Here is a 57,671-nt window from a genome sequence, read left to right as displayed (position 1 = left end):
AAAAAACAACAACGGTTTTACTATTCTTTTTAGGTCTTTTTAATGCAGAAGCACAATTGGGCTTTTGTAATGGAAATACAGGCAATCCTATTTTTACAGAAGATTTTGGTAGCGGTATTGGTAACGTGAAACTGCCTTTTGGAACAACCACATATAAGTTCACAAAGAATAGACCTAAAGATGGGTGTTATGTGGTTTCAAACACGCACAAACACTTTAATTGGTATAAGCTTAATGATCATACTCCCGGAGATAATAATGGAAGAATGCTTATTATAAATGCTGGTTTTGAACCTGGTGAGTTTTTTAGAGTACCAGTTTCTGGGCTTTGTGAAAATACATCTTATGAATTTTCATCATGGATGGTCAATTTAACGCAAGAATATACAAAAGCATGTGGTAGAGGTATTCCAATTGATGTAACTTTTGAAATATGGAATAAATCAAACAAAACACTGCTCGCTAGTGGTAGCACGGGTTCAATATACGGAGGCTCTAAACCAACATGGAGGCAATTCGCACTAGTATTTCAAACCAGACCAAATGAAACATCGGTTATTTTAAAAATTAGAAATAACGGAAAAGGTGGTTGTGGTAACGATTTAGCCTTAGATGATATAGCTTTTAAGCCTTGCGGCGATAACGTAGTTGTTCTGGATAAAAATAATAAAAAAAGGGTTTCTGTTAACAAAGGGTATTTACCATTTTCAACAACTTTAAAGTTAAAGCCAGACTATAGCGTTTTTTCTAATCACTTCTACCAATGGCAAAAGAGTAAAGATGGTATAAACTGGGATGACATTCCTAAAGCAAAAAAAGACACTTATAAAATAGCCCCTACAAATTCTAAAATCTTTTACAGAGCAAAAGTTGCCGAGAATCCACAAAATTTAGATAATAGTTTGTGCTATTCGTATTCAGATATTTATGAGATAGGCATTTCAAAAGAAAAACCCATTACAATAAGAAGACCAACTGCTAGAAAAATAAACAGTTTAGAAAAAAAGGGATTGAATGGCCTGAGTTTATCTATAGAAACTCCAAAAATAAATACAGTTCCTCTATTTATTGATAGAAAAAAACTAGCCAAAACATATAAACGTGTTATTATTGTAAAGCAGGGTACTAAAGTTTGTCTTGATAAAGTTTGGATTGATGGTGTAATTGGTAAATACGTTCAAACCAACGAAAAAATTATAAAAAAAGGGCATCCTAAAGGCTATGTTGTGATAATAGAAACAATTTATTACAAATCTAAATATGGTTATAACTCTGTAACAAGACAATATACAACGAAATAGGTTATAACATTTGTGCGATCTTTTCCTTCAAAGCTCTGGTTGCATTTGTTATAAATTTATTACCTCTACAAACCATTGTTGTTAACTCTGCAATACCTGTTTGGGCAAACAAAAGTAATAGGTCACACCCATAATAGCTAGACCTACACATCTAACCTTTTCATTGCGCTAAAACCTATTACTTTGTTCATCTACCTCATTATCCTGGCTTTAAATTGGCATATCAAAAGCTATAATTTTCTCAACTTTTTTATTCTCAAGCGTGGTAAAAATCACTTTAAAATACATTTTACTCATCACGATTTTAGCTGCACCTTCATTAATAGTATTGTTATCCTTTATATGAGAAACCCAATCTTCGCCACAATGTCCTTTTACCTTGTCTTTAAAGGCGTTGATATCTACCTCAACAAATTGATTTACCGATTTATTATCGTATGAAACGGTTTTAAACACACTATTTTTATGCTTAGTTTTTAAGGGCTCCCAAGCGGAATAAAAATGTTTCCAATCTTCTAAATGACAGTACGACGCATCGCCATGTATAGCAATACTACTTTCATACTTTTGAAACACTTTTACATCCTTGTACTTGGAATGGTGTCGTATTCTAATGGTTTTATTTTTTAAGGTCTCTCCAAAATCTATAAACGCATCAACAGTACTTGCATCGTGTACGGCAACTTGTGGGTCTCCAATAATTTCCGCCCTCAAATTGTTAAACTCTATTTTAAAATCCTCAAAATCTATACTAAAACGTTTTTCAAGTTTTCTATCTGTTAAAAACCCATTAAACACATAGCCTGTTCTGTTATTATATAAATCATCCGTACAGGTAACCTTTACCCATTCCCCTGAAATAACAGTATTATCGTCTTTAACATCAAGCTTTAAATTGGTGCGTTCAGTAACTTCCAGAGCGGTACCGTAAACTAATTTATCCACACGCTTTGATCCTTGATTAGGTGTTTCCCTTAAAAATAGGCCATTATCAGCGTTTACGTATCTAATCTCTTGTGCGTTAACTGCATTAAACCCTATTAATACAGCTATTATATAAATATATGTTTTCATTGTTTTTTTGTTTTATGTTACCTGTTGCGTATGTATTTTGAGCGTTACCACAAGGGTCAGGTCTGCCTACCGGCAAGTAGGCTTTCACTGCTCAATCGTATTCAGAGCCACGAAATACACACGCCTTAGTAACGTTATTTAATAATTGTTATCCACTTCCCTTTAGTTCGTACTAAAAAGTCGTTATCATACATTGCTTCCGCTTGAATTCCAGGCAAGTAATAAGAGCCTAAATAACTAGCATTTAGCATTACCGAGAATGTTTTGGAGCTATTGGAATTTCCGCTTTTGCTTAAGTCAAAATAGAAATTCACGCGGTCGTCTCTAATATCTATATGGCGCGCTTTATTAGAGGTTGTGTCTCCAAACGCTGTAAACCGGGTATTTACAATTTCCCATCCCGAAGGGAAAATTTGCGTTAGGGCCACATCATTAATATTGTAGTTTTTTAGATTACTTACACTAACGGTAGCCACAAAATCCTGACCTTGCATTAGTTTAGTAATATCAATTGTACTGCCTTGTAAATCTTTGTATTGTACTGAAACGCTTAAACCTCTTTTTTCCACCAACTCCTGCCCAAGAGGTAGCTTTCCAGAATTCAATACACGAACGTATACTACATTATTTTCTTTGTTATTTATGGCTATTGCGTTGCTTCCATCAACAATTTTTAGCTGTCTTTGGGCAACGGCGTTTTTAGTTTGTATGGTTTCAGAAGAACCGTTAATGTTATAGCTTACATGTAGGGCTTTCCCTCCATTTGCGCCTACCATTTTTGCCATTGCCAATAAACTATATGCTGTGGTTTGTGTGCTCATCCACTTATCACTAGAGAGGCTTTTGGCAATGGTTTCAGCCAAATCACGAGTTTTTGGGTTTTTAGTTAACACCATAGTCTCCAGAGCCATGGCACGATTTCTATCCACAGAGCCATACGTATAAGAATTATAGCGAAGCGATTTAAATTCAATATTAGCCATTTCCGAAAGTTTATCACTGGCTTCTTTCTGTCCAGCCAAGGCATAAGCCGCTGCCAATCGCCATTTGGCTTCATTTGAAATTTCACTGAATTCCCGCAAGCGATTCATACTGGCTAAATCTGGGCTTCCAGCCAAAGCAAGAGTGTATAAACGATATGCTTGGGCCAAATCAGAATTATAACGTCTGTAGCTTGGACGCCAATTTCTAGCGGTTTGTTTTTGGTATTTCAACCAACTACTTTTAAAGGTAAGCGGTAACACATAGCCTTTTTTCTCGGCCTCAATCATAAAATGCCCTGCATAACTCGTTCCCCAATCGTTAGCGCTATTTTCTCCCATCCAATAACTTAATCCGCCATTTGGTCTTTGAAAGCGTCCTAATCGTTGAATACCTTTTTCAACATTATCTCTAATTTGTTGTTTCTTTTCAAAAGTGAGATCAAAAATATCTTCTAAAAATAATTGCGGAAATACGCTAGATGTGGTTTGCTCTACACAACCATGAGGATAGCGAATTAAATATTGCAAACGCCTTGTAAAATCCATAGCTGGTAATGTTGAAAACTCCACAGTTGCAGTATTTGTACCCGCTACACCAAAGGTTGAAAACCCTATAGTTTCAGAAGCGTTGGCAACTACCGTTTTATCAATAGATTTTGACGTTACAGGATTTGTATTCTCCACATCCAGCTCTACTTTATATTTTGACGTTTCTCCATTTCCTGTAGCGATTACTTCAACCGTATTAATACCTTTGGCTTTACTTACATCTAGTTTAAAATATGCCATTTGCTCATCGGGTTTAGCAAAGCTCAAAGTCTTTTTAGCATTGCCAACAACCGAAATGCCATCACTCAATTTTAAACTAATATTGACATTTTTCACTTTAGGTTCCATCGCAAAAACCGTAACAGGTAAGGTTACTTTTTCGCCAGGGCTCAATTTTCGAGGAAGCGTAGCTAAAACCATCAAAGGTTTTTTTACAGGAACGGTTTTGTCTACACTTCCATAAGCTTCATTGCTGTTATTCCCTGCAACCACCATAGTACGTACAGAACCAATATAATTAGGCAGTTTTATTTGGTGGGTTTTGGTTTTTCCAGCATCCAGTTTAAAAGGTCCTAAATAGGTTACTACGGGTTTAAACCGGTTGGCTTTTTTGTTTTTACCGCCTGCTGCACTGCCATCTCCACCAATAGCAAATACTTGGTCTATACTTCCGGAATACGCACCAATTACATCATCAAATACATCCCAAGTTTTTACCCCCAAGGCTTCACGTTTGTAAAACTCGTTCCACGCATTTGGTGTTTTAAATCGGGTTAAATCCAACAAGCCTTCTTCAACCATAGCAATGGTGTAGGTCATGGGTTTATTATCTTTTTCAGAGATTTTCACTTTAAAGGTTTGCTCAGGTCTTAACTGCTCTGGCATCTGTATTTCTGGGTACAATTTAGTATCGGGATTTTCAACCATCATGGGAATTACACCATATAGTCTAATAGGTAAATCATTAGCGGTTATGGCATGCGGTTGTAATAGAGAAATATTAACAAATACATTGGGTGCCATTTCCTTGGTTACAGGAATATCTACCGTGGTTTCGCCTTTTACTGTTTTTACCCATTTATAGTCTAAAACTTCAGTACCATTTTCAATGCTTACCAAAGCGCGACCTTCGCTTCCTGAGGCAAATGTAACTTTGGCGTTTTCGCCAACATTATACTTTTCTTTATCAGAGGAAAACACTAACATTTTAGCCGCTTCTTTATCGCTAGATGGTGCTTTTTGCCACCAGTTTTTATAGAAATATGCGGTACGTCCTGTGGCATGACCGCTTTTAGGATCAACCACCCTTACTAAATAGCGTCCACGTTTAGTATCTGGAATATTTATGTTGAAGTTAGCTTTACCATTGACATCTGTATTCACTTTTATGGATTTAAAAGGCCTATGATATCTGCTTGACACATAGCTTGCTAAATCATCGTAAGAAGAATTCCACCACCAACGCCACTCTACTTTATAAATTTTAACTTCAAGATTGTTGCGTTGTATGGGTTTCCCATTTGTATCTACGGTAACTACATCAAAGGTTTGATTTTCATCTGTAAAAAACGAACCATAAGCGTTCCCTTTTGGCAAACGCAAGCCAACAAAGGCATTGTATGGCGCATATGTTTTAGTAAAGGCATCTAGGGAAAAATCGCCACCGTTTTCAAAAGCACGAACCAAAAATTGCACATTTAACATCCCCGGAGCATTTTTGCCTACATTAAGTTTTTTATTAATTGAGGCTAATCCTTCTTCATTCACTTTCCCCTCAAATACATTAATGTCTTCCATCTGAAATTTACGTGTAGGATCATTAAAGGTATAATCCTTATAATTTTTAAAAGCGGTGTAAGCCGTACTAAATTTTGCTTTTACTTCTGCTCTCAGGTTTTTCCCAGGTGCGCCGTGTAACCATTTTACATCCAAGGTACCCTTTAGCGGTGTGTTATTTGTTAAAATTTCATCTTCAAAATCGACTTTTAATTTAAGCCGATTAGGTTTTACGGTTTCAATTTTTAAACCTTTGTTAAAAGTTGCCCCACCAATGGAAATTTTAGCATTATAATTTCCAGTTTTATCCTCTGTAGATGTAGGCACCGTAAACTTGTAAAAATTATTGAGATTGTCTGTAGTTACATGTTTGTGCACAAGTTTTCCATTAGGGTCGGTAATTTCTAATTTTACAGGATGTTGTTTTGGTAGCGGATTAGCATTATCATTCAACATAAAGGTTAAATGTAAGGTGTCTCCTGGGCGCCATACACCTCGTTCGCCATACAAATAGCCTTTCAATCCACGTTGTAAACGATGACCAGAGACATCAAACTTACTTAAGGATAAAGAGTTACCATCGTGCAGCTTTACATAGGTGGTGTTATTTCCTTTTGAAACAATGGCGAAATTAGCGTGGTGGTCTGCATCAATGATTGTTAAGCCCTCCTCATCAGTTGTGCGACTTGCTATTTCTTGCTGTTGAAAGTTATATAATGATACTTTTGCGTTACCCACAGGGGAAATGCTTAAAATATCTGTTACTGCGAAATAATACGAATTATTACCACCTCGTTTTGCAATAACACCCAAATTGGATGCCAATAAGTTTTGAGAAACGATTTTACGCTCATTGTAATATGCATCATGACAAGGGTTTTGTTCTTCTCGCCAGTTATAGCTGTAATTTTTATAGCGATATAACAAATTGTCCCAATACATTTCCTCTCGGAGCTCTTCATCTCCTGAGGCTAAATCATCATCATTTTCTTCATAGTAATCTTCCTCGTAATAGTCGTCATAATAATCGTCTTCATCATTTGTAGTACTCGGATTGTTAGCTTCACAATCATATAGTGAATATCGTCTATCAAAACTTAATTCCACACGATAAATAGCGCCTGCATCTGCTTTAAAAAATTTGGACAAATCGATGCTGTAAGCTTTCCATTTCCCTGTGTTTTCAGCCGAGGTTTGCAACTGAATAGTTTGTTTTGCAATACGTCTTCCTACTTTTTTAATATCGTATCGGTTATTGCTGTTTAGGTTATTGTCCTGTAAAAATTGTAATATATTGTCTTCAAAAATCTTAATCACTCTCACATCCACCGCACTTAAATTTACCGCTTCAAAATTGAATTTCAATTCTTGCGAATTAGGTAAAATTGTACCGTTGCTAATCAATCTTACCTGTGGTTTTAAATCTTCAAAAGCAATCGTTTCAGAAAAAGGAGTTTTCAATTTATAACCTTCTTCATTTTTGATACCTTGAAATACATCCACTTGAATATTGCCCACTAGTTTACTATCTGGATACACTTTAAGTAGGTTTCCTTCGACTATAAACCTTGGGTTTTTTACTTTTTGAATGGATACTAAGCCATCAAAATTTTGCTGTTTTTTAAGAGGGTCAGAAAAGTTAATGGATAAAAATTGCTCGGGCGACTGTGTTACTTCGACATCAACGATGGTAAAGTTATTTTTACCTGGAATTAATACTGTGTTTTCGCCCTTATTAACTGCTTTAATAGGGCTTCCATTCCATTTTACCAAAATTTTACTGTCTTCAACTAAACGATTAATACTATCAATTTTAAATTCAAAATGTTTAGAACTGGCATTCAATTCATTAAAAACAATATTTAGTTTTTTACCATTTTGCGACGCTTCCACCAACCGCTTTGCATCCTTAATAGAAATAATATCAGCAGATTTTATAACACCTTCCAAATATTGCCATTCCTTACTGTAGGATTGTAAACTATTGGTAACCAGATTAAAACTAGGGGTTATGGTTTTAAACTGAAAGGTGTAGTTTTCAAAACCATCAGGCATGTTTTTGTAGATATCTTTCAGTTTAACAGTAACGGTATATTCGGTATCAGGCTCTAAATGCTCATCTGGTGTAAATGCTAAAGTATGTTTGTTGGTAACGGTTAATTTACCTTCCACATGTGGTGTGATGGAAACAATGTTATCGGTTATTTCCTGTCCCATTTCCCAACCTTCTACATCATTCGCTAAATTAATTTGAATAGGATTTGCTACCGATGTCATTCCAGAAGTGGTATAGCTGACGTAATCTCGGAATTTAAAGATATTATCTGTTTCTACTGCTTTCTTTTTACAGGATATAGCTAACGCAATTACCATTACGACAGCAAAGAGCTTTTTTAATGACATAAAGTTTGAAGATTTAGAATGAACAAATTACTGAAAAAACGAAAGCGTAGGTAGAATCTCGTTAATTTAATTACGTTGAAGTTTTAAGGTTTAGCCTTGTGAGAAATGTTAAATAACTCTTAAGGTTTTAGGTGTTAAAAATTAACGTATAGTAGCTTTCTCAATTAAGAATCATCGATAAACGGACATTTTAAATGCATTTTCATCGAATTTTTAATCTTTTCAAGTCTGAGAATAGTCTATCAGCGTATATTCCACATACCCAAATTTACCTATTATTATGAAAGTCTTTTTTTCTAAAACCTACATTTTACTTGTTTGCATTTCATTTTTAATGATTTCTGTTTCATGTTCAAAAGAAGAAGAACTAACTGAAGAGGAAGCTGTTGAAATGGCAGAAGTCCTTTCTGTTGCAGACGAAATATTACAATTAGTTAATGAACATAGATTAAGTATTGGCGAAAACCCATTACAAGTAAATGATTTAGCAACTAATTTAGCAATCGAGCATACTAATTATATGATTGCCCAGAACGATATTAGTCATGATGATTTCGACCAACGTTCTGATCGTTTAATTGCTGAAGAAAATGCGTCACGAACAGGCGAAAATGTAGCTTATGGTCAACGCTCTGCCCAACAAGTAATGACCGCTTGGTTAAATAGTTCTGGACATAGAAAAAATATTGAAGGCGACTTTACGCACATTGGTATTGGCGTTATCAAAAACGACGCTGGTGTGTATTATTTTACTCAGATATTTTTAAAGAAGCGCAATATTAATACTTAGCATTAAGTATTTTAAGAAAATAAGGATACTGCTAAAAAAGTTATTTAGTTTGCAAACATCTCAACATACAATTCGCCTTTATTATTCATTGTAGCGCGAAACATACCGGGGGTGTTAAACTCCATAACCATATTGCCATTATGATCAATAGCTATAATACCACCATTACCTTTGCCGTCGCCTACGTTTGGTAATTTATTCTGAATAACTTCCTTTGCTGCATCCTCTAAACTAAGCGCTTTATACTCCATAAGTGCAGAGATATCGTAAGCTACCGTGCCACGAATAAAATATTCGCCCCAGCCAGTACTAGACACAGCACAAGTAGCGTTATTAGCATAAGTTCCAGCACCAATAATTGGGGAATCTCCAATACGCCCCCAACGTTTATTCGTCATACCGCCTGTTGAGGTGCCTGCTGCTAAATTTCCGTGTTTGTCTAAAGCCGCACAACCTACAGTTCCAAATTTTGAGTTTTGAATATCTGCATCGTAAAACGAGGCGACCTTTTTTTGTTCTGAGGCTTTCACACGCTCTAAAGACTTCATGCTCTTTTCTGTATAGAAGTACTCTGGATCTACGATATCCAAACCCTGTTCTTTGGCAAAGGTTTCAGCACCTTCTCTTGCAAGCATTACATGAGGCGAATCTTCCATAATAGCTCTTGCCAAATCTATAGGATTTTTAACCATTTTAGTACCTGCCGAAGCTCCTGCATTTAAAGTTTTACCATCCATAATAGAAGCATCGTGTTCGCAAGTACCCTCATTAGTAAAAACACCTCCTTTGCCAGCATTAAAAAGTGGAGAATCTTCTAGAATATTAATAGTTTTTTGAACAGCGTCTAAACTGGACCCACCATCTTTCAAAATGGTATAGCCTACACGAATAGCTTCTTCTAGTTTTTGGCGATACTCTGCTTCTTTTTCCTTAGAGATATTATCTTTTCTCATATAACCAGCACCACCATGTATTACAATAGCAAATTCTACTTTTTCTGTTTGATCCAAATCCTTTTTAATTTCTGGTTTTATATCATTCTTACAAGAGATTATCAGTAGAGTGATGCATAAAACGGAAAGTGCTTTTTTCATGTATCCAATAAATTTATAAGATGTAAAAGTACAAATTTCAATATTGCTAAATTTTAACAAAAATCATATTTACTTACTATATTCGTAAAAATTATTTGAATAACTGAATAATCAATAAAACATGGAATCAATAGCTACCAAATTTGGCATTCAAAATGCATTAAAAATATTAGGAGTACAGACTGTAAATGAGGGTACATCCACAGGGTCATTTCATTTTTCAAATGGAGAAATAATCGAAAGTTATTCTCCCGTTGATGGTCAACTAATAGGATCGGTAAAAGCAACTACAAAAGAAGATTATGAAACCGTGATGAAGGTAGCTACTTCTGCTTTTAAGGCATGGCGTATGGTGCCAGCACCTCAACGTGGAGAAATTGTGCGACAGTTTGGGGATAAATTACGTGAGAAAAAAGAAGCTTTGGGAAAATTGGTTTCCTATGAAATGGGAAAAAGTTATCAGGAAGGCTTGGGAGAAGTTCAAGAAATGATTGATATATGCGATTTTGCTGTTGGATTATCAAGACAACTACACGGCTTAACCATGCATTCCGAACGCCCTGGGCATCGTATGTACGAGCAGTATCATCCACTTGGCGTAGTAGGTATTATTTCTGCCTTTAATTTCCCTGTTGCTGTTTGGTCCTGGAACACGGCTTTGGCTTGGATTTGCGGTGATGTTTGTGTTTGGAAACCTTCCGAAAAAACACCCCTTTGCGGTATTGCTTGTCAAAATATCATTGCTGAAGTTTTAAAAACCAATAATTTACCAGAAGGTATTTCCTGTTTAATAAATGGTAATTACATAGTGGGTGAGTTTATGACAAAGGATTCTCGCATCCCTTTAATATCTGCAACTGGATCTACCAGAATGGGAAAAATAGTAGCTAAGGAAGTTGCAGGACGTTTAGGTAAATCGCTTTTAGAATTAGGTGGTAATAATGCCATTATCGTAACACCAGATGCCGATATAAAAATGACGGTAATTGGCGCTGTTTTTGGAGCTGTTGGTACTGCAGGACAGCGCTGTACATCAACCCGTCGTTTAATTATTCATGAAACTATTTACGATAAAGTTAAACATGCTATTGTTGATGCCTACAAACAATTACGAATAGGTAATCCATTAGATGAAAATAATCACGTTGGGCCTTTAATTGATACTCATGCTGTTAAGATGTATAAAGAAGCCTTAGACAAGGTGGTTGAAGAAGGTGGTACTATTTTGGTTGAAGGTGGTGTGTTTTCAGGAAAAGGTTATGAAAGCGGCTGCTACGTAAAACCTGCTATTGCAGAGGCAAAATCAGAATATGAAATTGTGCAACATGAAACTTTTGCACCTGTTTTATATTTATTGAAATACTCTGAAAGCATAGAAAATGCTATTGATATTCAGAATAATGTAGCGCAAGGGTTATCATCAGCGATTATGACCAATAATTTACGCGAGGCTGAACAATTTCTATCACAAGAAGGCTCTGATTGCGGTATTGCCAATGTAAATATAGGGACATCTGGTGCTGAAATTGGGGGTGCTTTTGGCGGTGAAAAAGAAACTGGTGGCGGACGTGAATCTGGTTCTGATGCTTGGAAAATTTATATGCGTCGCCAAACCAATACTATTAATTACACTACGGAATTGCCTTTAGCTCAAGGGATAAAGTTTGATTTGTAAAAACGTCACGTTTGATAGAATTAAGATACACTGAAACTGCAATATGTGGTATGCAAACAAGTGTCTTAAATAAAGTGAAGGGTTAACATTAAAATATTGATAGCTTAAAGCTTATTAAACCTTTATCCAAAACTTCAGTCTAAAAGTAATATTGGCATTACTTTAAATCATACAAATATGAAGCCTAAACACATACAGCATTTATACAGGCGTATTGGTTTTGGAATACTACCTTCAACACTACAAACTATATCTCCAAAAAGTAAGGCGCAAATAGTAGACGATCTCATTAAAGCTTCTAAAAACACTACTAAATTGGAAGTTGATATCTCTGAAATCAAAGATATTTTTGGAGGTATGATGAGTGGCTCAAGATTAGATGCAGATACGCGACGAAAAATTCAAAAAATAAGTAGAAAGAAACAAGTAGAACTTAATATATCCTGGATAAATCGTTTAGCAAATTCATCAGAATTACTTCGCGAAAAAATGACACTATTCTGGGCCAATCACTTTGTATGTGAAGACAATAATATCGTTTACATTCAACAATTCAATAATACTTTAAGACAACATGCTTTAGGTAATTTTGGTGATTTTGTTAAAGCCGTTTCAAAAGAAGCAGCTATGACAAAATACTTAAACACTAAGCAGAATAAAAAGCAAAAACCTAATGAAAATTTTGCTAGAGAATTGATGGAGTTATTTACTCTAGGAGAAGGTCATTATACCGAACAGGACATTAAGGAAAGTGCTAGAGCATTTACAGGTTATAGCCACAATCTACGTGGAGAGTTTTTGTTTAGAAAACGGCAACACGACTACACAGACAAAACATTCTTTGGAAAAACAGGAAATTTTAATGGAGAAGATATCATCGATATCATTTTAGAAGAGCGCCAGTGCGCCAAATACATTTGCACCAAAGTGTACCGCTATTTCGTAAACGATCTAGTAGATGAGAGACATGTAAATGCTATGACAGATGTGTTCTATAAAGACTACAACATAGAGCATCTAATGCAGTTTGTTTTAATGTCTAACTGGTTTTATGACGAAAAAAACATAGGTTCAAAAATCAAATCACCCATAGAGTTTTTAGTTGGACTAAAATATACAGTTCCTGTAGTATTTAAAAACCCCAAACAACTATTACAAATTCAACGGCTATTGGGTCAAACCCTATTAGATCCCCCCAATGTTGCAGGTTGGAAAGGTGGCCGAAACTGGATAGACAGCAATACTATTATGCTACGTTTAAAATTACCATCGTTGTTGCTGAATAACGCATACATTTCAAATGTTAAAAATGGTACTGAAGATGTGATGATAGATGCCAAAAAACAACACTTCAAGAAAAGATATGGTAAACGTTTTAATACAGAAACCAATTGGGATTATTTTGAAAAGCATTTTAAAAAAGTAGCCTTACAAGACATAGAACCCTACATTTTGGCTTGCCCATTACATAAAGATGCAAAAATATATTTACAGTCTTTACAAAAAGTTTCAAAACAAGAATACTGTATACAGCTTATGTCTTTACCAGAATATCAAATGTGTTAGTTATGGATAGAAGAAAATTTTTAAAACAATCATCATTAGCAAGCAGCTTGTTTTTTGTGCCTAGTTTTGTTAAGGCTTTTGAAGAGGTAGCCAGTAGTAAATTAGGCTATAAGCGTTTAGTAATTATACAATTATCTGGCGGAAATGACGGTTTAAACACCGTAGTTCCTTTTAGAAACGATTCCTACTACAAAGAGCGTCCAACTCTAGGACTAGGGCAAAACGATATTATAAAACTCAATGACGAAGTTGGTTTAAATACCAGCTTAGCTCCTTTAAAACGGCTTTATGATAAAGGCTATGTTTCCATTATAAATAATGTAGGCTACCCTAACCCAATCCGATCGCATTTCAGGTCTATGGATATTTGGCAAACCGCCTCAGACTCCAATCATTATTCCCAAAGCGGATGGATAGGCCGATATTTAGATGCTTACGGTAAAAACTCGCATAGTGCTATAGAGATAGACGACAGCCTATCTCTTGCTATGAAAGGCGAAAGCATAAACGCTATAGCCACAAAAGACCCTAAAATCATGTATAACCTATCTAAAGGGCCTTACCTCAAAAATATTAACAGACATCTAGTAGATAAGCATTTAAGTGAGCATAATTTGGGATATCTATATAAATCTATGATTGCAGCCGAGTCTTCAGCAAAATACATTTACGAAACTTCAAAAACGGTTACAAGCAAAAAGGAATATCCAAAGAATAAGTTTGGTAAACAAATGAAAACCACAGCACAATTTATTAACTCACATTTGTCTACTAAAGTATATTATACTTCTTTGGGTGGTTTTGATACGCATGTAAACCAAAAAGCTACTCAAAAACGCTTACTAAATATGTATGCGCAAAGTGTAGAGGCGTTCGTGGAAGATTTAAAAGCGAATAACACCTTTAAAGACACTTTAATATTAACATTTTCAGAGTTTGGGCGTCGCGTGAAACAGAATGCTAGTATTGGTACAGACCACGGTACAGCTAACAACGTTTTTATTATTGGGGAAAACCTAAAAAAACAAGGACTTTACAATAATATGGCTAACCTAGATGATTTGGATGAAAATGGCGATTTAAAATTCGAAATAGATTTTAGAACAATTTACGCCACCGTTTTAGATAAATGGCTTGAGGTTGATGATAAAAAAGTACTAAACAAATCGTTTAAGCAATTACACTTTATTTAATATAGCTGTTGCTGGCGTTTTACTCATCCATCTTTAAAAACCTGATAAAAAACTAATTGTTGTACTTAAAAGTTAATTTAAATTACGTTTCATTACAAAAAAGCGTTTTAATAAACTACTTGCTTCTTCTTCTAAAACTCCACCTTGCATGGTTGTTTTAGGGTGCAATTTGGTTTTTAAATTAATACAACCACGCTCCAAATCTCTGGCTCCATAAACAACCTTAGAAATCTGACTCCAATACAAAGCACCAGCACACATTTGGCAAGGTTCCAGCGTAACATAAAGCGTACACCCTTTTAAATACTTACCTCCTAAAAAGTTAGCAGCAGCGGTAATGGCTTGCATTTCAGCATGAGCTGTTACATCATTTAATTGTTCAGTTAAATTATGTCCTCTTGCTATAACCTTATTATCAATAACAATAACAGCACCTACAGGAACCTCTCCCTTTTCAAAAGCTATTTCAGCCTCATTTAAGGCTTTCCTCATAAAGTAAGTATCATCAAAAGGTTCTATCATAATTGCTAAAATACAAATTCATTCTTGTACTTTTGCCATGTGCAAAATTCTGTTTTAAATAACATAAATTCTCCAAAAGAGCTACGCCTTTTACACCAAAAAGACTTACCAGTACTTGCCCAAGAACTACGTGAGTTTATCATCAATATCGTCGCTACAAAAGAGGGGCATTTAGGAGCAAGTTTAGGTGTTGTAGAGCTTACCATTGCATTACACTATGTTTTTAACACTCCAAAAGATGTATTGTTATGGGATGTAGGGCATCAAGCCTATGGACATAAAATCTTAACTGGTAGAAAAAAAAAATTTCATACCAACAGACAATTAGGAGGCATTAGTGGTTTCCCAAAACGAAGTGAAAGCAAATATGACACTTTTGGAGTTGGACATTCCTCCACTTCTATTTCAGCAGCTTTGGGAATGGCAATTGCCTCAAAATTAAAAGGAGAAGACAAACATCATATCGCTGTAATAGGAGACGCTTCTATTGCCAGCGGCATGGCATTTGAAGGCTTAAATCATGCTGGAGTTACTGATGCCAATTTATTAGTTATTTTAAATGACAATGCTATTGGAATAGACCCAAGTGTGGGTGCTTTAAAGGAATATTTAACCAACGTAAAAAAAGGCACGCAAAAAAGAAATAATATTATTGAAGCCTTAAATTTTGATTATTCAGGACCAATTGACGGCCATGATTTAGATAAAATCATCTCTGAACTAAAACGTTTAAAAACCGTTAAAGGTCCTAAGTTATTACACATTATCACTACCAAAGGTAAAGGCTTAAAACAAGCGGAAGCAGATCAAGTAAAATACCACGCTCCTGGTAAGTTTGATGCTAAAACTGGTAATTTAGAAATCCAGCCTAACAAAAAACAGCCTCCTAAATATCAAGATGTTTTTGGACATACCATTGTTGAACTTGCCGAACAAAATAAAAAAATTATAGGGATAACCCCTGCAATGCCAACGGGAAGTTCTCTAAAATATATGATGGATAAAATTCCTGAAAGAGCATTTGATGTTGGCATAGCGGAACAACATGCTGTCACATTAGCTGCCGGTATGGCAACACAAGGATTAGTCCCTTTTTGCAATATATATTCCACCTTTTTACAGCGAGGCTATGATCAGATTATTCATGATGTGGCATTACAAAAACTACCCGTTATTTTTTGTTTAGATCGTGCCGGTTTGGTAGGGCAAGATGGGGCTACGCATCATGGTGTATTTGATTTAAGTTATTTAAGATGCATCCCTAACCTAATTATTTTTGCTCCCCGTGACGAAGTAGAACTACGAAACATTATGTATACTGCACAATTAGGTCTAGAACAACCAATAGCCATTCGCTATCCTCGTGGACGTGGAGTAACTTTAGATTGGAAACAGCCTTTTAGAAAACTAGAAATTGGTAAAGGAGAGCAATTAAAACAAGGCAAACACCTTGCTATTTTAAGTATTGGGGCTATTGCTAAAAACGTAACCAAAGCTATAATAGATTTAGACGTTTCTCATTATGACATGCGCTTTGTAAAACCTCTAGACGAAAATGTATTGCATACCATTTTTAAAAAATACAATACAATAGTTACTGTTGAAAACAATACTATTAAAGGAGGTTTTGGCTCTACTATTTTAGAATTTGCTACCGAACACAACTATAAAAACACCATTAAAGTCTTAGGTATTCCTGATACATTTATAGAACATGGTAGTATTGAACAATTAAAAGCTATAGTTGGTTTAGATATTGATACACTTAAAAATACCTTTAGCAATCTTCTGGAGCAATAAACCTGTTTTTAGATTTTAAATAAATCGTAACATTTTAATCTATGTACTCAGTTTCTAAAAAGTAGTTTACAATAGCTTCTTTCATTAAAACAGATTGTTCGCCTGCTTTTAAAAAAGGAAGTGCTTCAAGGGCTTTATAATGTGGCCAACCATCATCATCAACAAAATCAAGTTCGTAGTAACCATAAGGTGCTAAAAGCTTACAAATAGCAATATGCATTAAATCTAGCTTTTGATCCTTTTTAAAACTACGATTTAACTGTCCAAGTTCCTGTACACCTATAAGATAAATAATAGCATCCAAATCTAGAGTGTCTCCATCGGCAAATTGAGTGGATAACTTTTTAACCACTACCTCCCAGCGCTCTTTTAATTTCTCGTCTCTAGACATAATTTTAATTAGGTTACAAAGTTAGTAAACCTAAATATTAGTAGTATTCTAATTTTTGTTTAAATTTAGCCTATGGCAATTATAGATATCATTCTTGGAGCTCTTCTTTTATTTGGTATTATTCGTGGTTTAATGAAAGGGCTTTTTGTTGAAGTAGCATCTCTTGCTGCATTAGTTTTGGGTGTTTATGGGGCTATTCATTTTAGCAATTTTGCTGCAGACTTTTTAATAGAAAAAGTCTCATGGGATGAGAAATACATTAATATTGTTGCCTTTGCCATTACCTTCGTTATTATAGTATTAGCCATAGCTCTCGCTGGGAAAGCACTAACCAAGTTGGCAAATTTTGCTGCTTTGGGTATTATAAACAAAGTATTAGGTGCTGTGTTTGGAGGATTAAAAATAGGACTAATATTAAGCGTTGTACTTATTGTTTTTGATGGCCTAAACAAAACTATTCCTTTTGCGAGTAGTGAAGATTTAGAGAATTCCATTTTATACAATCCAGTAAAATCTTTGGCACCAACAATTTTTCCCAATATCCTAAATAAGGAAGATGATACCAGCAATGATGGTATAAATACATCTGTTTAACACCATTTACGTTATTCAACAGTTTTTTACTACTACAAAAATTCGGTTTGAATAACTACCCTAGTTAATTCATTTTCAATACTTAAACAACTAAATTACCGCCTGTATCCTTAGAAACCCATTAAATATTTGAGGTATTTTAATATTATATGTATAAAAAAAATTTATGTTTCTGATAAAAAGTTTAAATAAAAATATATGGATTAGTTAAAATACTTTTGCCTCAAATTAAAATAACTAACCGTATGAACATTGATGTACTAATTAGCAATTTAACTAATCCAGTATTACTTTTTTTTATTCTGGGAATACTCGCCACTTGCCTAAAGAGTGACTTAAAAATCCCAGAGAACTCATCAAAATTTATTTCTCTATATCTACTTTTTGCTATTGGGTTTAAAGGAGGACAAGAATTGTCGCATAGCGAATTCAATTCCGAAATTCTGTATTCCATAATTTTTGCCATATTGCTGTCCAGCATTGTACCTATCTATACGTTTTTCGCCCTGAAGAAAAAAGTAGGTGTCCCTAATGCTGGTGCTATTGCTGCAGCTTACGGATCTGTAAGTGCTGTTACTTTTGTTACCGCAGTTTCTTTTTTAGAAAATCAAGGTGTTTCTTTTGGAGGTCATATGGTAGCCATTATGGCGATTATGGAATCGCCTGCAATTATAGTTGGCGTAATTTTAATTATGCTTTATGACGCCAAAAAGCAAACGGATAAATCTATTGGATCGTTAGTAAAGCATTCCTTAACTGGTGGCAGCGTTTTAATGCTAGTAGGAAGTTTGGCAATAGGGCTTATAGCTGATGCAAACCAAGCAAGAGGTATAGAACCGTTTACTACAGATATTTTTAAAGGCTTTCTATCATTATTCCTTTTAGAAATGGGAATGGTAACTGCGAAACGAATTAAAGGGTTTAAAAAATACGGACTCTTTTTATTTGCTTTTGGTATTATAATACCACTTATTAATGGCCTTATTGTTGCATATTTAAGTGGCTTTATCACTGAAAGTTCTGGCAACAGATTATTGTTCGCCATTCTAGGGGCAGGCGCATCTTACATTGCGGTGCCTGCGACGATGAAACTAGCAGAACCCAGAGCCGATGCAGGTATTTATATTCCTATGGCCTTAGGTATAACATTTCCCTTCAATATTACTTTAGGTATGCCTATTTACTATGCTTTTATCCAAATGGTATAGTTGCTATAAATTATGAAAATGAAAAATTATATTAAAAAAAGCCACCTATCGGTGGCTTTCTACTTTGTAATAGTTTTCGTTTTATACTAAATCTCGGCAAAGTTACCGCCTTAGCTTATCCAGTTTAAAGAAATCTATATAACTTTCAGGGTTTTCTACAATACCCCGCTCTGATACTAACTTTATATCTATATTTCGTTCTTTAGCTTTAAGAGCAAAATCTTCAAGAATTTCAATAATATCGTTATCTAAATATCTTGTTTTGCTAACATCCAGTTCTAAAAACGAATTTGGAGGTATATTATCCAATTCCTTCAATATAGCTCCTTTGTTGAAAAACGTTACTTCTTCTGCAAGGGTCATCTTTATTTTACCGTCGTCAACATCCTCGCCTTCTTTATGCAAAAAGTGTGAATTTTGATAGCTTTTTACCATAATGATTAGGATTCCAACTACTAGACCTAGAAAGATACCCCAAAGTAAATCAATAAAAATAATACCTAATACTGTTACTATAAATGGCACCCATTGTTTCCAACCAAGGCTAAACATAGTCTTAAATGTAGATGGTTTTGCCAATTTAAACCCTACTATAAATAATACCGCTGCCAAAACAGATAACGGAATCATGTTTAATAATGTTGGGATAGCTATTACAGATATCAATAAAAAGAACCCATGAATAATAGCAGACATTTTAGATCGACCTCCCGATTGAATGTTAGCTGAACTCCTTACAATTACCTGAGTTATAGGTAAACCGCCAATCATACCTGAAACAATATTCCCTGTACCTTGCGCAAACAACTCTCTATTGGTTGGGGTTACGTTTTTATGAGGATCTAATTTATCTGTAGCCTCAACACAAAGTAAAGTCTCTAATGAAGCTACTAGAGCGATTGTAAAGCCCGTTAACCAAATTTCTGGTTTCGTAATAATCGAAAAATTTGGGAAGTTGAACTGACTTTTAAAACTATCAAAACTATCAGGAACAGGTACTTTTACAAGATGATTTTCCTCCAAATTTAAAGAACTGTCTTTGGTTAAAATATAATAAACAATACCAATTACAACTGCTACTAAAGGGCCTTGTATTAATTGAAATAGCCTGCCTTTTTTAGAAAGCACATTAGACCACAAGATCAAGATTCCCATTGCGATTAAAGCAATTACCGTAGCTCCAACACTAAAGTTACCACTTATTAAGGCGTTAATAGCATTTAACAATTCTGTTAAAGTATTTTTACCATCTACTTGAAGAAATGCAAAATCCCCTTGTGGGTTTTTATCCATTCCAAAGAAATAAGGTATTTCTTTTAAAATAATTATAATACCAATACCTGTTAACATCCCTTTTATTACAGAAGAAGGGAAGAAGTATCCAATAATACCTAATCTTAAAGCACCAAACAAAAGCTGAATAACTCCACCAATAACTACAGCTACTAAAAAGTTTTCATAGCCTAAAGACGTTATTGCTGCTAAAACTATGGCCGCTAAACCTGCCGCAGGTCCACTTACACCTATATTAGAACCACTTATGGCTCCTACAACAATACCACCAACAATACCTGCAATTAAACCCGAAAATAGTGGGGCTCCACTGGCTAAGGCTATTCCCAAACACAATGGTAGCGCAACAAAAAACACTACTATACTGGCAGGTATATCATTTTTTAAATATTTGAACATATACATAAAAGTTTAAAACCATAGCCTTAAAGGCATAGATTTTGTTTGTTAGAATAAAAATTAATTAGATGTTATAGAATACTGTAACTAACTTTGGAGGTGGAAAAAAAAGTTCTATATGAGGTTTTTTATAGGACTTTAGGTAGTAATACAAACTAAACGCTTTAACGTTTTTAACTTTAGTTTTTAAAGCGGATTTTATTTGAAAGGCAACAAATTCCTTATCTACATTTTTCTCTTGACTTTTATCCTTCTCTTCTTCGGATGTATTGTAAAATATGGATATATCTGCTGAATCATCTAAAACGCTGATAATGCTAGGCATCGCTATAATCAATAAAAATATTGATGATAAAATTATAACTAACCCGTTTTTAAGCATTTCTTTCTGTATTAATCAGAATTAAATATAAACATATTTTCTTAAGCTTTTAAAACTCTTTCAATATTTTTATATCCTCGGAAGAAATCCATCCTGTTTTACCATCAAGTAGTCTTATTTTTTTCCAATTTTTTACGGTATCTAGCACTTGTACTTTAGTACCCTCGTGGAGCCTAAAAGATTCTTCACTTCTTAAATTTGGCTCTGCTTTTACCTGGGACTCTTGGGCAAACACGATAGCTGGATTGTCTTTTTTATCTATTTCGTACTTATTAAAAGCCAATGCCAATGCTATACATAACGACACCAAACATACAATACTAGAAATAAATGCAATACGCTTTTTAGCTGATGCATACGAAAAATAATAAAGCAGTACCAAAATAACATATGCAAAGGCTAAAACCACCGTCATTTTAGCCCAATTATCAAAACTAAACGTGTTTGTTACATTTTTTATTAGCCTTGAAAATCCTACTTCTGGAACGTAGTCTATTGCATCAATAGTCATATTATTAGCGTAAGACAAATTGTTCTCTATGTCGTCATCCTCAGGTTTTAACAGTAATGCTTTTTCAAAATAGTAAATACTAGGTGCTACATTATTTAGCTTATAGTGGGCATTCCCTAGATTATAATACAATTCTGAAGAATGTCTCCCTGTCTCTAAAACAGCCATATACTTATCTATGGCCTCTGCATATTTACCTTCGTTATACAATGTGTTACCCTCCTGAAAAAGCGTGTTGTTTTGTGCTTCAAGTTTAGAAAAACATAGCAAAACGATTAACATGTATACCAGACCTTTCATTTTAACTTGCTTGTTTATCAATTAAAGAAATAGTTGTTGCTGCCTTTTGATAATCATCATGCATTGTAACGTTTGCTATTGGCGTGTAACGTGCTAATTCGCAGTTTTCAAAAATGGCAATAAAATCGTTCATAACATCTGTTGTAACGCCTCGTTCTACAAGTAAACTTTGTATCCTATCCTTGCTTAATTCACTAGTCTCTATATGTAGTTTTGCCTTAAGATAATTGTGTAATGCTTTTTCTAACGCTTCATAAAATGCTTCTTTTTTACCTAATTCCTTTTTCGCTCCTTTTAAGTATTTTCTAGCTAATTTATCTGCACGTCTAATTTTATTTCCTTCAATATCTGCATCACGAGTAGCTTTCTTTCTTCTAATTATGATAGCAAGTGGAATAGCTAAAAAAGGGCCTAGCAATAGACTCCAAAACAAATTGGTCTTGAAAAAATAGTCTTTTTGTTTAGGTATTAAATCTGTTTTAGTTTTTATAAAAGCAAATTGATTACTGGCTGTTTGTATTTGTTGTTTAACTACATTGTTCGTGTTGTTTGATGCTTTAGATGCATTGCTCACTGGGCCATCCAGTACATTTATTACAATTTCATCTGAAGATAGACGCTTGTAGCTTTCGGTTTTTAAATCAAAATATGAAAATGAAATGCTAGGAATTGGATATTTTCCTTTGTACTGAGGTACTACAGTGTAAGTATCTGAAATACTTCCTTGCATACCACGAGATGTTGTACTCACGTTCTCTTCATGTTCTGGCTCGTAAACTTCTAAAGAGCTTGGCAAATTCATTTTAGGTAATTTAAATAGCTTTAAATTACCTTTTCCTCTTACTTCAACCTTGGCTTGTAATGATTCGGTAGCATCCAATTCTGTTTTCGATGTGGTTACTTTGAAACTAAAATCCCCTACTGCTCCAGTAAAATCTGCAGGCTTACCTTGTTGTGGTAATGGTTTTACGTTAATAGTTCTATTACCAGCTGAAACTGTTCTATTTACCCTGCTCATTAAACGACTCCCAAAAATATCACGTCTATTTGTTGGTACTTGTACAGCGACATTTAACGTTAACGGTTCTATATTAAGCTTCCCTGTACGTTGGGGATACAGTACTGTTTTTCGTAAGATTAAATAACGGTAATCTTCGCCTTTATACGTGCCATTTTGTACGCGTTGCCCTTGTGTATCTATGTTCTGGCTCCAAAAATCATCGTATCTGGGAATATCTATCTCTTTCCAATTGTCTACACCCGTAGTAGGTGCTACATATAATTTGTATACTACGGTTATAGCCTCGTTTAAATATGGATTAGAGTTAGAAACCTCAGCAACTAAATGGATATTGTTTGAGGCGATATAGCTGGGGTCGTTAGGGTTTTTTGGTTTATCAATCGCTGCAGTAATTTCTACTTTAATAGGTGTTGTTTTGTAGATTTCCCCCTCAATCTCTATTGTGGCCTGACCTATATTAAATGTACCTCGTTGTTTGGGCGCTAAAAAATAACTGTATGTTTTTTTATAAGTACGAACACCATTTATCCATGAATTGCTTACCGATTGATTTGGTCCTCCAATAACCGTAAATCCATTAAAACTAGGCGGGTTAAAATTATCCCCGTCTTTATTCATTTGAAAATCTACCCGTAAGCGCTCATTGATACCAAGTTTCTTTTTACTAACCTTAGCTTCAAATTTAACTTGAGCTACTATAAAACTTGAAACTAGCAGTAATAAAACTAATGATATGTGTTTTTTATACTTCATAATCATAATTACGTTTTCAGATTTACGATTTACAGGCTTACTTAAATCTACAATCGTAATTCATGATTCGTAATTCTTTTACCAATCTTTTTCTGTCTTGATTTTGATTCCTTTTTGCTTTTCGGCATTCATTTTTTCCTGAACTTTTTGTTCTTGGTTGTTCATAGCCTCTAGCAAACTTTTAATTTGTTGTGGAGATAGTTGTCCTGGCTTAGGCTGGGGTTTTTGCTTATCTTCTTTTTCTTTATCTCCCTTTTTATTTTCATCTTTTTTATCCTCAGGTTTTTTATCGTCTTTCTTATCTTCTTCGTCTTTTCCTTCTTCTTTTTTATCTTCTTTTTCGTCTCCCTCTTTATCTTCCTGATCTTCTTGGTTCTTATCGTCTTTGTTTTCTTTTTCCTCGTCCTTTTTATCCTCGCTATTATCTTTATCCTCTTTATTTTCGTCGTCTTTATTTTCTTCTTCTTGTTGCTTTGCACATTCTTTGGCCAAAGCTAAATTATAGCGTGTTTCATCGTCTAGAGGATTATTTCTCAACGCATCTTTGTATGCTTCAACAGCTTCTTTACACTTTTTATTTTGCATAAGTACATTACCCATATTGTGAAATGCCTTATGTTTTGCTTCTTTTGAAGTGGCTAGCTTAGCTGTTTGTTGATGACGGTATAAGGCTTCTTCAAAGTTGCCTTTTTCATAATAGGAATTCCCTAAATTATACAAACCTGCTATATTATCTGATTGTTTAGATAATGCTTTTCTATAGGCCATCTCAGCGGCAATAAAATCTTCACTTACTAATTCATTAGCTTCATAAACATAATTATTAGCTGTTTTCTCTGCCAATAGGCGTGCTTTATCTTCTTGCGAAAATCCAACAAAGGAAATGCATATTACGATAAATAGGATTAGCTTTTTCATAATTACTATTTTACTTGCTCTTTCTAAATTATAAAACCCTGTTTTTTATGGCGTTAAAAAAATTATAAATTCTCATTGAACAGATTTAGTTTTTTCAACCATGCTGTTTTTCGTTCCAACAAAAATATATCCAGTAATAAAAAGAATATACCGAAACCTAAAAACCATTGAAATTGATCTTTAAAATCCGCAAACTGTTTGGCCTCAAATTCGGTTTTATCCATTTTATTTAAAATTTCCCTTATACTTTCTACTACATCGTTTGTGATTTTTCCATTAATATACGCCCCATCTGCTTCTGAGGCTATACCTTTTAATGTGTCTTCATTTAACTTTGTAATAACCGTCTCTCCTTGACTATCTTTTTTATAACTTACTACAACACCATTTCTTTTTAACGGTATTGGTCCTCCTTTTACATCGCCAACCCCGATAGTGAAAATGCGAATACCTTCTTCATTGGCTTCCTCCGCTATATCAACTGCTGCTTCACTATGATCTTCTCCATCTGAGATAATAATCAACACTCTATTTGTTTGCTCTTCATCATCAAAATAGGTAGTAGCTAATTTTATAGCCTCGTTTATTGCTGTACCTTGAGACGACAGCATATCTGTATTCATGTTGTTTAGAAACATTTTTGCCGAGGCATAATCTGTAGTAATAGGTAATTGTGGAAATGCTTTTCCTGCGTAGGCAATAATACCAACACGGTCGCTAGCTAAATTATTAATGATTTGCGTTACCAATTGTTTTGCCTTTTCTAATCGGTTAGGTGCAATATCCTCGGCTAACATACTTTTAGAGACGTCAACAGCAAATACTATATCTACCCCTTCGCGCTTTACGGTTTCTAACTTTGTACCAATTTTAGGATTTACCATGGCTATGGTTAAACACAAAAACGCTAGACATAAAAAAATAATTTTTAATACTGACTTAAAAACAGATGTATCTGGACTTAACCTTTTTAATAGATCTTTATCTGCAAATTGCTTTTGTGTTCTATGTTTCCAGAATTGAAGCACCAAAAAGAGCAGGACAACTACTGGAATTATCCCTAACGCCCAAAACCATATTTTTTCATCTAATTGATACATCTCTAAGTATTCGGTTTACAGTAGTAGCAAACAGTCTACTACAAATCATCAAAACAGTATTAAATAAAACTTCTAAAAACAGTAAATCTTAGAAGCAATTCTAAGAGCAAAAGCAATCCAGCTAATAATACTAGCGGACGGTATTTTTCTTCGTAATTATAAAACTTAAACTCTTCAATTTCTGTTTTCTCTAGTTTGTTTATCTCCTTATATATTTCTTCTAACTTCTTATTGTTCGTAGCTCTAAAGTACTTACCTCCTGTGGCTTCTGCAATTTCTTCTAATAATGCTTCATCTATTTCAACTTGAATTCTGCCATACTGAAAACGCCCTGTTCTGGAATCGATTGCTACTGGCGATAATGCCATACCATTTGTTCCTAAACCAATCGTATACGTTTTAATGCCATACTCTACTGCTAGCTCACTTGCTGTTCGAGGATCGATAAACCCTGTATTGTTTACACCATCGGTCAGTAAAATAATAACTTTACTTTGCGCCTTACTATCCTTTAATCGATTAACTGAAGTTGCTAAACCCATACCTATGGCAGTACCTCCTTCTATAATGGTATTGTATTTGATACTTTTTAATGAACGTAACACAATGGCCTTATCACTTGTAATTGGTGTTTTTGTATAGCTCTCCCCTGCATATTCTACCAATCCTATACGATCATTGGGACGTCCTTTAATAAACTCTGAGGCTACTTCCTTTAAAGCCTCTAGTCTATTTGGCTTTAAATCTTTTGCTAACATACTGGCAGAGACATCTATGGCCATAACAATATCTATACCTTGTGTGGTTTTGGTTTTACTGGATACATCAACAGTTTGGGGTCGTGCCAATGCTATAATTAACAATGCTAATGCTATTAAACGTAATACAAAAAGAATGTGCCTTAACTTTGGCAACCAAGAATTAGTGATTTTAAATCCTTTTAAACTTGATATTTTTAATTCTGCAGTTTGCTTTTTATTTTTAAAAATATACCAGACAATGGCTACTGGTATTAGCAACAACAACCAAAACAATTCTTTATTTAAAAACTGTATCCCTTCTAGCATTATTCTTCCTCTGGTTTAAGTTCTACAGAATTTAAAATACGTTCTTCAATCTTGTCAGCATAGGCATCTGTTTCTTCTGTGGTAATAACGATTTGTTGAAAAACGTTATCGGCATTAAATAACAAAATAGTATACTCTCCTTTTTGCTTCTTCCCTTCGACTAAAGTTGGAAAATCTCCTGTACCATGAATTTTTAAGCCTTCAGCTCCATTTGGAGTACTAAATTTATCCTTTTTAACTAGCATGTTTTCTATACCTTGCTGTTCTATCATTTTTATACTCTGCTCAGCAATTTGCTCTAGTTCAATTTTATTCTTACCCAAATTTTTAATCTTGGTTGTGATAACATAAACATGAAATCCTTCTAGAATACTACCATAACCAAACATTGTCATGTCTACCTGTTGCTTGGCTTCTTCAGGAACTGGCGCAGGCATTCGTTTTAATACTTTTGGTGTAGAAATGGTTACTGGAGGTACACCATATTGACTTGTTACCCATTCGCCTTCCAATAATTCTTTACTTTCATGACCTATAATGGTATCCTTTACATAGTCAAACCCATACTTTAGAGAAAAACCTGTGAATGTGGCCAATAATAAAAACACACTAATACCAACTGTTATCCAAACTTTTTTACGCTTCTTTTTGCGCTCTTGTTCTTCTCTATACTTTTCGTCCAAAAGCTTTTCTTCTTCAGTAGGTTCAGGCAATACTTCTTTTACATGATCTATTTCAGCATCAATCGTATTTCTATCTAATTCTGCTAATGCCACATCTGGTGCAGATTTAGCAAACTTTACTAAATCTGCTCGCCTTAAAATACTTTCCAGATTCTTTATGGTTTCTGGACTTAAATCTATTTGATTACCATCTTTTAACAGTCGTAATCTATAAATCAATTCATCTGTTGTACTTTCCAGAGCATGATCGTATACCTTTTCATCTAAATACTTTCTGATGATTAATGTTAATTCAGAATAGTATTCTTTTATTTCTTGATGTTCTAAATAATGGCTTTCATCTAACTTTTGTAATGCCAATTTAGCACGATCATATGGTGGGAGCAAGGCAATCTTTTCTTCTTCTGTTAAAGGCTTTTGCCTCCAAATAAACCACCAAAGTACTGTTGCTACCAGACCTATTATTAAAAGTGTAACTAAGAGATATTTCCACCAATTGCCTCCTTTTTTCTTTACTTCAATGATAGGTTTTATACCATATAAGCCTTGTTTTGTGGTATCTACAACAATATTATTTACCTCAACTTTAAGCGAATCTGTAAAAACTATTTTTTGACCTATGATTATTTTTTGACGTGGTATCGTGTAAGCCCCAGAATCAAATTGTGTTAAACCATATTTTTTTATCAGGTTAAACTTATCAGCATTCTTAATAGTATCTATGGGATACGATTCTATCATTTCAAGTGGCGCAAACGTCTGTCCCTCTGGGAATACAACAAGATTGGTGGTATCGGTTTCAACTTGAATCTTATAGGTTGCTTGGGATCCTATTTTTATGGCAGTAGAATCGATTGAAGATGACACTTGTGAGAAACTGGAAAAAGACAGAAAACAGAAAACCAAAGAAAAGACGACCGAAAACGGAAGACCGAAGACAGTGTGTTTTGCTTGTTTAAATTGTAATTTGTTAATCATAAATCGTTAGTCCTTTACCCTCTTCGTTTAAAATAGCCTAATAGTTTTTTTACATAGCTTTCATCCACACGACAATCTATAGTTCCCGCTCCAGATCGTGAAAAAGTTTCTTTATAATAGTTCACTTTATCTCTATAAAACCTAGCATAATTTTGTCGCACTTTTTTAGATGTTGTATTTACCAACATTAACTCGCCTGTTTCCTCATCTTGCATTTGTACGACTCCCAGGTTTGGAATCTCTTCTTCATGTTTATCATAAATACGGATACCTGTTACATCATGCTTACCTGATACTATTTTCATAGTACGTTCGTAATCATCTGCAATAAAATCTGAAAGCACAAACACAATGGCTTTTTTCTTCATTACGTTGGTTAAGAACTTTAATGCTTCAGAGATATTTGTCTGTTTACTTTCAGGCTCAAATTCTATCAATTCTCTTATGATACGGAGTACATGTGAACGCCCCTTTTTTGGTGGGATAAACAACTCTATTTGGTCTGAAAATAAAATCAAACCTATTTTATCGTTATTCTGCGTAGCTGAAAAAGCTAGTGTTGCTGCAATTTCAGTAACTATTTCATTTTTAAATTGTTGCGCTGTACCAAATAATTCAGAGCCCGAAATATCTACCATCAGCATCATGGTAAGCTCGCGTTCTTCTTCAAACACTTTTACAAATGGCTCATTGTAACGCGCTGTAACATTCCAGTCTATGCTCCTTACATCATCTCCAAATTGATACTGACGAACTTCACTAAACGTCATACCACGTCCTTTGAAGGTAGAATGGTATTCTCCTCCAAAAATATGATCAGACAAACGCCGTGTCTTGATCTCTATTTTACGTACTTTTTTTAGTAATTCTTTAGTATCCATCTTTTCAGTATGCAGTGTTCAGTATGCAGTTAGCTGTCCTAAATTAGCATTCAGTATAAGTTTTCAGTGGATTGAGTACTGAAGACTGAGACTGAATACTGCCGACTATTTATGGTACTTCTATCTCGTTTACAATTTTGTTGATGATATCCTCTGAGGTAATATTTTCAGCTTCAGCTTCATAGGTAATTCCTATTCTATGACGTAAAACATCATGCACTACAGCACGAACATCCTCAGGAATTACATAACCTCTGCGCTTGATAAAGGCATAACATTTTGCCGCAGTTGCTAAATTGATACTTCCACGAGGAGAAGCTCCGAAAGATATTAATGGTTTTAAATCGGTAAGTCTATATTTTTCAGGATAACGGGTGGCGAATATGATATCTAAAATGTATTTCTCAATTTTCTCATCCATATACACCTCTCTTACAACATCTTGAGCCGTTAAAATTTGCTTTAAGGACACTACAGGATTTACCTTTTCGAAAGCACCCTTTAAATTGGCACGAATAATCATTTGCTCTTCGTCCAATTTAGGATAATCAATCACAGTTTTCAGCATAAAACGGTCAACTTGTGCTTCCGGTAGTGGATAAGTTCCTTCTTGCTCTACTGGATTTTGTGTTGCCATTACCAAAAACGGTTTATCTAATGCAAAAGTTTCATCCCCAATAGTAACTTGCTTTTCCTGCATGGCTTCTAGCAAGGCTGATTGTACTTTCGCTGGCGCACGGTTTATCTCATCAGCTAGTACAAAATTGGCAAAAATAGGTCCCTTTTTAATGGAGAAATCGTTCTCCTTCATATTATAAATTAGAGTACCTGTAACATCAGCCGGTAATAAATCTGGTGTGAACTGTATTCTACTAAAACTACCATCCACAGCTTGAGAAAGGGTATTAATAGCCAAAGTCTTTGCCAATCCTGGCACACCTTCTAATAAAATATGACCGCGACCTAAAAGCCCTATAAGCAAACGTTCTACCATGTGCTTTTGCCCAACGATAACTTTATTCATTTCTAAAGTCAGCAAGTCAACAAATGCACTTTCCTTTTCTATCTTCTCGTTAATAGACTTAATATCAATTGTACTCGTTTCTTCCATCATTTTTAAGTTTTAAACTCTACTTCTATGCTATTTTTTAGCGGAATGCAAATTGTTAAAATTTTTATTTTAATTCTGTTAAAAATAGGTTAAAAAAAATGGCGAAATAAGATGAATCCTGACTTTAACCAATTATTATGATAAGATTATCTTAAATAAAATTGTATCGTGAATAACTATTAATTAATTCTTTCTGCTTGGATTTATTTTACTTGTATTTTAGAGACATTAAACTACTAAAATGAAGAAAACAGCTTTTATAACTGGTGCTACTAGCGGTATTGGGGAAGCCACAGCTTACGAATTTGCAAAACACGGTATCAGATTAGTACTTTGTGGTAGGCGATTAAACAGGCTAAACACCATAAAAGAAGCCTTAGAACGATTAACCGATGTGCATATTTTAAATTTTGATGTACGGGATAGAGCTGAAACTTTAAATGCCATAAGTACACTCCCTGAAGATTTTAAACAGATTGATATCCTAATAAATAATGCTGGAAACGCCCATGGGTTAGACCCAATTCAAGAAGGCAACTTAGATGATTGGGATGCCATGATGGATATTAACGTAAAAGGCCTTTTGTATGTGAGCAAGGCGATAATCCCACAAATGACAGCTAGAAAATCTGGACACATCATCAACATTGGCTCTTCCGCAGGTAAAGAGGTATACCCAAAAGGCAATGTGTATTGTGGCAGTAAACATGCTGTCTTGGCCATTACTGAGGGCATGCGTGTGGATTTAAACCCTTTTGGAATTAAAGTAGGAGCTATAAATCCAGGATTGGTTGAAACTGAATTTTCCCAAGTACGATTTAAAGGCGGAAAACAAGCCGATAATGTATACACTGGTTTTAAAGCTTTGCAAGCAAAAGATGTAGCTGAAGTTATTTATTTCGCGGTATCCAGACCCGCCCATGTTAATATAGCTGATGTCTTGATGTTTTGTACAGCGCAGGCAAATAGTGTTACCGTTAAAAAAGTTTATGATTGAAATACTAAAAAAAGAATGGTTTAGTTTAACAAGTTCTTTTTCAGAAGATTTGAGTCTAATTGAAGAGCTTTGGAAAGAAATTGAGATACAATACACATCGAGTGTCCGCCATTATCACAATCTTTCCCATTTGCATAACATGTTTACACATGCCAAATATGTAAAAAGTGAAATTATAAATTGGCACAATTTTTTATTTTCTATTTGGTACCATGATATTATTTATAAACCTGGCCGAAACGATAATGAAGAAAAAAGCGCGCTCTTGGCTGACAACAGACTTAGACAGCTTGATTTAGACGAAAAGGATCTAAAAATGGTTAACAACCTAATAATTTCAACAAAAAAACATCAAATCATTCTTAAGGAGACTAATGACAATGCCTATCTTTTAGATATAGACCTTTCAATTTTGGGCAGTTCATGGGAAAACTATCAGGTTTATATCCAAAACATTAGAAAAGAATATGCTATTTATCCGAATTTCATATACAAAAAAGGCAGGAAAAAAGTTTTACAACATTTTAGTGAACGAGAAACATTGTATTTTACAAAAGTATTTCAACTTAAATATGAAAAATTGGCAAAAAGAAACTTAAAAAAAGAAATTGAATTGCTTTAAATAGATTCCTGCTTTCGCAGGAATGACTGCTATGATTAACAAACGTCTTCTGATAAAACATCTTCTAGCGCATAATGACGAAAATAGTTTTTATGATAAAAAACGAAAAATAGACATCAGCCATAAAGAAGGTAAGGCTAAGTTTTTAAAACATATTTGTGCGTTATCCAACAGTAACCCAAAAAACAATTCATACATAGTTATTGGTGTTGAGGATGAGGACAACAAAATAATTGGTGTTGATTTTTTTGATGATAGTAAAATTCAAAACCTTATAAATGCTTACTTAACCCATCCCCCTATTGTACAATATGAGAATATTCCGTTTCCGCACTTACCAGATGACAAAGTAATAGGCTTAGTAACTATAAGACCCACAGGTATCCTTACCTCTTTGCGAAAAAATATTTGGAAATATTATGGTGGCGCCGTGTTTTTTAGGGATGGTAGTATGAGTATGCCTAAAGTATTTAAAAGTGATATCATGGATGTGAATTCTAAAATTGTGGAAGCCATTGAAATGAATGCGCAAAACAATATAAAACACACTTTAGATGGTGTTATGGATTTTATGAATACCCGTAAAGACTTTAATGCCCAATACAAAGTGTTTAAAGAGTATTTTGTAGTGTGTTGGGCAGGGCAAAAGAAAACCGTGAAAAAAGAAACCTTTTACTCGCGAGTGGATATAGAATTGATAAACGAACAAGTACGTTTGTTTTTTTCTACACTAGACGAAGTTTCTATAAAAATAACCGAAAATACATTTGAGATTATAGAGTACGTGAATTTAGGGTTCCAGAAAAGCTATAAATATTATCCTTTAGAAGAAACTGTTATTAATTTTCAGGAGAATGCCAGTTACAATATTGAAACCAAATTGCTCTTTGAGCCACCCCAATTTAACAAAAAAACATTGTACCACATTTACAATACCAACAATGCACTTTTAGAAAAATTGAAAAAGGGACTACGTTTAACTGAAACCGAAACCATAGATTTAAACAACCTTCCTTCTACATATTTAATATGTTATCTAAATGATTTTGATGATGCTATAGACAGGCTACAAGAAGTAAAACCGTATTTAAAAACACAAAACAAAGACACTTATTTACTATATAAAGAAGCGATACGAATTTTAAGAAAAGTGAAATACAATTAACATATGTTAATAAATTTAACCTTAACTTAACACAAAACAGTTTGGTAAGATTAAAAAAGTAGTACATTTGCACTGCTATTAATCATTTAATCAAACCTTGTGCTCCAAATCGAAAACAGAGTGTCAAGGTTTTTTTATGTCTTAACCTTTCTTAAGCTACTTTAAGACAACCTAAATGATGCATAGTACAATACAACAAACTACTTAAAAGAGAAAGCAACTAGATAAAAACTTAGTTAATGGTAAGTTTAAAAAAACAACAACCTGAGAGAGCCTGGGTTTAATAGAAGTGCCCAGATATTACTTCAGCTCTAATTTTTCAGCAAAATAATCGCAAAAATCTTTCATGGTAGCTGTCATTTTTTCATCTTGTGTTGCACGGTTAAATGTATTAGCCATAGCTACTAGTGTTTGATGAAAAAATATCTTCATATCATCAACTGGCATATCTTTGGTCCATAAGTCTATACGTAACATTTCTTTGGCCTTATCGTCCCAAACGGATAACATCATAGCTTTAGCCTCTGCATTGGTTATACCTCCATCTTGCGCTGTCCAAAATAATTTTTCAGGTACGCGGTTTTCGTCCAGTTCAACATTCAACTCTATTTTAGACTGTATTGTTTTTGCCATTATTTGCGTGGTTTAAACTTAGAATTATTAAAAATATCTTGTGGTTGGGTTTGTAGCATTTCCTTTAAAGAAACATCATTATTATTCATATAAGCCCTTACTATCTGCCAACCTATATATATGCCAATACGTCCAGGCGAATTGGTATCTATCTCTTCCAAAAAAAATTTACTAAAAGGGGCAGGGTTTATAAATCTATTTGGGAGTTTGGCATCATTACTGTAAAGTAACTCTCGCTCCACAAAATAGCGCCATATGTAGTGCTCGTTTGTACGTGCCCAATTTAGTTGCTCAGTAGTATATCCTATACCCTGTGCTTCTGTTTTATTAGGCAACATCACATCCTTAAAGTAAAGCTGTTTGCCAAAATAAATCATTTCATCTAGCAGGGTTTTTCTTTGAGGTTGATAAATATACTTTTTTGCATATTCCTTGGTAACATCTACCACAATCTGATCACTCTCAAAACCACTCTTTATAAAATTTTGAATACCGTCATAGAAATAATGATCTTTACCTAAATAAGTATCTAAAGCTATTAATGCGATAGTATCAGTAACTATCACTTTATTTCTGTAATCTACATTAGAAGTTGTTGTAATTACACGAGGTGGCTTAAACTCTGGAAAATAATATTTTAAATGATTAAATAAAGTTTCTATCTCAATCTCAATAGTATTGAACTTTTGAAATTTTTTCCCTACTTCATCAGTCAATTCTTGCTGTAGGGTATCTTTTATTTTGGCCATCCAAAACGCATCGTCGTACTTCTCCGAAAACATAAATGGATAAGCCTGCTTTATCTTAGGTAAATCATGCGCCTCTGCATGTCCAAAAAATTGATCGAAACGCTCAACAGCAATATCAATATTTATATTCGCAATAGCTTTTTCAAGTTTGTTTTCATCCTTACATGATAGGATAAGAATAGCCCCAAAAACAGCAAATAATATATGTTTCATAAAAATCTAAACGCTCTAAATTTTTATAAATTGAGCGTATAAGTTATTTTTGTTTGCAAAGGTAGTATTATCATATTTAATTTTCCTTGCTATGCAGACAGAAAAAGTTGTAAATCATATTGTAAACTGGTTAAAAGAATACGCTATAAACGCTGGAGTAAATGGTTTTGTGGTAGGTATTTCTGGAGGTATTGACTCTGCAGTAACATCTACCCTTGTTGCTAAAACCGGTTTAAAGGTTTTGTGTATTGAAATGCCCATCCATCAAGCTAAAAGCCACGTTTCAAGAGCACATGAACATATAGCGCAACTTAAAACACGTTTTGATAACGTTAATGATACTCGTGTAGATTTAACTCCTGTTTTTGAAGAATTTAAAACTGAAGTGCATTTAGATGGTAAGCAAACAACTGTTGATATGGCCTTAGCCAATACAAGAGCTCGTTTACGAATGACAACACTTTATTACTATGCAGGTTTGTATGGTTTGTTGGTTGCTGGCACTGGCAACAAGGTTGAGGATTTTGGTGTTGGCTTCTATACAAAATATGGCGACGGTGGTGTAGATTTAAGCCCTATTGCAGATTTGCTAAAATCTGAAGTTTACCAACTTGGCGAATTTTTAAAAGTACCCGAATCTATTATGAATGCTGCTCCTAGCGATGGTTTGTTTGGAGATGCCAGAAGTGATGAAGACCAAATTGGGGCTTCTTATCCTGAACTGGAATGGGCCATGAAAATGGAGGATCAAGGAAAAACAGAGAACGATTTTTCTGGGCGTGAAAAGGAAGTTTTTAAAATATACAAACGTTATAATATCAATAACAAACATAAGATGATTCCTATTCCAATTTGCGAAATCCCGAGTGATTTAATGTAAGTGTTGTAATATCTATAATTTTTTTAGTATTTTTGACCATTGGGTATATTCCCTAACCTATGCTATGATTCTCTCAAAAAAATTAATCGTCATAGCTAATAAAACCCTAAGATATGATTAAATTATTGATAGCGGACCCTCATCCTATTATCAGAAAAGGACTTGAGCATTTATTTTCCGCTTCTTCTGACGTTGAAATTGTTGGAAGTGTTGACAACGGCGAAGCCGTATTGGAATTTCTGAAAAAGGAACCGGTTGATGTACTTCTCTCCGAAATTGATTTACCAAAACTTAATGGATTAACAGTTTTAAGGCATTTAAAATCAGACTTTCCTGATATTAAAGCATTAATGTTAAGTGCGCAACCAGAAAATGTTTATGGTTTTAACTCCATTAAAGCAGGTGCAGCTGGTTACATTTCTAAAAACGAAAATGTAATTACCATTAACGAAGCTGTAACAAAAGTTTACAATGGAGGCATTCATTTAAGCAATGAACTTACGCAAGAACTAGCGTTTGGTACTAGAACCAACAAAAACGGTAGGTTCTTTAAAAAACTATCCACTAGAGAAACAGAAGTTTTAAAACTTTTGGCTATAGGAAAGAAAAACAAAGAGGTTTCTAAAGAACTCAACATTAACGAAAAAACTGTAAGTACTTATAAAGCGCGTTTAATGAAAAAACTAAAAGTTGATAATTTAGTTGATTTAGTAAACCAAGCTAAGTTCTTAGACTTATAGTACACGATTAAGTTTTCTAGATAATAACATTTTTAAACTAGAATACTCTTTAACTTCTTCGAGCACAGATTTGTTTATTTCAGATTTGTGCTCGATTGTTTGTTCCAAAACAATTTTCTTCATAAGGTTTGTTAATTTAAATCAGCAAGCCTTAATCTGTTTAATTTTCTTGTCAAGAGTTTTTCTAATTCGTTGTAATCATTTATTTCATTCAATATTTCTTTATGGGTATTAGAAATATCATTCTTAGTCTTTTGCATTAGTTCATCCACTTTCTTGTATACCAAATAACACCTAAGGCTAAGTATGGTCTCACGAACCAATTGTTCGATAGAGTTTTGTTTTAATTTTGGAAAAATATTTTTACGATGCCAATCACTTAGCCAATATTTCTCATCAATCATAAGCATTGAACTGATTTCTGTTGAAGATTGAGAATCTAGACTATTAAAAAGACTTTGAGGTTTTAGATCAGAATTTAAGTTCATTTTATCAATGACAGTGTAATAAATATTTTTGAAAGTATTGTTTGCAAATTCCATTTCATCCTCTTGTAAATCTAGATAAATTTTTTCAAAAACCTTTGCTTGTTGAATTACAGGTTCCATTATTAAATCTCCTTCATCATTTTCTTTCAGTACTAAATCTTCAAAATCTTCTATCTCATTCCCATATAGCAAAAGAATTTCAATTATGTCACGTTCTAAACTATATTGGACATCTACTTTTTTTATAGATTGATCATTCTTGATCAGCTCTAGGTTGTTTTTTTCTTGCTTATATTTTCTATTTTCTTCTCTTAGTCCCTTTTGATTGATTTGTGCTAAGGTTGTAAAGAGTACTTCCTCGCTAATATCCATAATACGAGCACACTCTTGTATGTAAACCTCCTTTTTTATGGTATCGGGGATTTTAGATATACTATTTACAATATCCCTTATAGTTTCTGCCTTTTTTATGGGGTCTGTTTTGGCTTCTTCATACAAAATCGAAGCCTTAAATTGAATAAAGTCTTTAGCTTTCTCTTCAAGATATACCGTTAATTCCTCAAGTGTATTCTGCTTTGCGAAGCTATCTGGATCTTCTCCTTCGGGAAACGTACATACCTTTACGTTCATGCCCTGCTCCAAAATTAAATCAATACCCCGAAGCGATGCACGCATCCCTGCTGCATCTCCATCAAAAAGTACCGTGATATTATTGGTTAAGCGGTTTATTAAACGTATTTGCTCCGATGTTAATGCTGTCCCAGAAGAAGACACTACATTTTTAATTCCTGTTTGATGGAATTGAATAACATCGGTATATCCCTCAACTAAATAACAGTTATCCTCTTTCGCTATACTTTGTTTGGCATCATAAATACCGTAAAGTACTTTGCTTTTGTAATAGATAAGGCTTTCTGGAGAGTTTAAATATTTTGCAGCTTTTTTATCATTTACTAAAATACGCCCACCAAAACCTAGCACACGACCGCTCATACTTTTTATGGGAAACATAACACGCCCTTTAAAACGATCAAATTGTTTTTCCCCTTTTACAATAGTAAGCCCTGTTTTTTCCAAAAACTCTAATTGGTAGCCTTTCTTTAAAGCTTCGTCTGTAAAGGCTTGCCATTCATCAAGCGAATAACCTAAATCAAATTTCTTTATAGTCTCCTCAGTAAACCCTCGCTCTTTAAAATAGCTTAATCCTATAGATTTTCCTTGATCGGTTTTATGCAATATGTTTTTAAAATAACTGTTTGCAAATTCATTAACCAAGTACAAACTTTCCCGTTCATTGGCTGCTTCTTTTTGCTCATTACTCTGTTCGGTTTCCTCTATATCAATATTGTACTTTTTGGCGAGATATTTTATAGCTTCTGGGTAGGTAAAGTGTTCGTGCTCCATTAAAAAAGCAACAACATTACCCCCTTTTCCTGTACTAAAGTCTTTCCATATTTGTTTTACTGGAGACACCATAAAACTCGGGGTGCGTTCATCGCTAAACGGACTTAAACCTTTATAGTTACTTCCAGCTTTTTTCAGCTGCACAAAATCCCCTATAACCTCTTCAACACGAGCGGTTTCAAATACTTGATCTATGGAATGTGCTGCTATCAATTTTTGAAATTTATAGGAAATGTAAATGTACTACTAAAGTATTGATTTTTGAAATTTGAAGTTACAAGAAAAAAGAACTGTTCCTGAAACAAGCCTATGTTTTTAGTACTTATGCTTTTACATCTAAGGCATCCCTCAACGCATTTCCTATAAGCATAAACGCCATAACCAACCCCATAATACAGAGTCCGGGTATCATTGCTAAATAAGGTTTTCCTAAAATAATATAGTTGTAATGATCTTTTATCATAGCGCCCCAGCTTGCCATAGGTGGTTGTGCTCCTATGCCTAAAAAGCTCAATCCGCTTTCAATTAAAATGGCTGCCGCAAAATTTGCTGCAGAAATTACAATAATTGGCGCCATTATATTAGGTAAAATATGTTTAGTAATAATTCTATAATCGTTATACCCTAAGGCCTTTGCGGCAGTAACATATTGCATTTCTTTGGTGCTAATTATTTGTCCTCTAACTACTCTGGCAACCTCAACCCACATCGTTAGCCCTACTGCGATAAAAACTTGCCAAAAACCTTTTCCTAAAGCTAGGGTTATTGCAATAACCAATAATAAGGTTGGAATAGACCATGTTACGTTAATTATCCACATAACTACGGCATCTACCTTGCCACCGAAATAACCAGCTAAACTACCCATTAAAACACCTATGATTAGTGAAATAAACACTGCTACAAAACCTATAAAAAAAGAGATTCTGGCACCTACCAAAATCCTACTTAATAAATCGCGACCATATTTATCGGTACCAAAAAAGAATGTTTTTTCTTTGATAAAAGCATCAATTTCTGAATTGGGGAAATTTGATAGGGATATTACTTTTTCAACGCCTTTTAAACCATCTGACGCATATTCTGTATATGCTAGGTTACGATCTGCTATAGAGTACTCTGATATTGGTACTTCGGTATCTGTATTTTTAACACCAAAGAATAGTTTACTTAATACATTTTGCTCATTTTTTACCTGAGATGGTATTGTAAGCATAGACACCTTAAACCCTGGAGGTTTTGAATGTATGGACAAATGCATTTGGTTGGCATGCTGTGAATTATCAGGTGCCACTAGATAGGCAAAAATGGAAATCAACCCTACAAATACAATAAAATAGAAACTAAAAACGCCCCAGAAGTTCTTTTTAAACTTTTGGAGCGCTAAATGTCTCAGTGAATTTGATGTGTTACCCATTTAAGGTTTAGTCTTTTACCTTAGCTACTTTTTTAATGCTGTAGGCCAGTTTTAAATCTTCAAGTACATTCACAGCCTCTTCCACATAAACGTCTTGACTTAAATTCTTATACCAGCGTTCTCTTTTATCTTTTAAGCTTGTAGTATCGGTTTCAAATAATTGTTTTTCAAAAGTTGTCGGTAAAAAGGCTAGATCAGTTTTATACTTTGAAATAGCATCAAAACGTTTAGCTTCTTCTTCGTTTAATTCAATTTGCTGCTTGTACGTTTTATAGTTTAGAGAAAACTCGGTTTCATCAATTTGATTTTTAACCCATTTGGCATTTTCTTCTATAAGCTTTAACTGCTCGTTGTTATTCATACGTTCTTTACTTTTGCTTATGGCCTTATCATAATCAAAATAATTATCCCAAGTTTTATAATCCGCTGGGTCTATTTCATCATAAGGTAATGGGTTATCTTTTTCTTTCTCCCCTACTTCTATAAAACTAAAACGCCCAGGCACTTGCACATCGCTTTTCACACCTTCCAACTGTACTGAACCTCCATTAATTCTATAATACTTCTGGGTTGTAAATGCTAAGGCTCCTAGATCGCCACTGGTATTATTTCTTACCGCATTGTTTAAGTTATACACGTTTTGCACTGTTCCTTTTCCATAGGTTTGCTTACTTCCAATAACAATGGCACGTTTATAATCTTGCATGGCAGCAGCCATAATTTCGGATGCTGATGCTGACAATTCATTCACTAAAATTACCAATGGTCCATCCCAAGCAATAGATTCATCCCTATCACGAAGCACTTCTTTTGGTGCTCCAGTAGAACGCACTTGTACTACTGGCCCCTCTTTTATGAATAATCCAGCCATATCCACAACTGCTGGCAGGGATCCTCCACCATTATTTCTTAAATCCAAGATCAATCCTTCCATACCTTCAGCCTTTAAGCGTTCTATCTCTTTGCGAACATCTATAGCTGCATTTAAGTTCTTATAATCTTGAAAATCTACGTAAAATCTAGGTAAATTAATAATCCCAAACTTTTTGTCTCCTTTTTTAACCACCGATGCTTTGGCGTAAGTTTCGCCCAACTCCACAACATCTCGTACAATAGTTACATCTTTTATGGTGCCATCTACTTTCTTAATGGTTAAAGTTACTTTAGTTCCCTTAGGCCCTTTAATATATTTTACGGCATCACTAATACGCATGCCAACAATGTCTATACCCACTTCTTCATCCTCTTGCTTTACTTTTAATATGATATCTTCAACTTCTAACAGCTGACTTCTCCACGCTGGACCTCCAGAAATCAATTCTACTATTTTTATATAGTCCATACGTTTAGTTAGGCGTGCTCCAATACCTTCTAATTTACCAGACATTTGGGTATCAAAATCTTCTTTACCTTTTGGTGCCAAATAGTAGGTGTGCGGATCAAACTCATCAACAATGGCGTTTACATAGGTTGAAAACCAATCTTCGCGGGTTAAGTCATCAATATTATCATTAAAATAAATATCCAAAGATTTTAAGGTTGCCTCCCTTGCTTCTTTCTCAATTTCAGCCTCTGTCTTCATAGTGTAAGACGGATCTTTTTCTTTAGCTTGCTGCTCTTGTTGCAAAATATCATCATAATTGGAAATCGTTGAAAACTTTAATTGCTTTCTCCAACGTTCTCTCATTTCTTTTTTATTATTCACAAAAGCTATTTTATCATAATCCGTATCAAACGTCTCATCAATAGTATAATCAAACGGTTGGGATAAAACGTCTTTGTATATAGTTTTTGCCTCACCTATACGTTTCATCATACGGTTATACACCACATTAAAAAACGTAATGTCATACGCTTTTAATTGATCATCTATATTCGTTTTGTAGTTCTCAAATTCTTTATAATCCGATTCGTAGAAGTAACGTTTAACAGGATCCATTTGTTCAATGTAGTCATTAAACAATCCTTCTGAAAAACTGTCATTCAATTTAATAGGGTCGAAATGCCCATTTTGCAGTATATAAGTAATAACTTGCAGTAATAATTTATCCTTGTCGGTATCATCAAACTTCTTAGAAGTAAAACTACAGGAGGCAAATGCCAAAAGTAGTACTAACAACAATACCTTATAATTCTTTTTCATCATATCCTTCATAATCTTAGATAAAAGCTATTTAATTTATTTATCAATTTACTAAAATACTGAAAAAACCGTGCCATTGAACGGATGGGTCACTAATTTTTTGTTAAAGCAAACAAAACAAGGGTTTACATAAGAATTTATGTATTTTAGCAATGCTTAACACTGAGCCTATTTATGTTAAAAAAACCCTTGATCTTAGTCACTAATGATGATGGCATTACCGCCCCTGGTATACGCACATTGATTGAAGTTATGAATACTTTGGGCGATGTAGTTGTAGTAGCACCAGGCAGTCCACAAAGTGCCAAAGGCCATGCCATTACTGTAGATTCTACTTTGTATGTTGAACAAATAGAAGTGCCTGATGGCACACATTTGGAATACACATGTTCTGGCACCCCAGCTGATTGTGTGAAATTAGCCGTAAGAGAAATTTTAGATAGGCGTCCTGATATTTGCGTTTCTGGCATTAATCACGGCTCTAATTCCTCGATTAACGTTATATATTCTGGTACCATGAGTGCCGCTATAGAAGCCGGCATAGAGGGTATCCCCGCTATTGGTTTTTCGCTGTTAAACTATAAATGGAGTGCTAAATTTAATGCTTGTAAATCGTTTGTAAAAATAATTACTGAAAATGTATTGCAACATGGTTTACAGGACGGCGTAGTATTGAATGTAAATATTCCCGATGTTCCCGAAACAGACATAAAAGGTATAAAAGTATGCCGGCAAGCACGTGCTAATTGGGTTGAGGAATTTGATAAACGTAAAAACCCGCAAGGAAGAGATTACTATTGGCTAACCGGTAAGTTTGTAAATTTAGATGGAGGTATAGACACGGATGAATGGGCACTGGAGCACAATTACGTATCTCTCGTACCCGTACAGTTTGATTTAACCGCACACCATTTCATTAAAGATTTAGACACTTGGAATTTTAAATAAAATGAAGAAAGATATTTTCATAGGCATATTAATAGGTTTTATAAGTAACGGAATAGGTTTTATAATTGCATCCTTTATTATTGGCAAGCTTAAGGGGTATGATCTAATTTCAGCCATCCAAACTTCTTTTTCAGAAGGGTCGGTAGGGCAAATAATAAGTCTCGGTGCAATTTTAAACTTAATTGCCTTTTTTATTTTTATAAAAAAACGACAAGACTATCGCGCTAGAGGGGTTTTAATTATTACCGTATTTATCGCTGTATTTACCTTTGTAATTAAACTGTTTTGATTCTTTTTTAGATGAAATATTACATTCTTGCAGGAGAGGCATCGGGAGATCTACACGGTTCTAACCTTATTAAAGCATTATTAAATGTAGATAATGATGCTGATATTAGATGTTGGGGTGGCGATTTAATGCAAGACGCTGGTGGTACATTGGTAAAGCACTATAAAGAGCGTGCTTTTATGGGGTTTACTGAGGTTATCATGAACCTGAGTAAAATCTTTAAACTTATATCGTTCTGTAAAAGTGATATTAATAGCTTTAAACCTGATGTTGTTGTTTTTATTGACAATTCTGGATTTAACTTACGCATTGCAAAGTGGGCCAAAGCGCAAGGTTACAGAACCAATTATTACATTTCCCCGCAGGTTTGGGCATCTAGGGCAAGTAGAGTAAAGGCGATTAAGCGTGATATTGACAAGATGTTTGTTATTCTGCCTTTTGTAAAATCCTTTTATAAAAAATATGATTATGATGTTGATTTTGTGGGACATCCCCTTATTGACGCTATAGCAAATAGAACCCCAATTAACGAATTAGAATTCAGGAAAGCCCATAACCTTGAAAACAAACCTATAATTGCTTTACTGCCCGGAAGCAGAAAACAAGAAATCACGAAAATGCTTACCGTGATGCTTAGTTTAATTGATGATTTTTCCGAATATCAGTTCGTAGTTGCAGGTGCACCAAGTCAAGATTTTGAGTTTTACAAAACCTTTATAAACAATAAGAACGTTCATTTTATTCCAAATAAAACCTACGATTTGCTAAGCGTGTCTTACGCTGCTTTAGTAACTTCTGGTACTGCTACTTTAGAAACGGCGCTATTTAAAGTGCCTCAAGTGGTATGTTATAAAGGAAGTGCAATCTCATATCACATTGCTAAACGCATTATTACTTTAAAATTTATTTCTTTAGTGAATTTAGTAATGGATAAAGAAGTGGTTACAGAATTAATTCAAAACGATTTTAATAAAACCCGCTTAAAAGCTGAATTAACTAAAATTCTTGATACTGAAGAACGCCACAACATGTATCTTAATTATTATGAATTGGAACAAAAATTAGGTGGTAAGGGTGCTAGTGAGAAAACCGCAAGATTAATTTATAACCATTTGATGTCTTAATCTTTTATGAAAAACTATCTGTTGTTAGTTATCTTGTTGTTGGGATTGAGCAATTGTAAATCATCAAAACGTCCAAAGGTTGTAACTAAAAAACCAAAGGTTGAAGCACGAAACACTGCTACATCAACTACTACAAATCCTAACATTAAAGAAAACACATCTACATCATCAAAAATTGTAGATTATTCCAAGCAGTTTTTAGGCACGCGCTATAAATGGGGCGGCACTACAAAAAGAGGTATGGACTGTTCTGGATTGGTTTACGAATCTTTTAAAGCCCATCATATATACCTGCCAAGAATTTCTAGGGATATGGCTAAAAAAGGCAAAAAAATTCAGCTTAAAGAAACTTTAAAGGGAGATCTACTCTTTTTTAAAACAGGTAAAAACCGAAGAGGCTCCATTAACCATGTAGGTTTAGTGGTTGAAATAAAAAATAATAACATTTACTTTATTCATGCCACTACTTCAAAAGGTGTTATAATTTCTTCTATTAATGATGACTATTGGAAATCGGCTTTTGTTGAAGTAAGACGTGTTTTATAAGTTCTTTATTATCTTGTAGCAGATGAAACTGCTCAACTTTACCATAATAAAACTTACTTTTTTTTTAGTACTTGGTATTTTACTCGGGTACTATTTTTCAATTGGACTTTATACTTCAATAGTTTTAAATGCACTTTCTATTGCTGTTTTATTTGTTTTATACATCATTCAAAAACAACAATTTACTAAAAATTTATGGTTTGGTCTGGTTGCGTTTTTTTGCATGACCAATGCGGGTGTGCTTAGTGTAAATCTTCATAATGAAGTACATTTTTCAAACCATTATTCAAATCATATTTCTGAAGATACAGTAACTCCAAATACCATATATTTTCAAGTTAGAGAGGTATTAAAATCAGGAAATTATCATGACAAATATATCATCGACATCCTTAAAGTTGACGACAATAAAGCCACAGGAAAAACACTTTTAAATATTCAAAAAGATAGTACGATACATCCATTGGACGTAGATGAGACTTACCTTGTTAGAACCAACTTTAAACACCTTACTGGAGCTTTAAATCCAGGTCAGTTTAACTATAAAGCTTACCTTAAAAAGAAATACATCTTTCATCAGTTATTTATTGACACCTCTTCTCTACTGAAGCTTGGAAACGTTAAAACTACAGTTTTTGGATTAGCAAATACCTTTAGAACACATGTAAATTCTAAGCTAAAACCATTCAATTTTAAGCCTGATGAATTAGCTATAATTAATGCATTATTACTTGGGCAGCGCCAAGATATTAGTAAGGAAGTTTATACAAATTACACCAATGCTGGTGCGATACATATTTTAGCGGTATCTGGTTTGCACGTTGGTATTATTCTGCTTATCCTGAGCTTTGTGTTGAAACCTCTGGAAAAACTAAAACATGGTAAATTAATTAAGACCATTTTATTAGTTTTAATACTTTGGGGTTTTGCTATTATCGCGGGGTTATCTGCCTCTGTTACAAGAGCCGTTACCATGTTTAGTATTGTTGCTATTGGCATGAATTTAAACCGTCCAACAAATATCTACAACACCCTTACCATCTCCATACTTATCATTCTATTGTTTAAACCTCTTTTTCTGTTTGATGTAGGATTTCAATTGAGCTATATGGCTGTTTTTGCAATTGTTAGCTTAGATCCTGTTCTATATAAACTTTGGCAACCCAAAAACTGGTTATTAGATAAATATTGGCATACGCTTACCGTTACGGTTGCTGCACAATTTGGTATTTTACCGCTAAGCTTATACTATTTCCATCAGTTTCCTTTACTATTCTTTGTTTCTAACCTGGTTATTATTCCTTTTTTAGGGCTAATTTTAGGGCTAGGACTTTTAATTATCCTGCTTGCGCTTTTAAATCTACTCCCCCAGGTATTAGCTTCTATTTTTGGTTCTATTATAAGCATAATGAACCGTTTTGTAAGTTGGGTATCCCACCAAGAATCGTTTTTAGTTAAAGATATCTCTTTTAGCTTCTTATATGTTTTGGTGTTTTATGCACTTATCATTACAAGTTTTAGATGGTTTTTCAGGAAGAATCATTCAAACTTAAAATATGCTTTAATAGCTATAATTTTAGTACAAAGTGCTTTTATCTATACCAAATACACTAAACCGGAAAAACAGTTTATTGTATTTCATAAAAGCAGAAACAGTGTGATTGGGCAAGTTTTTAATAACCAGATTAAAGTAAGTCATGATATTGATGGTATTGCACTACCTACACACAAAATAATTGAGGATTTTAAGGTTAAAACGCACATAAAAAATACTGTGTACGACACTATTCCTTCTTTTTTTGTTTTAGGATCGAAAAAGGTTTTGGTTATTGACAGTACTGCAGTATATAAAGTAACAACACTAAAACCTGATTATGTGCTTTTGAGACAATCTCCTAAACTAAATTTAGAACGGCTAATTAATACCTTAAAACCTAAAATGATTATTGCTGATGGTAGTAATTATAAATCTTACTTAGAACGCTGGGAATCTATTTGTAAAAACAAAAAACTCCCTTTTCATCAAACTGGTAAAAAGGGAGCCTATGTTATTAGTTATTAATTCTTAGCCTTCAAATTCTGCTTTAAAAGCTTTGTAATACTCATTAAAATCTTCTTGAGTTTTAATGTCTTTATGATCATCATTTTTAAATAGCTTTAGGTACAACTCTAATTGTTTGGGTTGCTGATACCCTCGTATTGGAGCTATTACATCGGCTTTTTCATCAAAAAACACAATTGTTGGATAAGCACTTATCTGTAAATATCTTGCTAGTTCATGCGCACTATTTCGTGTTTTTGCTCTTGCTTCACTATAGTTAGGGTTAGCAAACGATTTATCCTTGTACTTAACCACATCATTCCCCTCACCATTAAACTTAACGGCATAATAATTCTTATTTACATATGCTACAACATCAGCGTTGTGAAATGTATTTTTATCCAACATTTTACATGGGCCACACCAAACGGTATAAACGTCCATCATAATTTTTTTTGGGGTCTCCTTTTGTAGCTCAATCGCTTCCTCTAGCGTTACCCAATTTATCTCTTGCGCTATTCCAGAAACGGAGGTTAAAAGCGTAATTGCTACTATTAAAACTAAATTTCTCATGCTCAATTTGTTGCAAATGATATACCGAACTTACAAAAAAAGCACCTAAAAAGGTGTTTTTTGATTGTTTTTTAACGCTTTTTTCGATTAACGTACCCCGTGCATTAGTTTTTTTATGATAGGTTGAAATAAAATAGAAATCACTCCAGCGATGATTGATATTATAGTTAATATCCAGAAAAAATAGCTTATTCCATTCTCATCAGCTATCTTATCTACGTTTTCTCCAAAAACCCCTGCACCTTTCATACCAATAGCTATAGCTAAATACCAAACCCCAAACATAAATGCTATCATTCTAGCTGGAACTAATTTACTTACATAAGATAAACCTACTGGAGATATACATAGTTCACCCATGGTATGAAATAGATAAACTAAAACAAGCCAAACCATGCTTACTGATGCTGTTTTAGCGCCAGGCTCTATACCCATAGCTCCAAATGCTACACACGCCATACCTAAACCTAACAATAACATCCCTATACCATATTTCCCATTTGCGGATGGATTATATTTACTTTCCCACCATTTTGAAAATAATGGTGCTAATGTGATAATAAATAGAGAATTTAAAACGCTAAACCATGAGGCTGGTATCTCTAGATTGTCATCATTAAACTGATCAACTAACATCCATATTGCTATTATCCAAACTATAAGGAAACTTATACTTAAAACAATATTTGACAAACTATATTTCCCATAGGTTTGCTTGAACAGCAAATACAAAACCCAAGTTATAATGGATAATGGAACAATAGTCATTAACGAATTCACAATTCTAAAAATAGTAGCAGAAGATCCATCCAAGGTTCTATCTGTATAGTCTTTAGCAAAAATGGTTAATGTACCTGGAGATTGTTCAAAAATAGCCCAAAAAAAGACTGATAATAAAGCAAAGAAAGACACAGCTATTAACCTATCTCTTGTTATATTGGAATACTGGGTAAACCTATAAATCAATAATATAAGAAATAATCCCAGAGCTGTTAATATTGCGATGTTATTACCACTTGAACCTAAAAAATTAAATATATCAAACTTACCACCTGTTATCGTTGCAACTGGAGCATTAATAATCCATAATAACCCGAGGGCTATCATTAAAAATATTAAAATTAATTGCCAAGAAGTAAACGGCACCCTTTTGTCATTATCAAGGGCTTCAATAGAATTTTTGTCATCCTTCTTAGGTTTTAATCCTATAGTACCAAAAATATTTTGAGCAAGCCAAAATTGAATCAAACCAAAGAGCATAAAAATACCTGCCAAACCAAAACCTAAACTCCAACCAACTTTCTCTCCTAAATAACCACAAAGTAGAATTCCTAAAAAAGCTCCAGCATTAACGCCCATATAGAAGATAGTATACGCACCATCTTTTTTTTCAGGCCTGTCTTTATACATTTCAGAAATAATAGAAGTCATATTAGGTTTAAAAAACCCATTTCCAATAACTAAAAGACCTAAACCAAGATATATAGACCAAGAGGTTTCTATTGCCATAGATGCATGTCCCAAAGTCATAAGTAAAGCACCGACAACAACAGCTAATCTAAAACCTATGATTTTATCTGCAAAATAGCCTCCCATCATAGTAGACAAATAGACTAAACCCACATAAGAGCCAAACAAGGCCATAGCATGTTCACGAGGCCAACCCCATCCTTCTTCCATCAATGAAGCTGTTAAAAACAGTACCAATAAAGCTCGCATTCCATAATAAGAGAAGCGTTCCCACATTTCGGTAAAAAACAACACAAATAATCCAGATGGATGTCCTAAAACTGTACTTTTAAAAAATTGATCTGTTGAATTATTGCCCATAATAAATGAATTAAGTTATAATTACTATCTAATGCCCTTCATCAATTTCTTTAATAAAGGAACAAGACAAAGAAGAATAAGTGCACATCCTAAAACTACGTAAACACCCCAATTTAGGTAAACATCAACATAAGGTTGGATTTGTGCCTCCATTGAAGAACCTTCATCTAGATTGCCAATACTAATGAGTTTACCAATTTCTGTAGCCATTTTATTCCCTACAGAATAAGACAAGAACCAAGCACCCATAGTAAAGCCCACAATATCGGCTGGAGAAAGTTTAGTAATCATAGATAAACCAACGGGCGACAAACATAGCTCTCCTAGAGTATGAAACAAATACATAAAAATAATAGCCCAAATTATAATTTTTTGACCTGAGGCAATTGCAGAGGTAGCACCCATAACAATTACCAAAAATCCAATAGCAAGTAGGACCAGTGAGTATACAAATTTCAGTGGTGTACTAGGTTCTTTTTTGAGTTTATTTAACTTCATCCATAACCATGAAAAAACTGGAGCAAACACAATGATAAAAAATGCATTGAGTGCTTGGAATTGAGAAGCTGGTATTTCAGAGTTACCAATAGAACGATCAACAAACCTATCTGTGATTAAAGTAAGTGATCCTCCTGCTTGTTCGAATAAAGCCCAAAACATAGCATGAAATAAGAAGAGTACTAAAACTACTAATAAGCGTGATCCATTTTCATATTTGGTGCTCAAATAGATTAGATAAGCCAGTACCGCAATAGTAATTCCTGTTAAACCAAATTTAAAAACTGCATCATAGCTAAACAGCAAAGCCCACAATGGCACTGCGATAAAACTTAAAAGTATAATCAATTTATTTAAGCTAAAGCCTGCAAATATACTTTCGTTATCATATTTCTTTTGAGGAACAAGCCCTTCATTTCCAAAATGCTTTAAATTCTTCCAAAACACAAATAACCCTAATAGCATCCCTATTCCTGCTAATCCAAATCCCCAGTGCCAACCAACCTCTTCTCCTAGATATCCACATGTTAATGCTGAAAGAAAAGCACCTACGTTTATGCCCATATAAAAAATATTATATGCAGAATCTTTTCTAGAATCATCTTGGTCATAGAATTTACCTAAAAAACTTGATATATTTGGTTTAAAATAGCCAGTACCTACTACAATGAATGATAATGCGACAAAAAAGAACAATTCATTGGTTTCTGCAACGATCCCTTGAGCTGCTAATACTATATGCCCAATACTTATAAGAATACCTCCAAGCAAAATAGCTTTTCTAAACCCTAAATACTTATCAGCCATTATTCCTCCAATTATAGGCCCAAGATATATTGATGCGGTATATGATCCATAAATAGCCAGAGATTTTACATCTGCCTCACCACTGGAAATTTGCTGAAATACAACCTTTACCATATAAAGCGTTAACAATGCTCGCATGCCATAGTAGGAAAAACGCTCCCACATTTCAGCAAAAAAACAGACGAACAGTGCCCTAGGATGAATTTTCCAATTTGCTTTAATTACAAGAGGTATCCAGATTAAACAAAAAAGCCATCCTACAATAATTAATCCTAATACAAAATCCATAAATATCTATTTTAGAGTTTTAAGAAAAATAAAATTTGAAACTACCCCTTAATCTTTGATTCCACCCTATCTTTTGTCTTTTTCTTCTCAATTTTATCCCCAAGGGTCTCATTGATAAAATTTGTCATTTTTTTATACAAATGCAATCGTGTATTTCCGCCGTAAATACCATGATTTTTATCTGGGTACATCGCCCAATCAAATTGTTTATCTGCCTGTATTAAAGCTTCTACCAATCGCATTGTGTTTTGCGCATGTACATTATCATCTGCTGTACCATGTACCAATAAAAAATCGCCTTTAAGTTTAGTAACATGATTAATTGGAGAATTATCATCATAACCACTCGGGTTATTTTGAGGAGTCCCTAAATACCGTTCTGTATAAATTGTATCATAAAAACGCCAACTGGTTACTGGTGCAACTGCAATAGCCATTTTAAATACATCATTCCCCTTAAACAAACAATTACTGCTCATAAACCCACCATAACTCCATCCCCAAATACCTATTCTGGATGCATCAATATATGGCAATTCCCCCAACTGTTTTGCTGTTTGAATTTGGTCTTCAACTTCATACTTACCCAAATCGTTTTGCGTTACTTTTTTAAAAGCTGCGCCTTTAAAACCAGTACCTCTCCCATCTACACAAACTACAACGTATCCTTGTTGTGCTAGCATTTGAAACCAATAATCATTTGCACTGTTCCAACTATTGGAAACCGACTGTGAACCTGGACCCGAATATTGTGTCATAAAAAGAGGATATGCTTTTGAAGCATCAAAATTTGCTGGTTTAAGCATCCACATGTTTAAATCGTTACCGTTTACTTGTATGGTACTAAATTCTTTTTTTGATGTTTTAAAATCTGATAGTTTTTGAACTAGCTTATCATTGTCTTTTATACTCTTGATAAGATTACCAGATGAAGCACTATTTAAAGTATACTCTGGTGGGGTTGTGGCACTTGAAAATGTATTTATAAAATATGAGAAATCTGCACTAAACGCAGCACTATTTGTCCCATTTGTTTTCGTTAATCGTTTTTTATTACGCCCGTTTAATTTAATACTATATACATCTCTATTTATAGATCCGTTTTCGGTAGATTGATAAAAAATACTTTTGCTGCTCTCGTTATAACCATAATAATTAGTAACCTCCCAATTACCCTTGGTTACCTGATTAATTAAAGCTCCATCTTTATCATAATGGTAAATATGGTTGTACCCATCTTTCTCACTGGTCCAAATAAAACTATTGTCGCTTAAAAAAGTTAAGTTATCGGTAATATCTATGTAAGCCCTATCCTTTTCATCAAGTACTATTTTTGATGTGTTTTTTTCTGTATCAACAAACCATAAGTCCAACATGTTTTGTTGACGGTTCATAAATTGAGCACTTAAAATGTTTGTCTCGTTTGTCCATTTAATTCTCGGAATGTAAAAATCAGTATACGCTTTATCAACTTTTACAGCTGTCAACGCTTCATTGTTAATATTATATACATGAAGGGAGACTTCAGAATTTTTCTCTCCTGCTTTAGGATATTTAAACACCTGTTGGGTTTGGTATAAGCCTGTACCATAAATATCCATAGAAAATTCAGGTACATCAGTTTCATCAAAACGTATAAATGCAATTTTACTGCTGTTTTTATTCCAACTAAAAGCACGCACTATTGAAAATTCCTCTTCGTAAACCCAATCGGCAATGCCATTGATAATTTTATTTTTTTCTCCATCAAAAGTAATTTGTTTCGTCTCTTCTGAGATTAAATCTAAAATATACAGATTGTTATTAAACCCATAAGCTAGTTTTGTACCATCGGGAGAAAACGTTGGTTCTTGTATTTTTTCATCTGATACTTTAGTAACACTTTTAGTTTCCACATCATAAACATAATAGTAAGCTAACGAAGACCTTCTGTAAATAGATTCTTCATCTGTTGCCAATAATACTTTTTGTTCGTCTTCACTGAAGGTATAATCAGTAAAATAATTAAGCTCTGGAATATCAGATGAAGACACTAAAGTTTGTACTTTCTTCAGTGTTTTATAGTCATAAATATCAACCGAAGTGGTTCTTGCAGCTCTATCGAAGTTAAAAACCGAATATTGCTGTCCGTTTTTCATAGAATGTAAAACATCTATCTTTTCCGTTCTAAATCCACCACTCCAAATATCTTCTAAAACAATTTCTTTGGTTTGCGCTAAAAGTGAAAGGGAGAGAAACAGAGAAATGCTAAAGGAGAATTTTAAATATTTCATACGTATTTTGCTATCGTTTTTGACAGTTCTTTAACTTCCATTTCAATCTGTTTATTCAAATTAAAATTACAAATTATAGACATTTAGTCTAAAAAACCATCTATTTTATAAAGCGATACCAAGTTTACTAAAAATTATGTAATTAACCACAATTATTAACAGTAAATCGTGCTGTTTGTATACTTGCTCAATTTTCGCATCAAGAGTAGTATCTTTGCACTTTAAATGCGTGCCACTATGAGCAAAACGATTTCTGGTTTTTCTAAACTCTCAAAATCTGAAAAAATTGATTGGATAGTTAATACTTATTTATCCAAAAATGATAAGGCAAAACAAATTTTAACACAATATTGGAATGCTGACAAAAAATTGCAGCAGCTTCATGATGAGTTTATTGAAAACACTATTACCAACTACTACTTGCCTTTAGGGGTAGCTCCAAATTTTTTAATTAACGGAAAAACCTATACCATTCCCATGGCTATTGAGGAAAGTTCTGTTGTGGCTGCCGCTAGTAAAGCTGCAAAATTTTGGTTAGATAAAGGAGGATTTAAAACCAAGGTAATTGCTACTAAAAAAATAGGTCAAGTCCATTTTAAATATAGAGGAGACAACGAGCATTTAACGTCGTACTTTGCCTATGTAAAGCCAAAATTAATTGAAGAGGCAAAACACATTACCGCTAATATGGAAAAACGTGGTGGTGGTATTTTGGATATTGAGTTACGAAACAAAACACAAGATATTGAGGGGTATTACCAATTGCATGTTTCTTTTGAAACCTTAGATGCTATGGGTGCCAACTTCATCAATTCATGTTTAGAGCAGTTTGCGAAAACGTTTAAAAATGAAGCCTTACATTTTGATGGGTTTTCTCAGGACGAAAAGTACATTGATATTGTGATGAGCATTTTATCTAATTATGTCCCTGATTGTTTGGTTAGAGCAGAGGTTAGTTGCCCTGTAGAACAGTTATCTGAAAATACTGGTGTTTCTGGAGCATCTTTTGCCAATAAATTTGTTGAGGCTGTTAGGATTGCTGAGGTGGAGCCATACCGTGCCGTAACTCATAATAAAGGTATAATGAATGGTATAGACGCTGTTATCTTGGCTACTGGTAACGATTTTAGAGCTGTTGAAGCAGGTGTACATGCTTTTGCTTCCAGAAATGGTTCATATAGTAGTTTGTCGCATGCTGAAATTAAGGATGGTATTTTTACATTTTGGATGGAAATACCATTAGCACTGGGTACTGTTGGTGGGTTAACTGGTTTACACCCATTAGTAAAACTCGCTCTGGAGTTATTAGACAAACCTTCTGCAAAAGAATTAATGCAAATTGTAGCTGTTGCAGGTTTGGCACAAAACTTTGCGGCATTACGTTCGCTAACTACAACTGGTATTCAACAAGGTCACATGAAAATGCATCTTATGAATATTTTAAACCAATTTGAGGCTACTGACACTGAGAAACAAAAAATAGTGGAGCTTTTTAAAACAAAAACGGTAACTCATAATGCTGTAGTGCAAACCTTGGAAAACCTACGTAATTAATAGTTTAATTTATTGTATTGAAAACATTTAAGAGCAACGGCAAATTATTACTAACGGGAGAATATGTAGTGCTTGATGGTGCTATTTCTCTTGCTATTCCTACTAAATATGGCCAATCACTTAATGTTAAGCCTATTGATTCCAAGCATATTCACTGGAAAAGCTTTGATGAAAAAAATAAGGTATGGTTTGAAGATAAATTTCATTTAAATGATTTAAAATCAAATAAAACTGAGACTAGTACGCCACATTTAAGATTATTACAAATTTTGAATGCAGCTCAACAACTAAACCCAAATTTTCTTGATACTAACACAGGTTTTTCAATTGAAACCTATTTAGATTTTCCAAAAAATTGGGGGCTTGGCACCTCATCAACACTTATAAATAATATTGCTAAATGGGCAAGTATAAACCCGTATAAACTCTTAAAACTAACATTTGGGGGTAGTGGGTACGACATTGCTTGCGCGCAACACAATACTGCGATTACATATCAATTATTAAATGATGATACTCTAAAACAAAATCAGGAAACCAATAGAATAGTGTCATCGGTTGATTTTAATCCTCCTTTTAAAGACCATCTCTATTTTGTCTATCTTAACAAAAAACAAAACAGTCGTGATGGTATTGCGTATTATAAAGCGTTACATCAAAACCTAAGCCATGCTATTTCTGAAATTAATGCTATTACCAAGGCGTTAATTACAAGTGATAACTTTAGTGAATTTCAAAAGTTAATCATAAAGCACGAAAGCATCATTTCAAAGGTTATAAACCAACCCACTATAACATCTAAGTATTTTAATGATTTTAATGGCGCCATGAAGAGTCTTGGTGCGTGGGGCGGCGATTTTATGTTGGTATGCTCTGAAACCAACCCAACATCTTACTTTGTCGAAAAAGGTTTTCACACCATTATACCTTACAATGAGATGATTTTAAAATAAAAAAGCCTCCGATTGGAGGCTTTGTAGTTAGTTTTTTAATTTAGTTTGAGTTATTTTTTATTGAATTTGAAGTTCAACTCTATTATCTTCAATATCTGCTGCATCTTTAAGCGCATTGTATAGCTTAGAGTTAACAACACTTGCCTTTTGCGTTTCTACTCTATTGGCGAACGACTGATAGTTATCTAATGCCACTGCTGGTGTTTTCTTGGTAACTTTTACCATATACACACCTCTTTCTCCTGAAACTAATTTTGATGTTTCTCCTTCTTCTAATGCAAATGCTGTACCAACAACCAAAGGTTCTCTACCTGCACCTGAAATAGTAGGGTTCTTCATATTAACTGCCAAAGCAGTTCTAACAGAGGTGTTTTCAGCGGTTGCTACATCTTCTAAAGTAGTAGCGGTAACACGTTCTTTTATTATTTCAGCTTTTCGCTCTTTTCTTATTTTAGGTAATACGGTAGCCGATGCGTTTTCAACTGCCATTAAACCTTCTTCATGTTTTGCCACTAATTGTGCAATAACGTACCCGCCTCCAGAAATAGTAAAACGTTTTATGTCTCCTTCTTTGGTCTCGTCCTCAAATGCCCAACGCACTATTGGTCTCTGATTTCCTACACCTGGGATATTTTCATCTAAAGCTTTTATACCATTTACAGGACGCACCGTATAGTTCTTCTCTTTTGCAATAGCTTCAAATTCACCCTCTTTTGCTTTCATTTCAAAATTAGAGGCATCCCTAAAAATAGCGTTTACTGTTGCTTCAGAAGGTTCTATTTTCTTAGCTATGGTACCTACTTTAACGGCTTTCTTTTTATCCTTTAACCCTTCTATTTCTACAATATGAAATCCAAAAATCGTTTTTACGATATCTATATCCCCAACACGGCCGTTAAACTCAAAATCATTGAATTCTGGAACCATAGTACCATAGGCATGCCAATCGTAACGTCCCTCGTTAGCTACACTTCCTTGATCTGAAGAAAACTCCTTAACAAACTCAGGGAATTTAGATTTGTTTCTTTTTAAAATTGCCAATAAACTGTCTGCAGTAGCTTTAGCTTCTTCTTCGGTTTGTGTTGCTGGTGTACCTGAACTTTGCGACCCAATAAAAGGAATTAAAATATGTCTCACTTTAGCAGAATCTGGAATATTCTTTGTTTCGATAAGCTTTGTTAGCTTAAAAGCGTTCCCATCTCTGTAAGGCCCATAGGTCTCTCCTACGTTTAGGTTATAGATGCTATCTGCAACTTGAACTGGTAAACTTGATTTGAACACAAAACGATCATCAAACTTTTCATCTGATGCTGCTATTAAATTAATATATTCTTCATTGTTTTCTACAGTTGAAAACGCATCGATAGGATCTGTTCTTCCATCTTTATCCTTAATTCTTCCTGTAATAAATACCTTAAGGTCTTCTTGTATGGCATTTTCATCAGCTACTGTCGCGGTTTCCTTAAACTCAACAAACTTGATATCTCTTGAAGCATCAACCTCAAATTGACTTTTATGTTCCTTTATGTACGCTTCAATATCAGACTTGGTTACTTTAATTGTACTATCTGCTATTTTAGTGTAAGGTATTTGTACAAATTTAATATCTACTTTATTTCCTTCCAGTTGGTGTTCAAGCTCTCCTTCTGCTAATGTACCAACTAATCCAGCTTTTACAAGGTTAAAGTAGTTTTGTTGTAATGCATTGGATGCTACCCTTTTTTCATAATCTATCCAACCTTGGTATTGGGCTTCTGATGTGTTTTTTAAGTTAGCAATATATTCGTTTAATTTACCTTCATCAAACAGTCCTGCTTCATTAGAAAACTGTTGATTTCCAGTCAATGCTGTTTTTAATAAATCTTTCATCTGGTCTTTCTCTATGGAAATACCTAATTTTTCATATTGCGTAGACAATACAGCTTCTCTTACTTCTTGGTTCCAAACACGATTTATTACTTGGGTGTTTGTGGCATTTGGTCCCATTTGGCGTTGCATGTTTTCTACCTTTTTAAGGAAATCATCGCGGGTAATATCCTTTCCATTAATGGTAGCCACTGTATTTTGAGATTTCGCCGATAGGGCATCGCTATTTCTAAACAAATCAGCTAATACAAAAGAGAATAGCGCTAATGCTATAATTAGTATTAGAAATAATGAGCGTTGTCTAATTTTATTTA

At 34.1% G+C, this 57,671-nt stretch carries 45 protein-coding genes (2 of these 45 cut by a window edge); 20 read left to right on the top strand and 25 right to left on the bottom strand.

The window, feature by feature from the left end:
* On the top strand, nt 1–1,301 hold the 3' portion of the coding sequence (locus JS605_RS09515) for a hypothetical protein (protein ID WP_203257488.1). The gene continues 28 nt to the left of window position 1, outside the view; 1,301 of the gene's 1,329 nt are visible here — the last part of the coding sequence; the start codon falls outside the window, past its left edge; its stop codon occupies nt 1,299–1,301.
* Nucleotides 1,302–1,511: 210 nt separating this feature from the next.
* Here the strand turns inward: JS605_RS09515 and JS605_RS09510 are convergent, their stop codons facing one another.
* Both JS605_RS09510 and JS605_RS09505 read right to left on the bottom strand, forming a co-directional pair.
* Nucleotides 1,512–2,375, bottom strand: coding sequence for an SH3 domain-containing protein (locus tag JS605_RS09510; RefSeq protein ID WP_203257487.1), 864 nt, complete (start codon nt 2,373–2,375; stop codon nt 1,512–1,514).
* A gap of 134 nt (nt 2,376–2,509) precedes the next feature.
* Entirely contained in the window at nt 2,510–8,086 is a 5,577-nt protein-coding gene (locus JS605_RS09505) for an Ig-like domain-containing alpha-2-macroglobulin family protein (protein WP_203257486.1), read from the bottom strand.
* A 280-nt stretch (nt 8,087–8,366) separates the two neighbouring features.
* On the opposite strand from JS605_RS09505, the gene JS605_RS09500 reads away from it, so the two are divergent.
* Entirely contained in the window at nt 8,367–8,876 is a 510-nt protein-coding gene (locus JS605_RS09500) for a CAP domain-containing protein (protein WP_203257485.1), read from the top strand.
* Between the two features lie 44 nt (nt 8,877–8,920).
* Here JS605_RS09500 and JS605_RS09495 read toward each other — a convergent pair whose 3' ends face one another.
* Nucleotides 8,921–9,970, bottom strand: coding sequence for an isoaspartyl peptidase/L-asparaginase family protein (locus JS605_RS09495; RefSeq protein ID WP_203257484.1), 1,050 nt, complete (start codon nt 9,968–9,970; stop codon nt 8,921–8,923).
* Between the two features lie 121 nt (nt 9,971–10,091).
* Between JS605_RS09495 and amaB the strand changes: the two genes are divergently transcribed.
* The 3 genes from amaB (at nt 10,092) to JS605_RS09480 (ending at nt 14,404) form a co-directional block, all read left to right on the top strand.
* A complete protein-coding gene (gene amaB, locus JS605_RS09490) occupies nt 10,092–11,645 on the top strand; it encodes an L-piperidine-6-carboxylate dehydrogenase (protein WP_203257483.1) in 1,554 nt (517 codons plus the stop codon).
* Nucleotides 11,646–11,822: 177 nt separating this feature from the next.
* The gene (locus tag JS605_RS09485; RefSeq protein ID WP_203257482.1) at nt 11,823–13,211 is read left to right on the top strand and encodes a DUF1800 domain-containing protein; all 1,389 of its coding nucleotides are present in this window, start codon (nt 11,823–11,825) and stop codon (nt 13,209–13,211) included.
* A gap of 2 nt (nt 13,212–13,213) precedes the next feature.
* Nucleotides 13,214–14,404 (top strand): DUF1501 domain-containing protein, encoded by a 1,191-nt coding sequence (locus JS605_RS09480; protein ID WP_203257481.1) that lies wholly within the window; start codon nt 13,214–13,216, stop codon nt 14,402–14,404.
* Between the two features lie 72 nt (nt 14,405–14,476).
* Here the strand turns inward: JS605_RS09480 and JS605_RS09475 are convergent, their stop codons facing one another.
* Nucleotides 14,477–14,926, bottom strand: coding sequence for a nucleoside deaminase (locus tag JS605_RS09475; protein WP_203257480.1), 450 nt, complete (start codon nt 14,924–14,926; stop codon nt 14,477–14,479).
* A gap of 39 nt (nt 14,927–14,965) precedes the next feature.
* On the opposite strand from JS605_RS09475, the gene dxs reads away from it, so the two are divergent.
* The gene (gene dxs / locus JS605_RS09470; protein ID WP_203257479.1) at nt 14,966–16,726 is read left to right on the top strand and encodes a 1-deoxy-D-xylulose-5-phosphate synthase; all 1,761 of its coding nucleotides are present in this window, start codon (nt 14,966–14,968) and stop codon (nt 16,724–16,726) included.
* A 34-nt stretch (nt 16,727–16,760) separates the two neighbouring features.
* Here the strand turns inward: dxs and JS605_RS09465 are convergent, their stop codons facing one another.
* Nucleotides 16,761–17,117 carry a hypothetical protein gene (locus tag JS605_RS09465; protein ID WP_203257478.1) on the bottom strand — a complete coding sequence of 119 codons (357 nt, stop codon included), beginning with the start codon at nt 17,115–17,117 and terminating at the stop codon, nt 16,761–16,763.
* Between the two features lie 72 nt (nt 17,118–17,189).
* Between JS605_RS09465 and JS605_RS09460 the strand changes: the two genes are divergently transcribed.
* Both JS605_RS09460 and JS605_RS09455 read left to right on the top strand, forming a co-directional pair.
* Nucleotides 17,190–17,711 (top strand): CvpA family protein, encoded by a 522-nt coding sequence (locus tag JS605_RS09460; RefSeq protein ID WP_203257477.1) that lies wholly within the window; start codon nt 17,190–17,192, stop codon nt 17,709–17,711.
* Nucleotides 17,712–17,956: 245 nt separating this feature from the next.
* Entirely contained in the window at nt 17,957–18,919 is a 963-nt protein-coding gene (locus JS605_RS09455; RefSeq protein ID WP_203257476.1) for a sodium-dependent bicarbonate transport family permease, read from the top strand.
* A gap of 102 nt (nt 18,920–19,021) precedes the next feature.
* Here JS605_RS09455 and JS605_RS09450 read toward each other — a convergent pair whose 3' ends face one another.
* From JS605_RS09450 to JS605_RS09405, 10 genes are all read right to left on the bottom strand, one after another.
* Nucleotides 19,022–20,611 (bottom strand): SulP family inorganic anion transporter, encoded by a 1,590-nt coding sequence (locus tag JS605_RS09450; protein ID WP_203257475.1) that lies wholly within the window; start codon nt 20,609–20,611, stop codon nt 19,022–19,024.
* A 64-nt stretch (nt 20,612–20,675) separates the two neighbouring features.
* Entirely contained in the window at nt 20,676–20,936 is a 261-nt protein-coding gene (locus JS605_RS09445; protein WP_203257474.1) for a hypothetical protein, read from the bottom strand.
* A 106-nt stretch (nt 20,937–21,042) separates the two neighbouring features.
* Nucleotides 21,043–21,804, bottom strand: coding sequence for a tetratricopeptide repeat protein (locus JS605_RS09440; protein WP_203257473.1), 762 nt, complete (start codon nt 21,802–21,804; stop codon nt 21,043–21,045).
* A 1-nt stretch (nt 21,805) separates the two neighbouring features.
* Nucleotides 21,806–23,578 (bottom strand): BatD family protein, encoded by a 1,773-nt coding sequence (locus tag JS605_RS09435; protein WP_203257472.1) that lies wholly within the window; start codon nt 23,576–23,578, stop codon nt 21,806–21,808.
* Nucleotides 23,579–23,656: 78 nt separating this feature from the next.
* Nucleotides 23,657–24,496 carry a tetratricopeptide repeat protein gene (locus tag JS605_RS09430; protein WP_203257471.1) on the bottom strand — a complete coding sequence of 280 codons (840 nt, stop codon included), beginning with the start codon at nt 24,494–24,496 and terminating at the stop codon, nt 23,657–23,659.
* A gap of 62 nt (nt 24,497–24,558) precedes the next feature.
* Complete coding sequence (locus tag JS605_RS09425) at nt 24,559–25,596, bottom strand: VWA domain-containing protein (RefSeq protein ID WP_203257470.1); 1,038 nt, start codon at nt 25,594–25,596, stop codon at nt 24,559–24,561.
* A 59-nt stretch (nt 25,597–25,655) separates the two neighbouring features.
* On the bottom strand, nt 25,656–26,663 hold the full coding sequence (locus JS605_RS09420; protein WP_203257469.1) for a vWA domain-containing protein: 1,008 nt from the start codon (nt 26,661–26,663) through the stop codon (nt 25,656–25,658).
* Nucleotides 26,663–28,213 carry a hypothetical protein gene (locus JS605_RS09415; protein ID WP_317194145.1) on the bottom strand — a complete coding sequence of 517 codons (1,551 nt, stop codon included), beginning with the start codon at nt 28,211–28,213 and terminating at the stop codon, nt 26,663–26,665. Before JS605_RS09415 ends, JS605_RS09420 begins: the two co-directional genes overlap by 1 nt.
* A 125-nt stretch (nt 28,214–28,338) precedes the next feature.
* On the bottom strand, nt 28,339–29,205 hold the full coding sequence (locus JS605_RS09410; protein ID WP_203257467.1) for a DUF58 domain-containing protein: 867 nt from the start codon (nt 29,203–29,205) through the stop codon (nt 28,339–28,341).
* Between the two features lie 109 nt (nt 29,206–29,314).
* Nucleotides 29,315–30,316 carry an AAA family ATPase gene (locus JS605_RS09405; RefSeq protein WP_203257813.1) on the bottom strand — a complete coding sequence of 334 codons (1,002 nt, stop codon included), beginning with the start codon at nt 30,314–30,316 and terminating at the stop codon, nt 29,315–29,317.
* Nucleotides 30,317–30,557: 241 nt separating this feature from the next.
* Here JS605_RS09405 and JS605_RS09400 point away from each other — a divergent pair, with 241 nt between their 5' ends.
* From JS605_RS09400 to JS605_RS09390, 3 genes are read left to right on the top strand one after another with little or no spacing between them, the layout of a single operon-like run.
* The gene (locus JS605_RS09400; protein ID WP_203257466.1) at nt 30,558–31,313 is read left to right on the top strand and encodes an SDR family NAD(P)-dependent oxidoreductase; all 756 of its coding nucleotides are present in this window, start codon (nt 30,558–30,560) and stop codon (nt 31,311–31,313) included.
* Nucleotides 31,306–31,935, top strand: coding sequence for an HD domain-containing protein (locus JS605_RS09395; RefSeq protein WP_239000319.1), 630 nt, complete (start codon nt 31,306–31,308; stop codon nt 31,933–31,935). Before JS605_RS09400 ends, JS605_RS09395 begins: the two co-directional genes overlap by 8 nt.
* 31 nt (nt 31,936–31,966) lie before the next feature.
* The gene (locus JS605_RS09390; protein WP_203257465.1) at nt 31,967–33,100 is read left to right on the top strand and encodes an ATP-binding protein; all 1,134 of its coding nucleotides are present in this window, start codon (nt 31,967–31,969) and stop codon (nt 33,098–33,100) included.
* 300 nt (nt 33,101–33,400) lie between these two features.
* Here JS605_RS09390 and gldC read toward each other — a convergent pair whose 3' ends face one another.
* Nucleotides 33,401–33,733: a gliding motility protein GldC gene (gldC, locus tag JS605_RS09385; protein WP_203257464.1), complete on the bottom strand. Its 333-nt coding sequence runs from the start codon at nt 33,731–33,733 to the stop codon at nt 33,401–33,403.
* Nucleotides 33,733–34,695 (bottom strand): gliding motility lipoprotein GldB, encoded by a 963-nt coding sequence (gldB, locus tag JS605_RS09380; protein ID WP_203257463.1) that lies wholly within the window; start codon nt 34,693–34,695, stop codon nt 33,733–33,735. The genes gldC and gldB overlap by 1 nt, the downstream gene beginning before the upstream one ends.
* 91 nt (nt 34,696–34,786) lie before the next feature.
* Between gldB and nadE the strand changes: the two genes are divergently transcribed.
* Entirely contained in the window at nt 34,787–35,575 is a 789-nt protein-coding gene (gene nadE / locus JS605_RS09375; protein ID WP_203257462.1) for an NAD(+) synthase, read from the top strand.
* Nucleotides 35,576–35,688: 113 nt separating this feature from the next.
* Nucleotides 35,689–36,315 carry a response regulator gene (locus tag JS605_RS09370; protein ID WP_203257461.1) on the top strand — a complete coding sequence of 209 codons (627 nt, stop codon included), beginning with the start codon at nt 35,689–35,691 and terminating at the stop codon, nt 36,313–36,315.
* A gap of 131 nt (nt 36,316–36,446) precedes the next feature.
* Here JS605_RS09370 and dnaG read toward each other — a convergent pair whose 3' ends face one another.
* From dnaG to JS605_RS09355, 3 genes are all read right to left on the bottom strand, one after another.
* Entirely contained in the window at nt 36,447–38,420 is a 1,974-nt protein-coding gene (dnaG, locus tag JS605_RS09365) for a DNA primase (protein ID WP_203257460.1), read from the bottom strand.
* Between the two features lie 109 nt (nt 38,421–38,529).
* On the bottom strand, nt 38,530–39,624 hold the full coding sequence (locus JS605_RS09360; protein WP_203257459.1) for an ABC transporter permease: 1,095 nt from the start codon (nt 39,622–39,624) through the stop codon (nt 38,530–38,532).
* 7 nt (nt 39,625–39,631) lie between these two features.
* Complete coding sequence (locus tag JS605_RS09355; protein WP_203257811.1) at nt 39,632–41,767, bottom strand: carboxy terminal-processing peptidase; 2,136 nt, start codon at nt 41,765–41,767, stop codon at nt 39,632–39,634.
* A 174-nt stretch (nt 41,768–41,941) separates the two neighbouring features.
* Between JS605_RS09355 and surE the strand changes: the two genes are divergently transcribed.
* Genes surE through JS605_RS09330 form a run of 5 tightly spaced genes read left to right on the top strand, consistent with a single transcriptional unit; the run spans nt 41,942 to nt 46,736 of the window.
* The gene (gene surE, locus JS605_RS09350; protein WP_203257458.1) at nt 41,942–42,715 is read left to right on the top strand and encodes a 5'/3'-nucleotidase SurE; all 774 of its coding nucleotides are present in this window, start codon (nt 41,942–41,944) and stop codon (nt 42,713–42,715) included.
* Between the two features lies 1 nt (nt 42,716).
* Nucleotides 42,717–43,004: a hypothetical protein gene (locus tag JS605_RS09345; protein ID WP_203257457.1), complete on the top strand. Its 288-nt coding sequence runs from the start codon at nt 42,717–42,719 to the stop codon at nt 43,002–43,004.
* A gap of 11 nt (nt 43,005–43,015) precedes the next feature.
* Nucleotides 43,016–44,128 (top strand): lipid-A-disaccharide synthase, encoded by a 1,113-nt coding sequence (lpxB, locus tag JS605_RS09340; RefSeq protein ID WP_203257456.1) that lies wholly within the window; start codon nt 43,016–43,018, stop codon nt 44,126–44,128.
* A 6-nt stretch (nt 44,129–44,134) separates the two neighbouring features.
* On the top strand, nt 44,135–44,674 hold the full coding sequence (locus JS605_RS09335) for a C40 family peptidase (RefSeq protein WP_203257455.1): 540 nt from the start codon (nt 44,135–44,137) through the stop codon (nt 44,672–44,674).
* 22 nt (nt 44,675–44,696) lie between these two features.
* Nucleotides 44,697–46,736, top strand: a complete 2,040-nt coding sequence (locus tag JS605_RS09330; protein WP_203257454.1) for a ComEC/Rec2 family competence protein — start codon at nt 44,697–44,699, stop codon at nt 46,734–46,736.
* Between the two features lie 3 nt (nt 46,737–46,739).
* Here the strand turns inward: JS605_RS09330 and JS605_RS09325 are convergent, their stop codons facing one another.
* From JS605_RS09325 to JS605_RS09310, 4 genes are all read right to left on the bottom strand, one after another.
* Complete coding sequence (locus tag JS605_RS09325; protein ID WP_203257453.1) at nt 46,740–47,288, bottom strand: thioredoxin family protein; 549 nt, start codon at nt 47,286–47,288, stop codon at nt 46,740–46,742.
* Between the two features lie 87 nt (nt 47,289–47,375).
* Entirely contained in the window at nt 47,376–49,118 is a 1,743-nt protein-coding gene (locus JS605_RS09320; protein WP_203257452.1) for a peptide MFS transporter, read from the bottom strand.
* A 24-nt stretch (nt 49,119–49,142) separates the two neighbouring features.
* Nucleotides 49,143–50,711 (bottom strand): peptide MFS transporter, encoded by a 1,569-nt coding sequence (locus tag JS605_RS09315; RefSeq protein WP_203257451.1) that lies wholly within the window; start codon nt 50,709–50,711, stop codon nt 49,143–49,145.
* A 41-nt stretch (nt 50,712–50,752) separates the two neighbouring features.
* Nucleotides 50,753–52,984, bottom strand: a complete 2,232-nt coding sequence (locus JS605_RS09310; RefSeq protein WP_203257450.1) for a S9 family peptidase — start codon at nt 52,982–52,984, stop codon at nt 50,753–50,755.
* A gap of 237 nt (nt 52,985–53,221) precedes the next feature.
* Here JS605_RS09310 and JS605_RS09305 point away from each other — a divergent pair, with 237 nt between their 5' ends.
* Together JS605_RS09305 and JS605_RS09300 are read left to right on the top strand one after the other, a co-directional pair.
* Nucleotides 53,222–54,538: a hydroxymethylglutaryl-CoA reductase, degradative gene (locus tag JS605_RS09305; protein ID WP_203257449.1), complete on the top strand. Its 1,317-nt coding sequence runs from the start codon at nt 53,222–53,224 to the stop codon at nt 54,536–54,538.
* Nucleotides 54,539–54,555: 17 nt separating this feature from the next.
* A complete protein-coding gene (locus JS605_RS09300; protein ID WP_203257448.1) occupies nt 54,556–55,491 on the top strand; it encodes a GYDIA family GHMP kinase in 936 nt (311 codons plus the stop codon).
* 57 nt (nt 55,492–55,548) lie between these two features.
* On the opposite strand, the gene JS605_RS09295 is transcribed toward JS605_RS09300, so the two are convergent.
* Nucleotides 55,549–57,671: the 3' portion of a peptidylprolyl isomerase gene (locus tag JS605_RS09295; RefSeq protein WP_203257447.1), read on the bottom strand. It continues 10 nt past the right edge of the window; the window shows 2,123 of its 2,133 coding nt (coding positions 11–2,133); the start codon falls outside the window, past its right edge — the gene reads right to left on this strand; it ends in the stop codon at nt 55,549–55,551.

It is taken from the genome of Hyunsoonleella ulvae (assembly GCF_016827605.1).
Taxonomy (GTDB): domain Bacteria; phylum Bacteroidota; class Bacteroidia; order Flavobacteriales; family Flavobacteriaceae; genus Jejuia; species Jejuia ulvae.
This window is presented reverse-complemented; position numbering and strand designations above follow the sequence as displayed.

What these genes read in the sequence shown, in the direction of transcription:
- JS605_RS09505 (WP_203257486.1), bottom strand. Translation starts at nt 8,086, where the DNA reads ATGTCATTAAAAAAGCTCTTTGCTGTCGTAATGGTAATTGCGTTAGCT.
- JS605_RS09330 (WP_203257454.1), top strand. Translation starts at nt 44,697, where the DNA reads ATGAAACTGCTCAACTTTACCATAATAAAACTTACTTTTTTTTTAGTA.
- JS605_RS09370 (WP_203257461.1), top strand. Translation starts at nt 35,689, where the DNA reads ATGATTAAATTATTGATAGCGGACCCTCATCCTATTATCAGAAAAGGA.
- JS605_RS09440 (WP_203257473.1), bottom strand. Translation starts at nt 21,804, where the DNA reads ATGAAAGGTCTGGTATACATGTTAATCGTTTTGCTATGTTTTTCTAAA.
- gldC (WP_203257464.1), bottom strand. Translation starts at nt 33,733, where the DNA reads ATGGCAAAAACAATACAGTCTAAAATAGAGTTGAATGTTGAACTGGAC.
- JS605_RS09345 (WP_203257457.1), top strand. Translation starts at nt 42,717, where the DNA reads ATGAAGAAAGATATTTTCATAGGCATATTAATAGGTTTTATAAGTAAC.
- JS605_RS09400 (WP_203257466.1), top strand. Translation starts at nt 30,558, where the DNA reads ATGAAGAAAACAGCTTTTATAACTGGTGCTACTAGCGGTATTGGGGAA.
- JS605_RS09395 (WP_239000319.1), top strand. Translation starts at nt 31,306, where the DNA reads ATGATTGAAATACTAAAAAAAGAATGGTTTAGTTTAACAAGTTCTTTT.
- JS605_RS09305 (WP_203257449.1), top strand. Translation starts at nt 53,222, where the DNA reads ATGAGCAAAACGATTTCTGGTTTTTCTAAACTCTCAAAATCTGAAAAA.
- JS605_RS09485 (WP_203257482.1), top strand. Translation starts at nt 11,823, where the DNA reads ATGAAGCCTAAACACATACAGCATTTATACAGGCGTATTGGTTTTGGA.
- JS605_RS09465 (WP_203257478.1), bottom strand. Translation starts at nt 17,117, where the DNA reads ATGTCTAGAGACGAGAAATTAAAAGAGCGCTGGGAGGTAGTGGTTAAA.
- JS605_RS09460 (WP_203257477.1), top strand. Translation starts at nt 17,190, where the DNA reads ATGGCAATTATAGATATCATTCTTGGAGCTCTTCTTTTATTTGGTATT.
- JS605_RS09445 (WP_203257474.1), bottom strand. Translation starts at nt 20,936, where the DNA reads ATGCCTAGCATTATCAGCGTTTTAGATGATTCAGCAGATATATCCATA.
- JS605_RS09430 (WP_203257471.1), bottom strand. Translation starts at nt 24,496, where the DNA reads ATGAAAAAGCTAATCCTATTTATCGTAATATGCATTTCCTTTGTTGGA.
- JS605_RS09325 (WP_203257453.1), bottom strand. Translation starts at nt 47,288, where the DNA reads ATGAGAAATTTAGTTTTAATAGTAGCAATTACGCTTTTAACCTCCGTT.
- nadE (WP_203257462.1), top strand. Translation starts at nt 34,787, where the DNA reads ATGCAGACAGAAAAAGTTGTAAATCATATTGTAAACTGGTTAAAAGAA.
- JS605_RS09410 (WP_203257467.1), bottom strand. Translation starts at nt 29,205, where the DNA reads ATGGATACTAAAGAATTACTAAAAAAAGTACGTAAAATAGAGATCAAG.
- lpxB (WP_203257456.1), top strand. Translation starts at nt 43,016, where the DNA reads ATGAAATATTACATTCTTGCAGGAGAGGCATCGGGAGATCTACACGGT.
- JS605_RS09320 (WP_203257452.1), bottom strand. Translation starts at nt 49,118, where the DNA reads ATGGGCAATAATTCAACAGATCAATTTTTTAAAAGTACAGTTTTAGGA.
- JS605_RS09360 (WP_203257459.1), bottom strand. Translation starts at nt 39,624, where the DNA reads ATGGGTAACACATCAAATTCACTGAGACATTTAGCGCTCCAAAAGTTT.
- JS605_RS09455 (WP_203257476.1), top strand. Translation starts at nt 17,957, where the DNA reads ATGAACATTGATGTACTAATTAGCAATTTAACTAATCCAGTATTACTT.
- JS605_RS09405 (WP_203257813.1), bottom strand. Translation starts at nt 30,316, where the DNA reads ATGGAAGAAACGAGTACAATTGATATTAAGTCTATTAACGAGAAGATA.
- JS605_RS09500 (WP_203257485.1), top strand. Translation starts at nt 8,367, where the DNA reads ATGAAAGTCTTTTTTTCTAAAACCTACATTTTACTTGTTTGCATTTCA.
- JS605_RS09475 (WP_203257480.1), bottom strand. Translation starts at nt 14,926, where the DNA reads ATGATAGAACCTTTTGATGATACTTACTTTATGAGGAAAGCCTTAAAT.
- JS605_RS09355 (WP_203257811.1), bottom strand. Translation starts at nt 41,767, where the DNA reads ATGAAAAAGAATTATAAGGTATTGTTGTTAGTACTACTTTTGGCATTT.
- JS605_RS09335 (WP_203257455.1), top strand. Translation starts at nt 44,135, where the DNA reads ATGAAAAACTATCTGTTGTTAGTTATCTTGTTGTTGGGATTGAGCAAT.
- JS605_RS09390 (WP_203257465.1), top strand. Translation starts at nt 31,967, where the DNA reads ATGATTAACAAACGTCTTCTGATAAAACATCTTCTAGCGCATAATGAC.
- JS605_RS09480 (WP_203257481.1), top strand. Translation starts at nt 13,214, where the DNA reads ATGGATAGAAGAAAATTTTTAAAACAATCATCATTAGCAAGCAGCTTG.
- JS605_RS09495 (WP_203257484.1), bottom strand. Translation starts at nt 9,970, where the DNA reads ATGAAAAAAGCACTTTCCGTTTTATGCATCACTCTACTGATAATCTCT.
- JS605_RS09425 (WP_203257470.1), bottom strand. Translation starts at nt 25,596, where the DNA reads ATGTATCAATTAGATGAAAAAATATGGTTTTGGGCGTTAGGGATAATT.
- surE (WP_203257458.1), top strand. Translation starts at nt 41,942, where the DNA reads ATGTTAAAAAAACCCTTGATCTTAGTCACTAATGATGATGGCATTACC.
- JS605_RS09435 (WP_203257472.1), bottom strand. Translation starts at nt 23,578, where the DNA reads ATGAAGTATAAAAAACACATATCATTAGTTTTATTACTGCTAGTTTCA.
- amaB (WP_203257483.1), top strand. Translation starts at nt 10,092, where the DNA reads ATGGAATCAATAGCTACCAAATTTGGCATTCAAAATGCATTAAAAATA.
- JS605_RS09510 (WP_203257487.1), bottom strand. Translation starts at nt 2,375, where the DNA reads ATGAAAACATATATTTATATAATAGCTGTATTAATAGGGTTTAATGCA.
- JS605_RS09420 (WP_203257469.1), bottom strand. Translation starts at nt 26,663, where the DNA reads ATGCTAGAAGGGATACAGTTTTTAAATAAAGAATTGTTTTGGTTGTTG.
- JS605_RS09450 (WP_203257475.1), bottom strand. Translation starts at nt 20,611, where the DNA reads ATGTTCAAATATTTAAAAAATGATATACCTGCCAGTATAGTAGTGTTT.
- JS605_RS09310 (WP_203257450.1), bottom strand. Translation starts at nt 52,984, where the DNA reads ATGAAATATTTAAAATTCTCCTTTAGCATTTCTCTGTTTCTCTCCCTT.
- gldB (WP_203257463.1), bottom strand. Translation starts at nt 34,695, where the DNA reads ATGAAACATATATTATTTGCTGTTTTTGGGGCTATTCTTATCCTATCA.
- JS605_RS09315 (WP_203257451.1), bottom strand. Translation starts at nt 50,711, where the DNA reads ATGGATTTTGTATTAGGATTAATTATTGTAGGATGGCTTTTTTGTTTA.